Below are 57671 nucleotides of genomic sequence, written 5' to 3' on the forward strand. Positions count from 1 at the left end.
TTTTGCTTGGCAATGCAGTAGATGCTGTTCTTAAGATGAATGCTGTCTTTTTGATGTCACGTTTGATTTGGCAGATGCTTTTGCTTATCTTGGCTAATAGTGCAATCCAGTGGCTTAACCCTTTGATTTATAATCGATTGATTTATTCTTATAGCGAAAGTTTACGTGCACGAGTCATGATGAAAATCCATGCTATTCCATTCAGTTATCTTGATCGTCAAGGAACTGGAGACATGGTTAGCCGCGTGACTACAGATAGTGACCAATTGAATAATGGTCTCCTTATGTTCTTTAATCAATTTTTCGTTGGGCTTTTGACCATCTTTGTCATAATCATTACCATGGCTCGCTTAGACTGGTTCATGATGCTCTTAGTTCTAGTGATGACACCTTTATCAATGCTTGTGGCTCGTTTCATTGCTAGGAAGAGTTATCAACTCTATCGCAATCAAACCAAGTGGAGAGGCAAACAGACTCAGCTGATCGAAGAAAGTCTAACTCAGGAAGATCTGGTACAAATTCTAAATGCTCAAGACCATATGGTTCGCAATTTTAATGAGGTTAATGGTAAGTATGCTAACTATTCACAGGGAGCCATCTTTTACTCGTCAGCGGTTAACCCAGCTACACGTTTTATTAATAGTCTGGTTTACGCTCTCATTGCAGGTGTTGGCGCCTATCGCATCATGTCGGGCGGCACATTTACAGTGGGACAATTGACCACCTTCCTAAACTATGTCACTCAGTATACCAAACCTTTTAATGACATTTCATCTGTCCTATCTGAACTTCAAAGTGCTTTAGCCTGTGCTGATCGTCTATATATGATTTTAGATGAAGATGAAGTGCCAGAAACGGGAAATGCGGTTTTGGACGAAGCAGAAGTTCAGGGACATTTTCAATTTGATCATGTTCAATTTGGCTATTTGCAAAATAAACCTCTTATCAAGGATTTGAGTATTAATATTCCCGCTGCGAGTACCGTTGCTATTGTTGGTCCAACAGGAGCAGGAAAATCTACTTTGATTAATCTTCTCATGCGTTTTTATGACTTGGATAAGGGTCAAATTTTGCTAGACGGTCGAGATATTACGTATTATACCCGTGAGAGTCTTCGCAAGCAGATTGGGATGGTTCTACAAGAAACTTGGCTTAAAGTAGCTACTATCCATGATAATATTGCCTATGGCAATCCAAAAGCTAGTCGAGAGGAAGTAGTTGCAGCAGCCAAAGCAGCGAATGCTGATTTCTTTATTAAACAATTACCTCAAGGCTATGACACTTTCTTGAGAGATGCAGGGCAATCTCTTTCACAAGGTCAACGTCAGTTACTAACTATTGCTCGTATATTTGTCAATGTTCCTAAAATTCTTATCTTGGATGAAGCAACATCAAGTATTGATACCCGTACGGAGCTCCTTATTCAAGAAGCTTTTGCTAAACTGATGAAAGGTCGGACAAGTTTCATTATTGCTCATAGATTATCTACCATTGAGAATGCAGACCTTATTTTGGTAATGAATAATGGTGATATCGTTGAACATGGAACACATAATCAATTAATAAGGACTAAGGGAATGTACTATCGTATGCAGACAGCCCAAAAAAACACAAAATAATTAAAAACTGCAGAGCGTTTAGGCTCTGTTTCTTTTGCTATTAAATGTATTATTTATTAATGAAAGTAAAAGATGGAAAAGAAATGAAATTGATTTATTTTTTTTTGGAAAAAATACCGATAAGATGGTAAAATATAAAGGATATTATATGAAAAAGGTATCGAAAATTAGAATGTTAAAACACAAAAATGTCCTTGTCTTTTTAGGACAAACTTTGCTTTATTTCGCCATTTTTATGGCCCTAATTTATCTCTACAATTACCTAGGACAAGGTCAAGGTAATTTTATCTATAACGAATTTTAGGAAGAATAATGACAAGTACAAAAATTAAAGATATGATTGAAACGATTGAGCAGTTTGCTCAATCACAACCCGACTTTCCTGTTTACAATATTTTAGGGGAAGTCCATACTTACGGCGATTTGAAAGCCGATTCGGATAGTTTAGCTGCTAAGATTGATAGCCTTGATATCCCAGAAAAATCACCTGTTGTAGTTTATGGCGGTCAAGAATATGAAATGTTGGCAACTTTCGTAGCTTTAACTAAATCTGGTCACGCCTATATTCCAATTGATAGTCACTCAGCTCTTGAGCGCGTGACAGCTATCGTTGAAGTGGCAGAGCCAAGTCTGATTGTTGCTATTAACGCCTTTCCACTAGAGAATGTTAAAGCACCAATCTTGACATTGGATCAAGTGAAGGAAAGTTTTGCTAACAAGACTACTTATGAAGTAACCCATCCTGTTAAAGGTGATGATACTTATTACATCATCTTCACATCAGGGACTACAGGTAAACCTAAAGGGGTTCAGATTTCGCATAATAACCTTCTTAGTTTCACCAACTGGATGATTACAGACAAGGAATTTGCGACTCCAAAACGTCCTCAAATGTTGGCTCAACCGCCTTATTCATTTGACCTATCAGTAATGTACTGGGCGCCAACTTTGGCACTTGGAGGAACACTCTATGCGCTTCCTTCAGCTATTACTCAGGACTTCAAGCAACTCTTTGAAACTATCTTTTCACTTCCAATTGCCATTTGGACATCCACGCCATCATTTGCAGATATGGCAATGTTGTCTGAAGACTTCAATGCAGAGAAGATGCCAGAAATTACGCATTTATATTTCGATGGGGAAGAGTTGACTGTCAAGACTGCTCAGAAACTCCGCCAACGTTTCCCAGAAGCACGTATTGTCAATGCTTATGGACCAACTGAGGCTACTGTTGCCTTGTCAGCAGTAGCGATAACTGATGAGATGCTAGCTACTCTTAATCGTCTACCGATTGGTTATACCAAGGAAGATTCACCAACTTATATAATCGATGAAGACGGTAATATCCTTCCAAATGGTCAGCAGGGTGAAATCATCGTATCGGGTCCTGCAGTTTCAAAAGGTTATATGAACAATCCTGAAAAGACTGCGGAAGCCTTCTTCGAGTTTAATGGTCTACCTGCCTACCATACTGGTGATGTGGGTACTATGACTGATGAGGGTCTCCTTCTTTACGGTGGTCGTATGGACTTTCAGATTAAATTTAATGGTTTCCGTATTGAGTTAGAAGATGTTTCCCAAAACCTTAATAAGTCTAAGTATATCGATTCAGCAGTAGCTGTCCCACGTTATAACAAAGACCATAAGGTTCAGAACCTCTTGGCTTATGTGATTCTTAAGGATGGCGTACGTGACCAGTTTGAGCGTGACATCGATATTACTAAGGCTATCAAAGCTGACTTAGAAGATATCATGATGTCATACATGATGCCTACTAAGTTCCTCTATCGTGAGAGCTTGCCTCTTACACCAAATGGGAAAATTGATATCAAGGGGCTTATCAATGAGGTTAATAACCGATGATAGACTTCTTGAAACAGCTTCCCCATTTAGAACCCTACGGTAATCCTTTCTATTTCATCTATCTTGGGATAGCCTTATTACCAATCTTTATAGGTCTATTCTTTAAAAAGCGCTTTGCTATTTATGAATGTTTGGTAAGTATTACCTTTATCGTTCTTGCTCTGACAGGTACCCATGCTGGCCAAATCTTAGCTTTGCTTTTCTATATTGTCTGGCAAATCATCTGGGTATACTCATACAATCGTTATCGCAGTCAAAGGGATAATAAATGGGTCTTCTATTTGCACTCGTTTCTTGTTGTTCTTCCCTTGATTCTTGTTAAGGTAGAGCCTACCATTAACGGAACCCAGTCACTTTTAAACTTTCTCGGCATCTCTTATTTAACCTTCCGTGCGGTTGGTATGATTATCGAGATGCGTGATGGAGTGCTTAAAGAGTTCACACTAGGGGAATTCCTACGCTTCATGCTCTTTATGCCTACCTTCACAAGTGGTCCCATTGATCGCTTCAAACGTTTTAATGAAGATTATCAGTCAATTCCTAATCGTGACGAGCTGCTGAACATGTTAGAGCAAGCTGTAAAATATACTATGCTTGGTTTTCTTTATAAGTTTGTTTTAGCTCAGATTTTTGGAAGTATGCTTTTACCACAATTAAAAGCACAAGCGTTGAGTCAAGGCGGTTTCTTTAATCTACCCACACTAGGTTTTATGTACGTTTATGGGTTTGATCTCTTCTTTGACTTTGCGGGTTACTCAATGTTTGCTCTCGCAGCTTCAAATCTAATGGGGATTAAGAGTCCTATTAACTTTGACAAACCGTTCATTTCCCGTGATATGAAGGAATTTTGGAATCGCTGGCATATGAGTCTGTCGTTTTGGTTCCGTGATTTTGTCTTTATGCGCTTAGTCATGGTACTCATGCGAAATAAGGTTTTCAAAAATCGTAACACCACATCTAATGTTGCTTATATCATCAATATGATGGTTATGGGATTTTGGCATGGGTTTACTTGGTACTATATTGCTTATGGTATATTCCATGGTATTGGTCTAGGTATTAACGATGCTTGGTTACGTAAAAAGAAAACCGTTAATAAAGAGCGTAAAAAAGCAGGACTTAAGCCTCTCCCCGAAAATAAATGGACCAAGGCTTTGGGAATCTTTATCACCTTTAATACAGTTATGCTATCATTCTTGATTTTCTCTGGATTCTTGAATGATCTCTGGTTCACTAAAAAATAAGTAAAGGAAATTTAAAAATGGATGTAAAATCAGAAGTTATTGAAATTATTGATGAACTGTTCATGGAAGATGTGTCAGGCATGATGGATGAAGACCTTTTTGATGCTGGTATTCTTGATTCAATGGGAACTGTTGAACTTATTGTTGAATTGGAATCACGTTTTGATATTCGTGTCCCAGTTTCAGAATTTGGTCGTGATGATTGGAACACAGCTAATAAGATTGTTGAAGGGGTAACGGAGCTTCGCAATGCTTAAGCGTTTATGGCAGATTTTTGGTCCAGTAATTTGTGCCCTGATTTTGGTAGTAGTAGTTATATATGCCTACCCACAAGGCAGAAAATATAGTTATGAGGCTGAAAAACGTAGTGCAGTAACGCTGACGAATGAGAACTTTAAAAGTCGGAAAAATAAAACTACCGCTCTTTCGGACCAGAATCATCGTTTTGTCCCTTACTTTGGGTCTAGTGAGTGGTTACGTTTTGATGCCCTTCATCCAGCTGTTTTAGCAGAAAAATACGACCGTAACTATCGCCCATACTTTATTGGACAACGTGGGTCAGCTTCTCTAAATCAATATTTGGGAATGCAACAAATGCTTCCAGAATTACAAAACGGTACAGCTGTGTACGTCTTGTCTCCGCAATGGTTCACTAAAAAGGGTTATAATTCTGCAGCTTTTCAGCAGTTCTTTAATAATGACCAACTTAGTAGTTTCCTAAGTCAAAATCAGACGGATGCAAATTCACAGTATGCTGCTAAACGTATCTTAGAGATGAAACCTGAGATAACGATGAAATCTCAACTTTCTAAAGTGGCCAAAGGACAAGATCTCAATACTGTCGATAAAACCTATATTCAATTCATGACAGAGCTAAATAGGCGAGAAGATAGCTTGTTTAGCCCTTTAGCAGCGCCAAATAACGCTAATTATGACAAGAAGGTTCTTCCTTATCTTAAAAAGTTACCAGACAAATTCTCTTATGATGCCCTTGATCAGGTTGCTGTAAGAGATGCAGAAGCACATACCAAATCAAATGACTTTGGAATTGATGACCGTTTTTATAAGGAACGCTTATCTAAGAAAATTGGTAAACTTAAAGGTTTCCAGAAAAATCTTTCCTATGAAGTTTCTCAAGAATATGGTGATTTACAGCTGGTTCTTAATCAATTTGCCAAGTCAAATACAAATGTTATATTTGTCATTCCACCTGTTAATAGCAAGTGGATGGCTTATACTGGACTTAATCAGGACATGTATGATGCTGCGGTTTCTAAAATCCGTTATCAATTGGAAAGTCAAGGATTTACCAATATTGCAGATTTCTCAAAAGATGGCGATCAACCTTACTTTATGCAAGACACTATTCATATGGGCTGGAAAGGTTGGGTGGCCTTTGACAGGGTCGTTGATTCTTTCGTTAGTAATCCAACACCTGCACCTAGCTATAAATTGAATGATCGCTTTTATAGTAAGGATTGGTCAGGATATACAGGAACTCCTAGTCAGTTTAAGTAACATAAAGAAAAAAGCTCGATTTGTACTGACCCCAAAAAGTTAGACAACTAATTTATCCAAAGGATTTAGTTTTGTATTGAACAGGACTAAGTTCTTTTAATTTTACCTTGATTAGTTTGTTGTAGTAATCAATATAGTCTACAATAGCTTGTTCCAATTGCTCAAGTGACTGAAAGGTAACCTCATAAGCATAAAACATTTCGGATTTTAAAATGCCAAAGAAGGATTCCTTCATACCATTGTCTGGACTATTTCCCCTTACGTGACATGGACGGTTGGCTTCCTTTACCCTCTAAAAATTGATGATAACACTAATGTTGGTATTGCCAACCTTGGTCACTAAGGTTATCTGCTTTTTTGCCAACTTCTCCTTGGTATGAAGAATACTTGCGTTTACGACGAATTTTAGGCGATCTCCCTCTTGTTTTCTCAACAATAGTATACCCATTTTTGTATTGTGCTATCCAATTGTTAAGCAATCCTTGATTTGGGAAGCCCTAGTCCAGGCAAACACTTTGTTGAGAACAACCTTCAAGTAGCACTTTATCAATCATTTCTTGTTTTAATTCTGGGGAATAGTAACAATTCTTACCTTTCTTGATAATTTCTATTCCGTAACGTTCATAATTTCTATTCCGTAACGTTCAACCAATCTCGTCATATATCTTAATCCAGAAGCATCCACACCAAATTGTTTTGAAAGTTGGTTGAAGGTTTGACCTTGCTTTCTCAATTCATATATTTGAACTTTATCTTCATAAGTTAATTTCATAATAAAAACACCCCAAAAGTTAGATGTTGTCTGTCTAACTTTTGGGGTGCAGTTCATTTAAAGCCTTTCTTGTTATAGAGCAATAATAGAATAATATTGCTCTTATTTTTTCATAGGTTACCTTTAGAAATTTAGAAAAAGGATTGGGAGTAAAACCCAATCCTTTTGCTCACTTTGAAGATTTGCAATACCTCATATCTTATTTGTTTTTAGTTAGAGCTTTTCGAATGAAATCTGCTGGTATAATCAATACAGCAATAAGAAGAGCAATGATATAGTGTTGAATATCCATCGGAACAGTACTAAATAGTTTTCCACCAAATTGAATAATAAGGGTTTGAACAACAGCAATAGAAATCATAACGATTAAGAATTTCTTATTTTTACCGATATGTTCAAAAATATTGAAGCCATTACTACGTGTATTAAATGAATTGAAAATAATAGCATAGATAAATACTGTAAATGTAAAGGTTGTCACCATTTCAAAGTTACCAGTTCCATTTGTGATAAATTCTTGGATACCACCAACATTTTTAAGAATGGATAAACATATAATAGTAATGAAGGCACTTGCAACTCCGATAGCAGATTTCATATAACCAGTAAGAATATTTGCTTTCTTAGATACTGGTTTTTCGTTCATATAACGATCCAGCGCAGGCTCTTCAGCAAAGGCAAGGGCAGCAAGTGTGTCCATGATAAGGTTAACCCAGAGAATTTGGATGATTGTAAATGGCTCTTTGAGACCCAAAAGTGGTGAGAGAAGTGACATGGCAATAGTTGTTACGTTAACAGTTAATTGGAAGATGATAAATTTACTTACTGACTTACTCATGGTGCGTCCATAGAGGACGGCTTTCTCAATAGAAGTCAATGAGTTGTTTAAGATAACGATATCTGAGGCTTCACGTGCGACTTCAGTACCATCACCCATTGAGAAACCAACATCAGCTGATTTAAGGGCTGGTGAGTCATTGACCCCATCACCCGTCATACCAGCTACCATATCGAGTTCTTGAGCTGCCTCAATAAGACGTTTTTTATCCATTGGAAGGGCACGACTTACCACTTTTAAGTGAGGCAATTGTTGTTTAAGTTCTTGATCTGAGAGAGCAGAAAGTTCATCGTGAGTAAGGACAAGATCATTTTCTCCAGTGACAATACCTGCTTCTTTAGCGATAGCAACAGCAGTTTCTTTACGGTCACCGGTTACCATAACTACTTGAACACCCGCACGGTTCATTGTTTCAACGGTTTGTTTAATTGAAGAGCGAACGTTATCACGGATACATACGATACCAATCAAGACTTTATCATTACCATCTGTATTGAGGATGGCAAGCAAACGCATTGAACGGTTAGCTTGTTCCAATGATAACTCTTGAAAACGAGCTTTAATATCATCTGTAAAGTTTTGTTTATGACCATCTTTATCAAGATAATAGTAGCAGTCATTTAGGACAAATTCTGGAGCGCCTTTGATGTAGGTTTTTCCATCGTTAGTCGTTACACTTGAGAATTTTGTTGCTGAGTTGAATTGTTGCTTCTCAGTAATTGTATTAGTATCGAAATCAAGTTGAGAACGTCCAATCAAGAAGTCAAGAAGTGCACGGTCAGTAGCATTACTACCAACAGCCTTGCCATCAGCAACCATGGCATCGTTATTAAGACCGATACCATTAATCATTTCAGCTTTAAGACTATCTGACATCGTATCAAAATCTGGAGCATCGGTTTCACCAGTAGCTGCATAAAGTGTTCCATCCCCAAGGAAGAAGTCAACTACAGATAGTTTACCTTCTGTGATTGTACCAGTCTTATCACTGAAGAGAATATTCATGTATCCAGCTGTTTCAATAGTATCAGGATGGCGGACTAGAATATTTTGAGCTAAAAGTCGACCTGAGTTCATTGAGGAAACGAGTGCTAACACCATTGGAAGTCCTTCTGGGACAGCCATGATGATGATTGTAACCGCATAGAGAATTGTTTCAATGATAAGAAGGAAAATCGAGCCACCATTGAGGTTGTTAGCTTTATTTAGGGCAATAAAGCCTAATACAAGGTTGATTACTGAATAGGCAGCACCTGCACTATAACCCAGGACCCCGATGTTTCTTGCAAGCTTTTTAAGTTTTTCTTTAGATGGTGAATCTTTACTATCTTCTTGAAGAGACGTATTGATACTTCCTAAAACGGTGTTATCACCAATTTGTGTAGCTTCAATAACAGCTTCACCTGAAGTTACGACTGTACCACGGAAGACCTTAAATTCTGTAAAGAGGTCTGAAGAATCTGGCTCTTCTTGGTCACCAAGAGGAAGTTTTGTGGCATCCTCACTTTCACCATTTAAGACAGCTTGGTTTACTTTTAATTTACCTTCCAAGATAATACCGTCAACTGGAATCTTGTCCCCTGATTGAAGGAGAATTTGATCCCCTTTTACAATATCATCCACGAGAATCTCTTTAAGTTCACCATCACGATAAACCTTAGCATTAGTTTTTGAAGCCTCTTCTTGGAGAATATTGAATTTTTGCTCATTACGGTATTGAGAGACTGCTGAGAACCCTGTAGACATCAAAATGGCAAAAATTAGTGAGATAACCTCATACCAATTAGCTTCCCCAATAGCAGGGAAAATTATTGCAACAAAGTTGAAGATGATTTTTAATCCTAAGGCAGCCAAGAGGATGAGAATCCATTGATCCTGGAAGGCTTCAATAAAAATTGAAAGCAGCGAGTTAGCCTCTTTACTAGAGAGCCTATTATCGCCATAAGCATTTTTACTTGCTTGAACTTCTGCAGAAGTTAAGCCTTTAAATTTTTTCATTAAACGTATTTATCCTTTCTAGAATGTTCAAAAATTTAAAACCTAATGGAAGCAGTAATTTTAATAACTGTCAGTAAGTATTATACTTTATTTTACTATTAAATTGTTGATTTTTTATCAAGAGAAGTAGTGATTGATTTCTAGAAAATGAAATTTCACAATTTTAAATCCATATTTTAGAAATCTACCCTCAATTCATACAACCCTCTCACAGCATTACAGCCATAGATGGCTTGAGCCTGTTTTAAATCTTCCAGAGTCAAAACTTTCTCTGTGACCTGATTATTAGCAATGAGGCTTTGTCTGTAAATACCGTTTAAAAGACCGAGGTGAACAGGTGGAGTGTAGAGTTGGTCCTTGATTTTAAGAACGAGGTTACCGATAGAAGTTTCTAAAAGTTCTTTCTTTTGATTATAGTAGATTTGCTCATGAGGTCCTAGACTAATGTGTGGTCGATAACTTGTTTTAAAGTAGGTATAGGGGTTATTCAAAGGATGTGTTTGCTTAACTAATCTTGCTTGACAAAAATCATCGTCTAATTCTGTTAATTGGGCATGTTCAAAAGTAAGTTTACCATCTTTTGCAAGGGACAATTTAAGACGGTAGTCTGTGTCAAAATCAAGGGACTGACACAAATCTTCGACTTGATTTTGAACTTCTTCTTTATTAAAAGGATAAGCAAAGTAGCGACTGGACTCTTGTAGACGATTGAGATGTTCTTTAAGACGGAGTAGTTTACCTTGATGAATCCGTCCAGTTGAGATAAGATCAAATCTAGGATTTTGACGGTATAGAATAGCTGATTTTTGCCTTGTTTCTTCATATTCAGCTTCCCATTTGCTGTCCCAGGTGATTCCACCGCCTACTCCATATATAGCCTTGTTTCCCTGCATTTGAAGTGTTCGGATGGCTACGTTGAAAATAGTTGGTCCATTAGGTAGCAAGATACCAATGGCTCCACAATAGACGCCTCGAGCTTGTTTTTCGACGTTTTTAATAATTGCCATAGTAGCTATTTTTGGTGCTCCTGTAATAGATCCACAAGGAAAAAGGGCTTGGAAGATGTCATCCAAACGACTGTTTGGTAGGAGTTGCGTCTCAATAGTTGAAGTCATTTGCCAAACAGTAGAGTATTGTTCAACCTGGCAAAGTCTTTTTACATTTTCACTCCCTATTTTTGAAATACGATTCATGTCATTTCTAAGAAGATCTACAATCATCATATTTTCAGAGCGATTTTTCTGATCATGAGCAAGCCATTGTGCTTGTTTAAGGTCAGTTTCAGTTGTCAAGCCACGATTTGTTGTCCCTTTCATAGGACGTGTGGTCAATATATCACCATCTTTTTTAAAGAAGAGTTCAGGACTTATGGAAATGATGGAGACATCATCATGTTGAATAAAGGCATTGTAATGTGCATTTTGCTCAACAACCAATCGGTTGTAGATGGCAAATGGATCAGCTGTTATGTTCTGTTGAAGTTGGACGGTAAAATTGACCTGGTAGGTGTTTCCTTGACGAATATGGTGGTGTATATGCTCAATAGCAGCCTTGTATTCCTCTGCAGAAGTTAGTTCTTGCCAAGATTCTGGTAAGGGAACAGGCTCATAAGCAAGAGGGATAGACTCTGTTTGAACAGTGTCGTGAATAGTAAAATAGAGAAGATACTCTGACATTAATGGGCTATCAAAAATTTGAAATTTAGGTTCAAAGGCCTGAGAAGCTTCATAGGCTACATAGCCTACAGCAAAATAGCCTTTTTCTTGATAGGCTTCTATTTGATTTATAAGTGATTTAACTTCCTTAATGTCTTTGGTTTTTATCTCTTTTATGGCGTGAGTGAAGATTTGTCTGACGCCAAGTTCTTTAAAATCAATAACGGTTTTCTTATGCATACATAGAGTATAACATAAGAAGATAGCCTCTGGTTCTATTTCATGATTTAATTCTCTTTCTTAAAATTTTAACCAAAAATGAACTTTTCAGATAGTTTTACATATGTTATAATGATATGAACTAAAAGAAGATTTTAGAGGGAAATATGACTAAAAAAAATAAATTTGAGAAAGGGAACCGTAGTCTTTCAAATAAAAAATTGAAAAAAGTGACTTCCAAGCGGAATTCTTGGAAACATCAAATGTACGAGCTTGAGATTGCCATTGCAAAAGAGTCAAGCAATAAAAAGAGAGACGAGCTTATAAAACTTCATAATGGCTATATGAGTGAGTATGATAGTTTAAAGAAACAAATCATTTGGTTAGCAGTATTGGGAATATGTTTCCTAGTGGTCTTGGTGATTTTGGGCTATTTTATTTGGAATAGCTATAACAGTGAGAACATGTCCTATACGTCTTCTTGGCTTCAAGAACGAGTTTAAGATTTAGTTTTGATTAAAACGCCTTATTTTATGACTTTACTACGCAATAGTGAACATAGATGAGTTGATTACTAAATATTAAAGAAGAAAAAGTAAGATATATCTCTAGACAAAAGTCTAGAGGTTTTTTTGATAAAAATGACCTTATCATCTCCCTATATAGTTATTAGCTATACAAATATCTAATTAAAAATAAGACAACGAGACCAGAAATCCTTTATTTTATAGGATATAGTTTAAAACTATATATATTGAAAACTGATAACAATTATACAGATATTTATTTCTTTGGTAAGATTAAATCAACAACAAAGAGGAGGACACAAGATGTCAACTACTATCATTGGTTTCCCACGTTTGGGTGAATTCCGAGAATTAAAATTTACTACAGAAAAATATTTTAGAAATGAAATTACTGCAGACGAACTTTTAGCGGCTGCTAAAGATTTGCGTGCAAAACACTGGAATATTGTTAAAGAAAAAGGTATTACTGAAATTCCTTCAAATGACTTTTCTCATTACGATAACTTCCTTGATGCGGCCTTCCTTTTCAACGTAGTTCCTGAGTCTGTGAAAAACTTGGATTTAACTGAATTGGAACAATACTTTGCTTTGGCACGTGGTTACCAAGGTGAAAAGGGGGATGTGCGTGCTCTTCCAATGAAGAAATGGTTCAACACCAACTACCATTACATCGTTCCAAAATTTGAAAAAACAACAGCAGTAAAATTGGCTGGTCACAAGATTTTTGATGAGTACCAAGAAGCCAAAGACTTGGGTCTGGATACTCGCCCAGTTGTGGTTGGACCATTCACTTTCCTTCAATTGTCTGATTTCGAAGATGGTGTGAAAGCAGAAGAATTCGTCGATAGCTTTATTGCTGCCTACCAAGATGTCTTTGCAAAATTGGCTGAACTTGGTGCTACTCGTATCCAACTTGATGAACCAGCACTTGTTAAAGATTTGACTGCTGACGAAAAAGCACTCTTCTTGAATCTGTACAATAAAATCTTGGCTGACAAGAAAGGCCTTGAGGTCTTGATTCAAACTTACTTTGGTGATGTTCGTGATGTATACAATGATCTTGTAAACTTGCCAGTAGATGCTATCGGTCTTGACTTTGTCGAAGGTAAGAAGACGCTTGAACTTGTCAAAGGTGGATTCCCAGCTGACAAGACTCTCTATGCAGGTATTGTCAATGGTAAAAACATCTGGCGCAACAACTACGAAAAGAGCTTGGCTGTTCTTGAACAAATTCCAGCTGAAAAAATCGTATTGACAAGCTCATGCTCACTTCTTCATGTGCCATTTACGACTGCTAATGAAGAATTTGAACCAGCAATCTTGAACCACTTTGCTTTTGCCGTTGAAAAATTAGATGAACTTCGTGATTTGGATGCTATCCGTAATGGTCAAGGTGCTGAATCACTTGCTGCTAACAAAGAGCTCTTTGCTATTGAACGTGTTGGTGCAAATGCTGAACTTCGTGCTCGTATTGCAGGTTTGACAGAAGCAGATTACACACGTTTACCGGCTTTCGCAGAACGTGAAGCCATTCAAAAGGATGCCTTCAAACTTCCATTGCTTCCGACAACAACTATCGGTTCATTCCCTCAAACTAAGGAAGTTCGTGCCAAACGTTTGGCTTTCCGTAAGAATGAATTGTCTCAGGAAGAATATGATGCCTTTCTTGCTGAAATTATAGATGAATGGATTAAATGGCAAGAAGAAGTTGGCTTTGACGTCCTTGTACATGGTGAGTTTGAACGTAATGACATGGTTGAGTACTTCGGTCAAAACTTGTCTGGGTACCTCTTCTCTAAAAATGGTTGGGTGCAATCATATGGTATGCGTGGGGTAAAACCACCAATCATCTGGGGTGATGTCACTCGTCTTAATCCAATCACTGTAAAATGGTCTAGCTACGCACAAAGCCGTACTGACAAGCCTGTTAAAGGTATGTTGACTGGGCCAGTTACAATCCTCAATTGGTCATTCCCACGTGAAGATATCTCTATTAAAGATTCAACTCTTCAAATCGCTCTTGCTATCAAGGATGAAGTGCTTGACCTCGAAGCTGCAGGCATTAAGATTATCCAAATCGATGAGGCTGCTCTTCGTGAAAAATTGCCACTCCGTCGTAGTGACTGGTACGAAGACTACCTTGACTGGGCTATTCCAGCCTTCCGTTTGGTACACTCAACAGTAGCACCAGACACACAAATCCACACACACATGTGTTACTCAGAATTTACAGATATCATTCCAGCTATCGACAACTTGGATGCAGATGTTATCTCTTTTGAAGCTAGTCGTTCAAACCTTGAAATTTTGGATGAACTTAAAGCACAAAACTTCCAAACAGAAGTTGGACCTGGAGTTTATGATATCCACTCACCTCGTGTCCCACAAGACGGTGAAATTGACCACACTATCGAAGCAATCTTGGCTAAAGTTCCAAGTAGTAAAGTATGGATCAACCCTGACTGTGGTTTGAAGACTCGTGGTATTAAAGAAACTAAAGAAAGCTTAACCAAGCTTCTAGAAGCAGCAAAAGCGGCTCGCAAAAACTTGTAAGTAGAAGTTATAATACCTTGAAAATCTTCTTTCCTATATGTAGAAGGTTTTCAATAGTGAATAATTTTCTAAAGATTTTTGTAATCAAGCTAGATGCAAAATGTGATCAATAATTCCTACGAGTTTACTTGACACTAATAAAAATGCTTTTGTCTCAACAAAAATCTAAAACGAAGAAGGTAAAACTTATGACAAGCCAAACACCATCCCTCTCTTTTGAAGTCTTTCCACCTAATCCAGCCATAGGCAATGAGAAAATCTTGCTTGCCCTTGATGACATGAAAGGATCGGCACCCCATTTTATCAGTGTAACAGCTAGTAATAACAAATATAATATCAAAGAGACAACGGTTCCTTTGGCAGACCATATTCAAAATGACCTAGCTATTCCTACTATTGCTCACCTTCCAGCAATCTATTTGAGCAAAGAAAAGGTAGCTGATACTTTGCGAGAATTAGATGCTGTTGGAGTAAATCGTATCCTGGCACTTCGTGGTGACATCATTCCTGGGGTCGAACCTTTAAAAGACTTCAGATATGCAACTGATTTGATTGAGTTTATCAAGGCAGAAGCTCCTAACTTTGATATCATTGGTGCTTGTTATCCTGAAGGTCATCCTGATTCACCAAATCAAATCTCTGATATTCAAAATCTTAAGAAGAAAGTAGATGCAGGTTGTTCAAGTCTTGTAACCCAACTCTTCTTTGATAATGAACGCTTCTACGATTTCCAAGATAAATGTACTCTTGCTGGCATTAATGTGCCTATCTATGCTGGTATTATGCCTATTTTGAATCGTAACCAAGCCCTACGTTTACTTAAGACGTGTGAAAATATCCATTTGCCACGTAAATTCCGTGCTATTTTGGATAAGTATGAGCATGATCCTGAATCTCTGAGAGCTGCCGGTCTAGCTTATGCTGTTGACCAAATCGTGGATTTGGTTACACAAGACGTTGCTGGAGTTCACCTTTATACGATGAATAATGCAGAGACTGCACGTCATATTTACGAAGCTACTCACTCCTTGTTTAAGCATCATTCACAAGTCGGAGCACTGTAATTGAATAATAGAAAAACCACCTATATATTTAATCTATAGGTGGTTTCTTGGTGTAGCAGCGAAAGATTGTAATTACTTATATGGGGCATTATTATCATGTATCAAAAAAGACCTAGAGCTTAGCTCTAAGTCAAAAGTACTATTCACCTACAAAAGCATTGATTTCTGCTTCGATGTTAGCAATTTTTTCTTTAGCATCCGCTTCAGTTTCTCCAACTGTTGCAATGTAAAATTTGATTTTTGGTTCTGTACCTGAAGGACGAACGGCAAACCATGAATCATCAGCCAAGATGTATTTCAAAACGTTACTTGGAGGAGTTGTCAATTTTTCTACGCCGTCAGCAGTAGTAGCTGTTTGTTCCAAGAAGTCTTCTGTTTTAGCAATATCAGTGTTGTTGAATTGTTTAGGAGCATTGCGACGGAATTTGTCCATGATTTTCTTGATTTCTGCAGCACCATCAACACCTGAAAGCGTAACTGAAATTGTCTTTTCTGAGAAGTAACCATATTGTTTGTAGATTTCTTCGATACCATCTGCCAATGTCATACCACGTGAACGGTAGTATGCAGCAATTTCTGCAACAATAAGAACAGCTTGGATAGCGTCTTTATCACGTACAAATGGTTTGATGAGGTAACCGAAGCTTTCTTCAAAACCAAACATGTAAGTGTAATTGTGTTGTGTTTCAAATTCATGAATCTTCTCACCGATAAATTTGAAGCCAGTCAAGACATTAAACATTGTTGCGCCGTAGCTTTCTGCAATCTTAGTAACTAATTCAGTTGATACGATTGATTTACAAAGGGCAGCATTAGCAGGGAGAGTACCAGCTGTTTTGTGAGCTTCAAGGATATATTTGGCGATGATCGCACCAATTTGGTTACCAGAAAGGTTGAGGTATGAACCATCTGGTTGGCGGATTTCAACGCCAAGACGGTCTGCGTCAGGGTCAGTTGCAATCAATACGTCGGCATCTACATTACGACCGAGTTCTTCAGCAAGAGCAAAGGCATCTTGGTTTTCTGGGTTAGGAGATTTAACAGTTGAGAAGTCAGCATCAGGAACCGCTTGAGCTTCAACGACTTGAACAGCGTCAAACCCAGCTTGAGCAAGGGCACGGCGAGCCGACATTTCACCAGTACCATGAAGTGGAGTATATACAATCTTCATGTCACGACCATACTCATTAATCAAGTTCTGGTTGATGTTAACGTCTTTAACTTCTTTTAGGTATTCAGCATCAACATTTTCACCGATGATTTCGATGAGACCGCTAGCCTTGCTGTCTTCGAGGTCAGCTAATTTGACAGTGAAAGGATTATCAATAGCACGGATGTAATCTGTCAATGCATCGGCATCAGCGGGTGGCATTTGTCCACCGTCTTCACCAAAAACTTTGTATCCGTTAAATGGAGCTGGGTTGTGGCTAGCAGTTATCATGATACCAGCAAATGTGTGGAGATGACGTACTGCGAATGATAATTCAGGAGTTGGACGAAGACTCTCGAACACATAAGATTTAATACCATGAGCTGCTAAAACTTGCGCAGATTCAAAAGCAAACTCAGGAGAGAAATGACGGCTATCATAAGCGATAGCAACACCACGTTTTTTAGCTTCCTCACCTTTTGAGTCGATCAATTGCGCCAAACCTTCGGTTGCTTGACGAACAACATAAATGTTAATACGGTTGGTACCAGCGCCAATTAAACCACGCATACCAGCTGTACCGAATTCAAGATTAGTATAGAAGGCATCTTCTTTAGTTTTTTCATCCATAGAAACCAACTCATCACGAAGATAAGCAGGCAATTCAGCAAAATCGAGCCATTTTTGATAATTTTCAGTGTAAGACATATCAATCTCCTTTATATTTTTAAACGCTTACATTATATCACAACTAAAGGAAAAAATCATGCTAATTACCATGTTTTTTCTTTATTTTTTCAATCGAAGTAGCATAGGTGTGATACTAAGCGTTAATAGGCCAGCAATAACCATTTCAGCAACAGAGTTTATAGTGAAAATAGTTGCCATTAGAGTTTTTCCACCTGCTGAGTAGAAATTAGGGATTAGGAAGTAGATACCTAGAAGCACGAAAAATGTATTTGTAAAAGCACCTAAAACACCAGACAGCGTCAAGCCTAGGCGATTTTGAAGTAACTTGTAGATAAAGTAAGGAAAAATACCAATTAAAATACGAGGAACAATTGCAATGACAGCAGATGCCCAAGTTCCTCCTTCCACAAAAGGACTGAAGAGATAACTGCCTACTGTATAGACGATAGTGTTACGAACAATACTCATAATCCCCATAAAACCGCCTAAATATGCACCAATTTTAGGACCATAGATGATACTAGCAATAATGACTGGGATATGAGTTAGGGTTGGTTTGATTGGAAGTGCAAAAGCAGCAAAGATAGCTTGACTGAGTACCTCAATAACGACCATTGTGGCTATTAATAGAGCCAATTGTGCCGTTTGGTTTGATTTATTTTTTTTATTCATCATAAACTTCTTTTCTTGTCAACAAGACTATTTTGTTAGAGCATTATCTATTGACTCAATAATGACAGAAATATCAGCTAGAGCGCCACGACCTGTATCTCCGCATGCAAGTAAACCAGATTTTGGAAGAATTTCTTGGTAGCCAACTTCTTGCAAGGTCTTTAAGTTCTTCTTAGTCAATGGATTTTCATACATTTTCGTATTCATTGCTGGTGCAATTAGTTTTGGAGTGGTGCTTGGCAAAGCTAAAGCCGTCGCAGTTAGCATGTTATCAGCCATGCCGTGTGCTAATTTGGCAATCGTATTTGCTGAAGCTGGGGCAACAATAAAGAGATCAGTTTTCTTAGCTAAGTCAATATGATTAATACGTTCAGCCAATTTTTCTTCCATAACATCGGAGTGAACTGGATTCTTAGAAAGAGTTTGAAGAGTTAGAGGCGTAATAAAGGATTGAGCAGACTCAGTCATAATGACGTGGATATCATATCCCTTTTTCTTTAGTTTGCTTGTCAGATCTGCTGACTTATAGGCGGAAATTGAGCCAGAAACAGCAAGTATGATACGTTTAGTCATAGCATATCCTTTCATATAAGGCTTGAGCAATTGCAGACTTAGTTGTAACCATCTCTTCACCTTTTTCGTCAACTAGATAAGCAATATGTTGATTTGGAGTAATCTCACCCAAATCATTTGCCACAATAATGTTTGCTTGATTACGTTTAAGACTAGCACGAGCAGCCTTGAAAAGATCCTCTTTGCTGACATTTGCGAGAAGTTTGAAGCCAACCAACTGAATATTGGGATTCCATTGTTTAACCAGGCTAATAATCTTTGGTGTCTTTTTAAGGAAAAGAACCTGATAATCCGAAGCCGAAGATATCTTGCTCTCAGTGTTAGACTTATGTAAGAGTTGGCTGGGGTTTTCCGTATTTTCCAACTCAGCGAAATCCGTCATATAAATTGGAGTATAGTCAGAGATAGCCATACTATGGATGAGAACATCGTGCTCCTTGACAAGTGGCTCCATACTTTTTAGGAGACTGTCTACGTTGGTAATTTCTGTAATCTTTAGATTTTCTTTTGGTTTAGGTTTAACGGCAGTCTTTACAGTTACTAAGGTAACTTGGTGACCCTTAGCCAAGAAAAGTTCAGCAATTTCCTTACCCAGATAACCTGTTGAATGATTTGTGATTCCACGGACATCATCAATCTTTTCAGTGGTACCACCTGATGTAATCAAAACTTTCATAGTAGTATTGTACTAAAAATTGAGATTTTAGTAAATAATAGTAAGTGTTTTTGAGACGTGCCCCTATAAAATAAAGTTATAACTTTTTATAGCTAAATAAAAACCGAACATTTGAAAGCAATTTCTAAAAAATAGTGCGTTTTTTATCAATCTTTGTTATAATAGTACATAGAAATATATAGAGGAGTATCTCATGAAAACAGATATTGAAATTGCCCAAAGTGTAGAATTAAAACCAATCACAGAAGTAGTTGAAAAAGTTGGAATTGGCTTTGACGATTTGGAACTCTACGGAAAATATAAGGCAAAATTATCGTTTGATAAAATCAATGAAGTCAAAGACGACAAACCAGGAAAATTGATTTTGGTAACAGCCATCAATCCAACACCAGCAGGTGAAGGTAAATCAACCATATCAATTGGTCTTGCAGACGCTCTTAACAAAATTGGTAAGAAAACAATGATTGCCCTTCGTGAACCATCTCTTGGTCCTGTTATGGGGATTAAAGGTGGTGCTGCAGGTGGTGGTTACGCTCAAGTTCTTCCAATGGAGGATATCAATCTCCACTTCACAGGTGATATGCACGCTATTACTACAGCGAATAATGCCTTGTCAGCCCTTCTTGACAATCATATTCATCAAGGAAACGCCCTAGGTATTGATCAACGTCGTATTATTTGGAAACGTGTCGTTGACCTTAATGACCGTGCTCTTCGTCATGTGACAGTTGGTCTTGGTGGCCCACTCAATGGTATCCCACGTGAAGATGGTTTTGATATTACCGTAGCCTCTGAAATCATGGCAATTCTTTGCTTGGCTACTGATATCAATGACCTTAAAGAACGCTTAGCTAACATTGTCGTTGCTTACCGTTATGACCGTACACCTGTTTATGTACGTGATCTTGAAATCGAAGGTGCGCTTACACTTATTCTAAAAGATGCCATCAAACCTAACTTGGTACAGACAATTTATGGCACACCAGCCTTGGTACATGGTGGTCCATTTGCCAACATCGCTCACGGATGTAACTCAGTTCTAGCTACATCTACAGCACTTCGCTTGGCAGACTACACGGTCACTGAAGCAGGTTTCGGTGCAGACCTTGGTGCTGAAAAATTCCTTGATATTAAAACTCCAAACCTACCAACAACTCCAGATGCTGTCGTTATTGTTGCCACACTTCGTGCTCTTAAGATGCATGGTGGTGTCGCTAAAACTGATCTTTCTGAGGAAAATGTTCAAGCCGTTCGTGATGGCTTTTCAAACTTAAAACGTCATGTAGAAAATATACGTAAATTTGGTATTCCAGCGGTTGTTGCCATTAACGAATTTGTTGCTGACACAGAAGCTGAAATCGCAGCTCTTAAAGAACTTTGTTCCGAAATCAAGGTTCCTGTTGAATTGGCTAGCGTTTGGGCTAATGGTGCTGATGGTGGTATTGACCTTGCTAATACAGTAGTGGATGCTGTTGAAAATGGCAATGCTGATTACAAACGTCTCTATTCGGATGATGATAGCTTGGAAGAAAAGATTACTAAGATTGTTACTGAAATCTATGGTGGTAAATCAGTTGTTTTCGAGAAAAAAGCTAAAAATCAACTCAAACAGTTGGCAGAATTTGGTTGGGATAAATTGCCAGTATGTATGGCTAAAACACAATATAGTTTCTCAGATAACCAATTCTTGCTTGGAGCACCAGAAGGTTTTGATATCACTATTCGTGAGTTTGTTCCTAAAACAGGCGCTGGATTTATCGTGGCTCTCACAGGTGACGTTATGACCATGCCAGGTCTTCCAAAAGTCCCAGCGGCCCTCAAGATGGATGTTACTGAAGATGGAACAGCAGTTGGTTTGTTCTAATAACGAATATTTTTTTAAAGCAGTGCCTATAGGTGCTGTTTTTTTGCTCCATTCTTAAGGAAAATAAGGTAAACTGAGTCTAAATAAAAGAAATTAATGCACTAGAAGATTAGGTGTATTTTCGATATAATAGGATGACTTAGAGAGATATATGACTAGGTTTTTTACACCTAGCAAGAGAGATAACTATGATTAAAATTTTACTAGTAGAAGATGATTTGAGTTTGTCGAACTCAGTTTTTGATTTTTTAGATGACTTTGCAGATGTGATGCAAGTATTTGATGGAGATGAAGGCCTTTACGAAGCTGAAAGTGGTGTTTATGATTTGATTCTTTTGGACTTAATGTTACCTGAAAAAGATGGTTTTACAGTTCTTAAAGAATTGCGTGAACAAGGAATAACGACTCCTGTTATTATCATGACTGCTAAGGAAAGTCTAGACGATAAGGGGCATGGCTTTAAACTCGGAGCTGATGATTATCTAACCAAGCCTTTCTATTTAGAAGAATTGAAGATGCGTATTCAGGCACTTTTGAAACGTTCTGGAAAATTTGATCAAAATACTATTTCTTTTGGAGATGTTTGTGTCAACCTTTCTACAAATTCAACCTATGTGGGTGATAAAGAAGTAGAACTTCTCGGTAAAGAATTTGATTTATTGGTCTACTTCCTACAAAATCAAAACGTTATTTTGCCCAAGTCGCAAATCTTTGATCGTCTTTGGGGATTTGATAGTGATACTACTGTCTCTGTTGTTGAAGTTTATGTTTCGAAAATTCGTAAGAAACTTAAGGGGACTGATTTTGCTACCAACCTACAAACCTTAAGAAGTGTGGGGTACATTTTGAAGAATGCTGACTAAATTTTTCAATTATCTCTTCAGGAGAATCAAGTCAGACGGCTTTAAGTCCTTCATCCATTTCTTTGCAACTTTTTCTGGTATTTTCCTTATCATGACTGTTATGATATTGCAGATTCTCAGATATGGAGTTTATTCCAATGTTGACTCTAGTCTGAAAGAAGCAGTAACTAAGACCAATTCTTATTTGGAAATGGAAATGCTAAAACGCGAATTTTTTCTGACTTCTGATGTAGATCAAAATAATACGGCAACTATCTATCAGGAGTATGATAGCAAAGCATCGCTAGACAAAATACCTAATTCGGGTGTTTATAAGACAAAATCTAAAAAGATCAAATCAAAAATCGAAGATGCTCCTCATGATTTGACTGTAGCAGCTAATACTAGTGTGTTAGTTCTTGATAAGAATGGAAAGGCCCTAAACGTTGTCGACAAATTTTCTAGCTTATCTAATTTACCAATAGATAAAAATACTATTGATGTTATTAGTAAGGGGAGTGCTCAGAACTACTTTGATCAAACGGAAAATTATCGCTTGATTACTGAAAAAGTAGATAATAGTTTCTATCCTGATGCTAAGTACGTTGTTATCGCAATCAATACGACGCAATTAGAAGAAGCCACTGAACGTTATGTAAAACTAATTGTCATTATGATGAGTTTTTTTTGGCTACTATCTATCGCGGCTAGTTTGTATTTGGCAAAATGGTCAAGACGGCCTATACAGGAAAGTCTTGAGAAGCAGAAGACATTTGTTGAGAATGCTAGCCACGAGTTGCGTACGCCACTTGCTGTGATTCAAAACCGTCTAGAGTCTCTTTTCCGCAAGCCAGAGTCTACAATTTTAGACAATTCAGAGAACATTGCTTATAGTCTAGATGAAGTCCGAAATATGCGTCTTTTGACGACCAATCTCTTGAATTTGACTCGTCGTGATGATGGTATTAAACCAGAAATTGAAACTCTAGATTCCTCTTTCTTTGATAAAGTCTTTACCAATTATGCTACGATTGCTGAAGAAAGTGAAAAGGTGTTTACTGCTCAAAATCAGGTTGGGCGCTCAATCAAAACTGATAAGACTCTATTGAAGCAGCTCATGACAATTTTATTTGATAATGCTATCAAATATACAGAAGATGATGGCCAGGTGATCCTCGCCGTTCGTACTAATGATCGTCATCTTTATATTACAGTGGCAGACAATGGCCCTGGTATTGCAGATGAAGATAAGAAAAAAATCTTTGATCGTTTCTACTGTGTAGACAAAGCTAGAACTAGACAAAAAGGTGGTTTTGGGTTGGGCTTATCTTTGGCACAACAGATTGTTCTTGCACTTAAAGGAACAATAATTGTCAAGGACAATCAGCCGAAGGGGACTATTTTTGAAGTTAAAATTACCGGAGTCTAATAAACAACTAAAAATCCTGCTAGCCTATTGTTAGCAGGATTTTTATAATATTTTGACAAGAAAAAAACTCCTACTGGAGTTTTTCAATTAGTTAGCCAATTTAGCTGCAAGACGTGATTTATCTCGGCTTGCTTTGTTTTTATGAATTAAACCTTTTGAAGCGGCTTTATCGATGCTTGCTGATGCAGCTCGGAAAGTTTCTTCAGTTGGGTTAGCCTTGAATGCCTTAATAGCAGTACGCAAAGCTGATTTTTGAGCTGAGTTTTTTTCGTTTTGTTTAACGTTAAGTTCAGCGCGTTTGATAGCTGATTTAATATTTGCCAATGTTTTCACCTCCAAATTTATCTAACTATCTCATTATACGTTATTTTAGAACCCTTGGCAAGCTTTTTCTATTTTTTTAAATGAATGAGGTCAATTTTATGACTATCACCTTTATGAAGAATAAGCTCTGCACGATTTCGTGTGGGTTCGATATAATTTTTTAGATTTACCAAGTTGATTTCTTTCCAAGTTTTTTTCGCTAAGGAAAGAGCTTCTTCTTTTGTAAATTTGGTAAAACGATGGTAATAGTTGTTTTCATCTTTTCGAGCAAGTTCAAGAAGAGTTTGAAAACGTTCAAGATACCAAGTTTTGATATTTTTCACGTCAGCATCAATATAGATAGAAAAATCAAAATAGTCACTCATATAGAGACGTTGGTTAATGGGATTCTGAAAAACATTAATACCTTCAACAATTAGGAAATTTGGTTGACTAATTTTCTGAGTAAGTCCTGGTACAATGTCATAAATTTCATGTGAGTAAACAGGAATGTTGACATCCCCACCATTTTTTATGGTATCTAGAAAATTGAGAAGTAGTGGCATGTCATAGGATTCGGGGAAGCCTTTACGATTAAGCATTCCCTTATCTATGAGGACCTGGTTTGGGAATAAAAAACCATCTGTTGTCACCATATCAACCTTCGCCTTAGGGAAGGTTCTTTGAAGAAGTAGTTGCAGAAGGCGACTGGTTGTTGATTTGCCAACTGCAACAGAACCTGAGATACCAATAATAAAAGGTCTGTTAGCCTGTGCTTTTTGCAAAAAAATCCCTTTTGAAAAGGTGAGGTCCTCTGCAGCTCGATGATAAATACGGATCAAATTGATTAAAGGAAGATAGATGTCCCTTACTTCCTGAACGTCAATCTTGTCATTTAAACTCCTAATGGATTCTAGTTCTTCTGGGGTTAATGATACTTGATCTTCTTGATAGAATCTTTGCCAATCGCTCCGAGATATAGTTTCAAAATTGATAAATTCGTTTAACATGGCTTAATTATAGCAGAATTTACTAATTCCTATAAGCCTTATCAAAACACTAAATAATAAATGATGGATTTAAAACAAAAAGGAATATAAACCTTTACAAAATTGTTGACATTACTTTTTTGTTATGCTACACAAATTTTGTAAGCATTTTTATTTCAAAAGATACTTGGGAGATACTTGAAATATCAAGGTGTTTTCTTAATGAATTCCTTCTAAATTTATATAGCATTCTCTTTTTTTTTCTGTTATACTTAATATGATGTTTATCATTTTCTATGACTTGATAAGAACACAAAGAAGGAAAAATATGTCTAAAATGTATTATGCAGAGATGCCAGATGCGGCTCACGATATTCATGATCTTAATGTAGCACTCTTAGGTCAAGGTTTCCATTTTTATACTGATGCAGGTGTGTTTTCAAAAAAAATGGTGGATTATGGTAGTCAGGTCTTGCTCAATGCTTTAGATTTACAAAGAGGAAAAAACCTACTCGACGTTGGTTGTGGCTATGGTCCATTAGGAATTAGCCTAGCAAAGGTTCAAGGCGTCCAATCAACGATGATTGATATAAATAGTAGGGCTATAGATTTAGCTAAAAAAAATGCTGAACGTAACGGAGTAGTCGCTCACATTTTCCAATCAAACATCTATGAAAATGTCTCAGAAAAGTTTGATTATATAATATCCAATCCACCAATACGTGCAGGGAAAAAGGTAGTTCATGAAATTATCGAAGGGGCATTTGATCACCTTAATAAAGGTGGAAGTTTAACAATTGTTATCCAGAAGAAACAAGGAGCACCTTCTGCTAAAGCGAAGATGGAAGATGTCTTTGGAAATTCGGAAATTATAAGAAAAGATAAGGGGTATTACATACTTAGAAGCGAAAAGTTATAAGAACAGTTGATTTAATTGAAAAAAACGTGATGGTGGTGAATTGACCACTGAAGAAATAACTTATCTCATTTGAGGGTATGTATCTAGTGACATTCCAGATTATCAGGTTTCAGCTCTGGCGATGGTAATCTATTACAAAGGGATGAGTATTCGTGAAATTCATGATTTAACGACAGAGATGGTTTCTTCAGGTGATCAATATGATTTATCTAGTATTGAAGGCATTAAAGTTGATAAACATTCAACTGGTGGTGTTGAAGATTAAGTAACAATCATTTTAATGCCATTAGTTGCAAGTTTTGGTGTACCTGTAGCTAAAATGAGCGGACGTGGATTAGGTCATATTGGAGGTACGATTGATAAACTTGAATCTATAAAAGAATATCAAGTCGAACGTACCAAAGAAGAATTTATTCAACAAATTAAAGAAATTGGTATTTCTCTTATTGGACAGTCAGAACATCTTGTTAAAGCGGACAAACTTCTTTATGCACTTAGAGACGTGACTGCTACAGTAGATTCAATTCCTTTGATTGCAAGTTCTGTTATGTCTAAGAAGATTGCTGCAGGGAGCTGATAAGATCCTTCTAGACATTACGGTATGTCAAGGTGCTTTTATGAAGAGTTTGGAAGAGGCTGAGCACCTTTCTGAAACAATGGTTTCCTTAGGCCGTGAAGTGGGTCGAGAAACAATTGCATTGATTACAAATATGAGTCAACCACTTGGTAGAGCTATTGGTAACCGTCTTGAAATTTTTGAAGCTATTGAAATTATGCAAGGTAAGGGCCGTGCAGACATTACAGAGTTCATTTGTGAATTAGCAGAGATTCTTTTAAATTTGATAGGAGTTGAATCAAGTTCAGATAAAATTCGTCAATATTTAGTGGAGGGTGTAGCTCTATTTAAATTTGAATAACTTATTGAATCTCAAGATGGAGACTTGGATGACCTTTATCGTAAGAGTGCAGCAGCTTATGTCACAGAAGTTTTGGCCGATGAAGAGGGTTATATTTCTGAACTACCAGCTTTAGCATTTGGTAAATATGCTATGAAATTAGGGGCTGGTCGTGCTACTAAAGCTGACACTCTTAATTATGAAACAGGTATTGTTTTTGAGAAAAAGTGGTCGATTCTGTCAAAGTAGGTGAAGCTGTTGCTAATATTTATAGTGACCAAGCCCTAACCGAAGAGCTAATCGATGAATTTAAAGCTTATATTACAATCAGCAATGAATTGTAAGAAGCCAAAAAAATTTTAAAAATTGTTTCTTAACAAATGAGAGAGCTTGTTTAAGGAGTATATTTATGACAGTTAATACACATATATTGACCACACTTTACTAAAGCCAGATGCGACGCTTGAACAGATTGAAAAGTTGATTGCAGAAGCAAAAAAGTATGAATTTGCAAGTGTTTGTGTTAATCCAACTTGGGTAAAGACTGCTGCTGATTTGTTACAAGATAGTTCCGTTAAGGTTTGTACAGTAATTGGATTCCCACTAGGAGCAACAACATCGTCTGTTAAAGCGTTTGAAACACGAGATGCAATTTCAAATGGTGCAGATGAAGTCGATATGGTAATCAATATTGGTGCTCTAAAATCTGAACAGAATGAACTTGTTGAATCGGATATTAAAGCAGTAGTGGACGCTAGTGGAGATAAGCTAGTCAAAGTCATTATTGAGACTTGCCTGCTTAGTTACGATGAAAAAGTTCAAGCCTGTCAACTTGCCAAACTTGCAGGAGCAGACTTCGTAAAAACCTCTACTGGTTTCTCAACTGGTGGAGCAACTATAGAAGATGTTGAACTCATGCGAGAAGTAGTAGGACCAAATATGGGGGTTAAAGTAGCTGGAGGAACACGTTCCTATAAAGATGCGCAAGCTTTTATTAAAGCAGGGGCTAATCGTATTGGAACATCTGCGGGTGTTGCGATAATGGAAGGTGAGAGTGTCGATGGTGGATACTGAGATATCACAAATTATTGAAGAAGCTGAGGAAGCTGCTGGCAACGCCTACGTTCCTTACTCACATTTCCGCGTAGGTGCAGCTCTTCTGAAAAACGACGGTCGGATGTATAAAGGTTCCAACATTGAGAATGCATCTTTTGGTTTAACTAATTGCGCAGAACGTACTGCTATATTTAAAGCAGTTTCAGAAGGTCATCGAGATTTTGAAATGATAGTCGTCTACGGTGACACTGAGCAACCCATCTCACCTTGCGGTGCCTGCCGTCAAGTAATGGCCGAATTTTTTAAACAGGATTCTAAAGTGATTCTTATCGCTGAAGATAAATCGACAGTCGTGATGACAGTCGGAGAGTTGTTACCATACTCTTTTACAGACTTACGATAGTCTAGTTGTTATATTCTTTATTAAGCAGGGTTTCTTGCAAGTTTATAGGAGGAGTGTTCAAGATGAAATTAAACAAGAGAATTATTGGAATTGGTCTTGTTGCTGTAGCAGTACTTGGTCTTGTGGCCTGTGCTCGTGGTGGACGAGGTGGATCAGCAGCTGATTCGAAAGTTAGAGCTGCAATTATTACAGATAGTGCTGGTGTTGATGATAAATCATTTAACCAATCAGCATGGGAAGGTCTTCAAGCTTGGGGTAAAGCTAACAAACTTGAAAAAGATTCAGGTTACACATATTTCCAATCAAACTCAGAATCTGATTTTGCAACGAACTTGTCATCAGCTGTAGACCAAAATTATAATCTTATCTTTGGTGTTAGTTTTAGACTTCACGATGCTATTTCAGAATCAGCTAAAGATAATGAGAAAATTAATTACGTTATCATCGATGACGTAATTAAAGACCAAAAGAACGTTGAAAGCGTATTGTTTGCTGATAATGAAGGAGCTTACCTTGCAGGTATCGCCGCAGCAATGCAATCACAAAACAAGAAAGTTGGTTTCATCGGTGGTCAAAAATCAGACACAATTACACGTTTCGAAGCTGGTTTCACTGCAGGAGCTAAATCTGTAAAACCTGATATTGATGTTCAAGTTCAATATGCTGAGTCATTCAATGATGCTGCTAAAGGTTCAACTATTGCTTCAACAATGTATGCTTCAGGCGCAGATGTTATCTATCAAGCTGCTGGTGGAACTGGTACAGGTGTCTTCACAGCCGCTAAAGAGGTTAATGAAAAACTTAGCGCTGATAGCAATAAAAAAGTTTGGGTAATCGGTGTTGACCGTGACCAATCAGCAGAAGGAAACTATACGTCTTCAGATAAGAAAAAATCTAACTTCGTTTTAACTTCAACAATTAAACAGGTTGGTACAGTCGTTAAAGACATTGCTAACGATCAAGTCAAAGGCAAAGAATTTGAAGGTGGTAAAACTAAGACTTATGGTATCAAAGATGGTGGTGTTGACATCGTAACATCTAGTCTCCCTTCAGATATTAAGGATGCAGTCGTAAAAGCTAAAGATCAAATCAAGAATGGTGAATTGAAACCAACTGATGGTCTTAGCAAATAATAGGTTAAGTACACACACTTAGACCTTAAACTGGGACAATTTTTGTCTCAGCAAAGGGAAGCAGTTTATGATTTCCTTTGCTGATATAATAATTATTTTTGATAGGAGATTGTATGACGAAGCCAAATGTCATTGAAATGCACGACATTACCAAAAAATTTGGTGAATTTGTTGCAAACGATCACATCAATCTCGATGTGAGACCAGGAGAAATCCATGCCCTCCTCGGTGAAAATGGTGCGGGTAAGTCAACCTTAATGAATATGCTTGCAGGCCTTTTACAGCCTACAAGTGGAACAATTAAGGTAAATGGGCAAGTTGTGTCTATTGATTCACCGTCTAAAGCAACAAAATTGGGTATTGGGATGGTCCACCAGCACTTTATGTTGGTTGAAGCTTTTACAGTTGCTGAAAACATCATTTTAGGTAGTGAAGTGACCAAATCTGGTGGTGTTCTTGATATGAAGAAGGCTGTAAAGGAAATTACAGAATTGTCTCAACGATATGGCCTTGCGGTTGATCCATCAGCTAAGGTTGCAGACATCTCTGTCGGTGCCCAACAACGTGTTGAAATCCTTAAAACCTTGTACCGTGGTGCTGATATTTTGATTTTCGATGAGCCCACAGCCGTTTTGACACCTTCTGAAATTACGGAACTTTTAAACATCATGAGAACTTTGGTTAAGGAAGGTAAGTCTATTATCCTTATCACCCATAAGTTGGATGAAATTCGTGCGGTTTCTGATCGTGTTACGGTTATCAGACGTGGTAAGTCAATTGATACAGTTACTATCGAAGGGTCTACAAATGCCGATTTGGCTGAGATGATGGTTGGTCGTCATGTTTCCTTTAAAACAGAGAAAATTCCTTCAAATCCTAAAGAAGTGGTTCTTTCTATTAAAAATTTGGTGGTTAATGAGAATCGAGGCATTCCAGCTGTTAAAAACTTATCGTTAGATGTGCGTGCTGGTGAGATAATTGGTATCGCTGGTATTGATGGAAATGGACAGACAGAACTTGTCCAAGCGATTACGGGACTTCGTAAAATTGAATCTGGTGACATCACTATTAAGGGTGAGTCTATCATTAATAAGACCATACGTCAGATTACTGAGATGAGTGTCGGTCATATTCCAGAGGATCGCCATCGTGATGGTATGATTCTTGAGATGACAGTTGCTGAAAATATTGCTCTTCAAACCTATTATAAGGAGCCTAATTCTAAGAATGGTATTTTGAATTATAATATCATAAATGCAAAGGCTAGTGAATTGATGAACGAATTTGACGTTCGTGGTGCTGGAGAATTAATCGCCGGTGGTGATTTGTCAGGTGGTAACCAACAAAAAGCAGTTATCGCCCGTGAAATTGACCGTAATCCAGATCTTCTTATTGTAAGTCAACCAACTCGTGGTCTTGATGTTGGTGCCATTGAGTACATCCGTAAACGTATTATCGCTGAACGCGATAAAGGTAAGGCTATCATTGTTGTCAGCTTTGAATTGGATGAAATTCTTGATATGTCAGATCAAATTGCTGTTATCTATGATGGTGCGATTCAAGGTATCCTAGATCCTGTTAAAACCAATAAGCAAGATCTTGGTATACTTATGGCTGGTGGACAATTGAATAAGGAGGAAGCAAATGTCTAAAAAAACACAAAATTGGGCAGTTCCTTTAATTGCTATCCTCTTGGGAATGCTGGTCGGTGCTGTTTTGATGTTAATCTTTGGTTATGATCCATTCTGGGCTTACTACGATCTTTTCTCAACGGCCTTTGGTTCTTTGAAAAATATTGGTGAAATTCTACGTGCGATGAGTCCATTGATTCTGATTGCACTTGGTTTCTCTGTAGCATCTAAGGCAGGACTTTTCAACATTGGTTTGCCAGGGCAGGCCTTAGCTGGTTGGACCTCTGCGGTGTGGTTTGCGCTAGCCTTTCCTGAATTACCTAAAGTAGTTTCTATTGTTTGTACTGTCATTATTGGTCTAGTTGCCGGTGGTATCACTGGTGCTGTTCCAGGTATTCTTCGTGCCTACCTTGGAACAAGCGAGGTTATTGTTACCATCATGATGAACTATATCATTTTGTATGTTGCTAACAATATTGTCCGTTTTGGTTTCACAGCTGATATGTTACGTTCATCAGAAGCCTCTAACAGGGTTTCAGCTTCCGCAAGTTACCAAACAGATTTTCTGTCTTCGTTAACAGATGGATCACGTTTCAATATTGGTTTCTTTCTTGCTATTGTAGCTGTATTCCTAGTTTGGTTCATGCTCAAGAAAACAACAACAGGGTTTGAAATTACATCTGTTGGTTTTAATCCAAATGCGTCTGAGTACGCCGGAATCTCATCAAAACGAGTGATTATCATGTCTATGATTATTTCAGGTGCACTCTGTGGTCTTGGAGGAACAGTAGAAGGACTTGGGACTTTCCAAAATGCCTTTGTACAAAATTCTTCATTAGCTATCGGTTGGAATGGTATGGCCGTTTCCCTCTTAGCAGCCAATTCACCAATTGGTATTCCATTTGCAGCTCTTCTCTATGGTGTCTTGTCTGTTGGTAAAACTGGTATGATTGGTGTGCCATCAGAAATTATTGATGTTGTATCAGCTTTGATTATCTTTTTCGTTGGTGCCAACTACATTATTAAATATTGGATCCGCCCTCGTCATAAATCAGTGAAAGCTAAAGGAGGACAAAACTAATATGGACTTTATTACAATCTTATCCTTAATTGTTGCCTCTATGCTGAAATATTCAGCACCACTGATTTTCACGAGTATCGGTGGTACTTTCTCTGAACGAGGGGGTATCGTAAACGTCGGACTTGAAGGAATCATGGTTATTGGGGCCTTCGCAGGTGTTCTCTTTAACTTAAATTTTGCGGATAGTTTTGGCGATGCAACACCTTGGATTGCGGCCTTGGTAGCAGGATTTATTGGGCTTCTTTATTCCTTGCTCCATGCTGTTGCGACAGTTAACTTTCGTGCGGACCATGTTGTCTCAGGTACAGTTTTGAACCTGATTGCACCGTCTTTGGCTGTCTTCTTGACACGTGTTATTTTCGGTGCAGGTCAAACACCGGCTATCAGTCATAACTTTAAAACTGTTTCCTTCCCTATCTTGAGTCACATTCCTATCTTGGGTAAGATTTTCTTTACTAATGTTTCTTTGATTGCTTATGTAGCCATTTTAGTTTCAGTAGTTTCATGGTGGATAATCTTCAAGACACGATTTGGTTTGCGTCTTCGTTCAGTTGGTGAACACCCACAGGCTGCAGATACACTTGGGATTAACGTTTATCGTATGCGCTACTACGGTGTTATGATTTCTGGTTTCCTTGGTGGTGTCGGTGGTGCGGTTTACGCCCAATCGATTTCAAACAACTTTGCTGTTACCACTATTGCTGGTCCTGGTTTCATTGCTTTGGCTGCTATGATTTTTGGTCGTTGGAATCCAGTTGGAGCTATGCTCTCAAGTTTGTTCTTCGGTTTGTCACAATCATTGGCAATCATCGGAAAACAGTTACCTGTTATTTCACATGTACCAAATGTCTATTTGCAAATTGCACCGTATATTTTGACAATTATTGTTTTAGCTGCATTCTTCGGTAAATCCGTTGCACCTAAAGCAGATGGTGTTAACTATATCAAATCTAAATAGGAACGCAAAAGAGTTTCTGATGAGAAGGCCCTTGGGCCTTCTTTTTTGTACTCAAAAAGCCCAACTTTGCCGAAATGAGAACAGCAGTGAAGGGCTTTTCTTTTTATGAAAAATGTGGGTTAAAGATTTTTTCGTGACCGATAGTTGTGTCCCATCCGTGTCCTGGAAAAACGCGATAGTGGTTAGGAAGAGTGAAAAGTTGATCTTGAATGCTAGAAAGTAATTGGTCGTGATTACCTGTAGGAAGGTCCCATCGCCCAACTGCTTCTTTAAAAAGAGCATCACCAGAAAAAACAGTTTCTTCTTTTTCAAAGATAAAGGAAACTCCACCGATAGAATGTCCAGGAGTTGGAACAACTTTAAACTGGAAGTTGCCAATGTTATAGTCCTTGATAAAATCAAAGTAGTAGTCAGCAGGATTGACAATAACATCCTCCATATCATCATGACGTGGAAGACCAGACAAATTATGGACAGGATTCATCAACCAGTCTTTCTCGGCTTCTGCGACATAGACAGGCGGGTGGTTATAAGCTTGACGGACAGCTTCAACGCTCATAATGTGGTCATAGTGCGTGTGGGTCAAGAGGATGGCAGCAACAGGTTTAGCAATTGCCTCGAGTTTAGCTAAGATACTTGAAGTGTTGCTTCCTGGATCAATGACTAAGCTGGCTGATTCGTTTTCTAAAATATAGGTGTTTTCCTGGGCAACAGGATTTAAAATTCGTTTTATTTTCATAGTTCTAGTTTAGCACGAAATTCAGGATTTTTCCAATATCAGAATGATGGCTTTGTCTTTTTTTGGTGTCCTGGATATGCTATAATAAGGTCATTATGAGTGAAAAAAGCACGAATAAATATGCCATTGTTGATTTGGAAGCTACATCGGCTTCATCAACGGCTTGTATAATACAGGTGGGAATTGTTATCATGCAAAATGGTCGGGTAATTGACGAATTTGCGAGTGACGTTAATCCCCACCAAAAACTTGATAATCATATTATTCACTTAACAGGAATTACTGATCAACAGTTGTCTCAGGCACCAGATTTCTCAGAAATTGCTAGAACCGTTTTTGAATTGATTGAGGATTGTATTTTTGTTGCCCATAATGTAAAATTTGATGCAAACTTGCTTGCAGAGGCACTTTTTATGGAGGGCTACGAACTAAGGACGCCTCGTGTTGATACAGTCGAATTAGCCCAGGTCTTTTATCCGACGCTAGAACAATATAATCTTTCTTATTTATCACGAGTCTTAAATCTTGACTTAGTTCAAGCTCATACGGCAATTGAAGATGCGAGAGCTACAGGGAAGCTTTTGTTTCATTTGATGGATAAGATTGCTAGCTTACCTAGACAGACCATTGATATGCTTTTGACATTTTCTGATAATTTGCTTTTTGAGTCTGAATTGGTTATTCGTGATGCCATAAAAGGTAAAACTAACAGCCTTTCAAAGGAATATATCATGCTTGAGGAATCTGGTATCGTACTTCGTAGACCTTTGACTTACATGTCGGAACGTAAGCTTTCTCAAGATTTTGAAACTAATATTGCTCTCTTAGGTTTAGAATCAAGAGCTAAACAAGAGGAATTTGCGAAGATAGTGAGGAGGGAATTTGACAATATTGATATTTCAATGATCCAAGCTCAAACTGGAATCGGGAAAACCTATGGCTACCTGATCCCTTTGTTAGCACAAGCCGATGTCGATAAAGTAGTAGTAGCTGTTCCAACAAAACTTCTTCAAAATCAGATTATGAGTCAGGAGGCCAAGGCCTTAGCAGAAGTCTTTAACATTAACTTTCATAGTCTAAAAGGACCACAGAACTACATCAAATTAGATGCCTTTTACCAGACCTTGTTTCGTCAGGATAGTAACCGCTTGATTAATCGTTATAAAATGCAACTTTTAGTTTGGTTGACTGAAACCGAAACTGGTGATCTTGACGAAATTAAACAGAAACAACGCTACATGGCTTATTTTGATGAAATCAAACATGATGGTAAGCTAAAGGCAGATAGTCTTTTTGTAGAGTACGATTTTTGGAAGCAGTCTTGTCAAAAAAGTCAAGAAGCTAGAGTGGTTGTAACCAATCATGCTTATCTATTAACACGTATGGAAGATGACCATGATTTTGTTCGAGGAAAGACTCTTGTGATTGATGAAGGACAAAAGATGGTTCTGGCTTTGGAACAGTTTTCACGTTATCAAGTCAATCTTACTACTCTTTTGCAACATATTCATCGTTCTCTTGATAGCGGTAATAAGACTTTGTTACAACAGCGTTTGCTTGAGAATTTGCAGTTTGAGGTGAGACATTTAATTCAAGAGCATCAACAATTCCCTCAGAAGCAGTATGATCGGCAGCAATTAAACCGTTTGCTTCAAACCATTTCTGAACTTGAAGGTGAGAGTGATGTGATGGAGATGGTGTCATCATTGAACACACTGCATTACAGTCAATTTTGGCTTGAAACAGACTATTATCAGGAACATCGCGTTACTTATTTAAATGCTTCACGTCAGGAGCTATTGAAATTATCTGATTATCTCCCAAGTGCTCAAAAAGTGATAATCGTTTCAGCAACAATTGATATTGGTCCAGATGTCGATGTGGCTGATTTATTAGGACTAAGTCAGGTACGTAAAGTAAGCCTTCCAATGGATGCTTTACGAAATCAATCTATCTGGATTGATCAAACCATGCCAATGATTGGCGTTTCTTCTGAAGAAGAATATGGAGAAGCAATTGCAAAACGACTCCAGGAACTATCTGCAATGGGATATCCTATTTTAGTATTATTTACATCTCGAAAGAGTATGATAGCTGTTTCTGATTTGTTAGATCATAGGGAAGTTCATCACTTGACTCAAGAAAAAAATGGGACAGCTTTTAACATCAAAAAACGTTTCGATAGAGGTGAGACTAATCTCTTACTTGGTATGGGATCGTTCTGGGAGGGTGCTGATTTTGCTCAACAAGATAAGGTTATCGAGGTTATCACACGTCTTCCATTTGACAATCCTAAAGACCCTTTCTATCAAAAAATAGAGTCTTTGTTCTCTAAGCAAGGAAAAAGTACTTTTGATAGTTACAGTCTCCCGATGATGGTTTTACGTTTCAAACAGGCTATTGGACGTGCCCAAAGAAGACCAGAACAGCGATCAGCTATTCTTTTAATGGATAATCGTCCCCTAGTTAAGAGCTATGGAAAACTGTTCATAAAGGAAGTATCACAAGAAGTCAGCCTTAGACATGCACCATTTAAGCAGCTAAAAGAGGATATTCAAGAATTCTTAGAAAAAGAGTGTTAATTTTTTAGGCAAAGATTTTCTAAGACGACAGAGTTTCTACGCATTTCCTGAGTCATAAAAAGATAGTTATTACTAGTGATATAGCTATGTAAAGATTTATCTTTTTCTGATATAATAAACTCAGAAACTTTTTTAGGAGGCATTATGCGTAAACAACGACAACCGTGGACAAAAAAGCAACAGCTTATTTTTGGAATGATTGTTCTCGTTGCGACTGTAATTATATCCATTACAGCAATACTAGTTGTTGCGGTAAAGCCTTATGTCGATGCTGAGAAGCAAGTGATTGCCATAGCTAAGACCAAAGCAGATATCCATACTGTTTCTGAATTTAATATCTACAACGGTAAGGCTACCTATTATGGCCTTCTTGGACAGTCAAGTAAGGGTGAAAAATTAGCTCTTATCGTCAGTGAGGATTCAGGTGTGGTCGATATCTATAAGCAATCTGATGGTATAAGTAAGTCAGTGGCTAAAAAAGCAGCTAAAGCCTATGGTGCCAAGGACATAGCCTATGTACACTTAGGAAAATATGGCAAAACTCCTATTTGGGAAGTGAAGTCAGGGACCCGGTATTACCTGGTTGATTTTATCTCAGGTCAGGTTATTAAAGTAGAAGGACTATAATGAAATGACAAAATTATCAAATCGTGTATTACAAATGGAAGAAAGTGTTACTTTAGCTGCCAGTGCGCGTGCTAAAGCTCTTAAAGCTAAGGGACGTGATATCTTGAGTTTAACACTTGGTGAGCCAGATTTTGTTACACCTAAGAATGTTCAAGATGCTGCGATTGCATCTATTAAAAATGGGAAAGCAAGTTTTTATACCGTGGCTTCTGGGCTTCCAGAACTCAAAGATGCTGTTAGCACTTATATGGAAAATTTCTATGGCTATACTGTGAAACCTAGCGAGATTGTTGTTGGCACAGGTGCTAAGTTTATCTTGTATGCCTTCTTTGCTACGGTTATCAATCCTGGTGATGAAGTCATTATTCCAACACCTTGCTGGGTTTCTTACGTAGACCAAGTTAAAATGGTTGAAGGTGTTCCAGTTACTTTACAAACGACTGAAGCAAATCACTTTAAAGCTACAGTTGAGCAACTTGAAGCAGCTCGTACTGAAAAAACCAAGGTTGTCTTGCTTAATTCTCCATCAAATCCAACCGGAATGATTTACAGTAAAGAAGAATTGCAATCAATTGGTGACTGGGCAGTTGAGCATGATATTTTGATTTTAGCTGATGACATTTATGGTCGATTAGTCTATAATGGCAATACTTTCACACCAATTTCAAGCTTGTCAGATGCTATTCGTAAGCAAACAATTGTTATTAATGGCGTTTCTAAGACATATGCAATGACAGGTTGGCGTGTGGGATTTGCTGTCGGAGAACCAGAAATTATCTCAGGAATGGCGAAGATTATCAGTCAAACGACATCAAATCTTACGTCAGTTTCTCAATACGCTGCTATTGAAGCTTTAACCGGTGATCAGTCTTCTATCGAAGAGATGCGTCAAGCCTTTGAAGAACGTTTGAATACGATTTATCCACTCTTAGCTGAAGTACCTGGATTTGAAGTTATCAAACCTCAAGGTGCCTTTTACCTTTTTCCTAATGTAAAAAAAGCTATGGAAATCAAAGGCTATACAGATGTCAATGATTTTACCAATGCCATCCTTGAAGAGGCAGAGGTGGCTTTAGTGACAGGTGCGGGATTTGGTGCTCCTGAAAATATTCGTCTTAGCTACGCTACAGATTTGGATACTCTGAAAGAGGCTGTTCGTCGTATCAAAGCTTTTATGGAAAAATAAATATAATATAGTTTAAAAGAAAAGAGAAGTAATTACATGTCTAAACAATTAGTTTCAATTATTGATGTACCTAAACACATCGGTGAAGAAATCACTATCGGGGCTTGGGTTGCTAACAAATCAGGAAAAGGTAAAATTGCTTTCTTGCAATTGCGTGATGGAACAGCCTTTTTCCAAGGGGTTGCTTTCAAACCAAACTTTATAGAAAAATTTGGTGAAGAAGAAGGTCTTGAAAAATTTGATACTATCAAACACCTTAGCCAAGAAACTTCTATCTACGTAACTGGGATGGTCAAAGAAGATGAACGTTCAAAATTTGGTTATGAATTGGATATTACTGATATCGAAGTTATCGGTGAGTCTCAAAACTACCCAATTACTCCAAAAGAACACGGTACTGACTTTTTGATGGATAATCGTCACCTCTGGTTGCGTTCACGTAAGCAAATGGCTATCCAACAAATTCGTAATGCCATTATCTATGCAACCTATGATTTCTTTGATAAAAATGGCTTCATCAAATTTGATAGTCCTATCTTGTCTAGTAATGCTGCTGAAGATTCAACAGAATTGTTTGAGACAGACTACTTTGGAACACCTGCTTTCCTGAGCCAATCTGGTCAGCTTTATCTTGAGGCTGGTGCTATGGCTCTTGGTCGTGTCTTCGACTTTGGTCCTGTTTTCCGTGCTGAAAAATCGAAAACACGTCGTCACTTGACTGAGTTTTGGATGATGGATGCTGAGTATTCATTCTTGTCACATGATGAGTCTCTTGACTTGCAAGAAGCATATGTCAAAGCTCTTATCCAAGGTGCTATTGATCGTGCACCACAAGCTCTTGAAATTCTTGAGCGTGACGTAGATCTTCTTAAGAAATACATTGCTGAGCCATTCATGCGTGTATCTTATGATGAAGCAATTGATCTTCTTCAAGCCCATGAAAATGATGAAGATACGGACTACGAGCACCTCGAACATGGGGATGACTTTGGTTCACCACATGAAACTTGGATTTCTAACTATTTTGGTGTTCCAACCTTCGTTGTTAACTATCCAGCAAGTTTCAAAGCTTTCTATATGAAACCAGTGCCTGGTAATCCTGAGCGTGTTCTTTGCGCTGATCTTTTGGCACCTGAAGGTTACGGGGAAATCATCGGTGGTTCAATGCGTGAGGATGACTACAATGCACTTGTTGCCAAGATGGATGAACTTAATATGGATCGTACAGAATACGAATTCTACCTTGACCTTCGTAAATATGGTTCAGTGCCTCACGGTGGTTTTGGTATCGGTATTGAACGTATGGTTACCTTTGTAGCTGGTACGAAACATATCCGTGAAGCTATTCCGTTCCCACGTATGTTGCACCGTATCAAACCATAAGTCACTTTCTAAGAGTGCAAGTGTATGAAAAAATGGTTACTCGGTTTCTCAGCTTTACTTTGTTTGGTTTTAATGGCTGCTTGTAGCAAATCTACTTCCTCTTTACAAGGAGAGTGAAAAGCTCAGTATGCTCATAAAAAATATTATAAGAGCATTTTTAAGAAAGATAAGGTCAAGATTGGTGAGCAGGATTATAACTATACAGTGGATGGTCCTAAGTCTAAAGATGACTTTATCTATTATTCGCTAAAAGTAAAAGATCAGGGAAAAGAAACATCTTATACAGTCTTCTTTCCGACGAAATCTAAAGAGATTGCTCTCTTTCTAGAACCAAGTGATGCTAAAGAACCTCTTAAAGGACAAATGCTCTTCGCATTCAATAAAAAGAAAAAACCAGACTACTATGACTATGTCAAAAAGTATATGAAATAATAAGAGAAGTATTAGTCTGGAGATAATTCTGGCTCTTTGTCAACTGTAGTGGGTGACGAAAAGCTAACATCTAGAGAGGACCGGATAGGTTTTCTCTTTTTGTATGTTCAGAGTGATGAAGACACGTTTCTTAAAGTTGATGAAGTTTCTAAAACCAAAGCCCAACCGTTTGATGTCTTTAATCAACTTGTTAGTCGCTTCGAGTTTTGCGTTTGAATAGTCTGTTTCTAGCACATTCTTGATGGATTTCTTGTGTCTAAGAAAAGTCCTAAAGACAGTTTGAAAGTAATGATTGACGACGTTTAAGTTTTCTTGAATGAGCTCAAAAAACTCATCTACTCTTTTTTCCTGATAGTGAAAAAGTAAAAGCTGATAAAGTTTGTAGGCATTAGCGATCTCTTCTGAAAAGACCAATGTCTTCTCAATGATTTCATGTGGTACTAAAGTTTGTCTGAAGGTCTTTGAATAGAAGGAGTTGAGAGATAGCTTACGACTGTCCTTTTGAAAAAGTCGCCAGTGATTTTTTAAATCTCAATAAGGTAGTGAATTCTTATTAAACTGGTTCATAATGGCAATTCTTGTCTTTAAAAAGGCACGTTCAAGGTGCTGGATAATGTGAAATCGATCAGGAACAATTTTGGTGTTAGGAAAGAGTTTGCGAGCCAGTGGAATATAAGCTCCAGACATATCCATCGTGATAAATTGTACCTGTTGTCGGATTTCCAATGGATACTTCAAAAAGTAGTTTCGTATACAGGATAATCCAGTTTTGCTTGAACCTCGATATGAGTATCCGTTTTCAAAAACAAGAGAAATAATGATGTTAGGGTCTTTAATTCTGATTAATTCTGTGGTATTCTTAATAATCCTCATGAGTTCTTCCCAATGATGGTTTTGTCGCTCTTCATTATAGTTCTTATGGGACTTTTTGTGTATACTTAAAAAGCTCTATAATCTCTACAGTGGTTTTACCCACTACAGATATTATAGAGCCGTAATTCTTTTCTTTTTGAAAATATATGTTTCAATTTTCTGAATATTTTGCTATAATAATAACATACTAGTCAAAGGAGAACTATCATGGCAAAAACTATTCATACTGATAAAGCACCGGCAGCGATTGGACCTTATGTTCAAGGTAAAATCGTAGGAAATCTTTTATTTGCTTCTGGTCAAGTACCATTGTCACCAGAAACAGGTGAAATCATTGGTGAAACCATTCAAGAACAGACAGAACAAGTCCTTAAAAATGTTGGTGCTATTTTGGCGGAAGCTGGAACAGACTTTGACCATGTTGTCAAAACAACTTGTTTCCTTAGCGATATCAATGATTTTGTTCCTTTTAATGAGGTTTATGCGACTGCATTTAAAGCAGACTTCCCTGCACGTTCTGCGGTAGAAGTAGCACGCCTGCCGAAAGATGTTAAAATTGAAGTCGAAGTTATTGCTGAGATTGACTAAGGAAGAGAGCCTAGGCTCTTTTCTTTTTTTCTTAACTATGATACACTGTTAAAAATAAATAATTTACGATGTTTGGGAGACACCATCGCTAAAAAAAACCAGTAATGGCGTTTTTTGGGCTCTTCCAAGGGGCCTTTTTATGTGTCCCAGACATCACGAATAAAGAGGAATATTATGAAACGTCAATCTGCTTTGGTTGTCTTTAGTGGCGGTCAAGACTCTACAACCTGCCTATTTTGGGCTTTAAAACATTATGAAACCGTTGAATTAGTTACCTTTGCTTACGGACAACGTCATAGCTTGGAAATTGAAGTAGCTAAAGAGATTGCGCAAGAACAAGGGCTAAAGCACCATGTTTTGGATATGTCTTTGCTTGGTCAAATCACTGAGAATGCCTTAACTTCTGATATTGAGATTGAGGCTGAGGAAGGTGAGGTGCCAAATACCTTTGTGGACGGTCGTAATCATCTCTTCCTTTCTTTTGCAGCTGTGCTAGCTAAGCAACGTGGGATTATTGACATTGTTACGGGTGTTTGTGAGACAGACTTTTCTGGTTATCCAGACTGTCGTGATGTTTTTGTCAAATCACTTAATGTCACACTCAACCTTGCTATGGCCTATGACTTTGTTATTCAGACTCCTCTTATGTGGTTAGATAAGGCTGAGACTTGGGCTTTGGCTGACCAACTTGGAGCTTTTGACTACGTTCGTGAAAAAACGCTGACTTGCTATAACGGTATTATAGGGACAGGATGTGGTGATTGCCCTGCCTGTCACTTGCGTCAAAAAGGTCTTGAAAAATATCTTGCAGAAAAAGGAGATGCTTAATGTTTTTTGCACCGAAAGAAATCAAGACTGAAACGGGTGAGTCACTAGTGTATAATCTTCACCGTACAATGGTGTCTAAAGAGTTTACTTTTGATGCTGCCCACCATCTCTTTAATTATGAGGGAAAGTGTAAGTCCCTTCATGGCCATACTTATCACCTTCAGATTGCAGTAAGTGGTTACTTGGATGAGCGTGGTATGACTTATGATTTTGGTGACCTTAAGAATATTTACAAAAATCATTTGGAACCTTATCTGGATCACCGTTATCTCAATGAGTCTTTGCCTTATATGAACACGACTGCAGAAAATATGGTTTTCTGGATATTCCAGACGACTAGTAAATATCTTTCGAAGGAGCGTGAACTTCGTTTGGAGTATGTACGGCTATATGAGACACCGACAGCTTTTGCGGAGTTTAGACGGGAGTGGTTAGATGACTAGAGAACGAGTACTAAAATTACCAGTCCTTGAAATTTTTGGGCCGACCTTTCAAGGTGAAGGTCGAGCTATTGGGCAAAAGACCATGTTTGTAAGAACTGCAGGATGTGATTATCACTGTGATTGGTGTGATTCTGCTTTCACTTGGGATGGTTCAGAAAAACCAACACGAATGACAGCTGATGAAGTTATTGAAGCTCTAGATGCTCTTGGAACTTATGACTATGTAACCTTATCTGGAGGGAATCCAGCTCTTTTAGCGGCTAATATGGCTGAGCTTGTTTCAAAACTCAAGGCAAGAGACGTGACCTTGGCTGTTAAAACACAAGGGTCTCGTTGGCAGGAGTGGCTAAGGGAGATTGATCAAGTAACCTTAAGTCCTAAACCACCATCATCTAAGATGGAAGTCAATATGGAGACACTTGATTTTATTGTTTCCCAGCTGGATCCTGATAAGCTTACTTTTAAGGTCCCTGTCTTTGATGATGCTGATTTGGCCTTTGCTAAAATGATTCAGAAACGTTATCAGCCAGATGTCATGTTTCTTTCAGCGGGTAATCCTGAACCAAAAGCAGAGGGTAACATTGTCCAACATCAATTAGATCGCCTCAAAGAGCTCTGGGAGACAGTAGCTGCTGATGACTCGTGGGGAAATGTTCGTGTTCTCCCTCAGCTTCATACCCTACTCTATGATAATGAACGTGGTGTCTAATCTTCAATAATTTAGATTAGAATTGAAAATATTATTGTTTTTTAAGTAAAATATATAGAATATTAAAGTGTAAATTGACCATATTATGGTCCAACAAATTAATAATAAAGGAAGAAAAAATGTCACAACAAGAAGAAATGAAAAATCTCACTCTCCTTGGGAGTAAGGAGACACCTTACATTTTTGAATACTCTCCACAAGTTTTGGAATCTTTTGATAATCGTCATGCTGATAATGATTATTTTATCAAATTTAACTGTCCAGAATTTACGTCACTTTGTCCTATTACTGGGCAACCAGATTTCGCTAGCATCTATATCTCTTATATTCCAGACCAGCTTTGTGTGGAGTCTAAATCTCTAAAGCTTTATCTCTTTAGCTATCGTAACCATGGTGATTTTCACGAAAACTGTATTAATACCATTGGTAAAGATTTAGTGGAGCTTTTGAACCCTCGTTACCTTGAGGTTTGGGGTAAATTTACTCCTCGTGGTGGTATTTCAATTGACCCCTATTACAACTATGGTCGTCCAAAAACAAAATATGAAAATATGGCCGAGCAACGTCTTTTTAATCATGATCTATATCCTGAAAATATTGATAATCGTTAATCTAATGATGAAAGTCCTTATGAGAATAATGGACTTTTTTCTTGTCAAAAAATAGATTAGGTGGTACCGGAAGTAAAGACCTTTTTAACATTATATTGGTTGGATATTAGAAACTTCTATCGTCAAAATAGTTTGATAATAGAAGTTTTATTTCTTACAATAAAGTTGTAAATCAAATTATAAGCGATTGCTTGTAAAGCTGATAGTTATTATGGTCATGGATATTCTTAAAACTATACTTATAATCCATAGTATAATAAATATTATTCAGGGTATAACTACTATGGATATAAAGGTTACTATCCGAACTATAACTATGATTATGGTTATAACAATTATAACGAATCAAGTACATATCGATATACTTGTACTACATCTTAAGTGAAGTAGCTACTATGTGAACTATAACGGTCGCTGGGTTCGTGGTGACAACTATAATAACAATAATGATGTTCTAACAATACACTAATGATTGGTTATGAGATTTTGAAAAAACGCTCCTCACTACCGTTATGAAAATGATATTCACTATTATTTGAAAGATAATGTCGATTATTACTATTATTCAAATGGTAAGTAAGTACTTTTAAAGATTCAAGCACGGATTCTGAAGCTCGAACAACCTCAGAAACAGCTTCAACAGCCGATTCAACTTTAACGCTTTTAAGGGAATTGCTTGGGCACGTGACTATTTATTATAACTAATCTCAAGAGCGGTGTTGACGACAAATAATATAGTGATGTTGAATTTAGATATATTAAATTTATTTACCATGTAGAACCAACTGGAAATTCTGATTATGTTGACTTTGATTCAGCGATGGCTGTATTTAACTAAATTAATGCACAAGGTAAAGCAGCAGGTTTGCCAGAACTTTACATGGTCTGATGATCTTTACAATAGTGCAACTCTTCTACATGCCAAAAATATTTCACACAGATATAACAGTGATGGTATTGTTTATCGTCGTGAATCTGATGGTTCAGTGGTATTTGTGACCTTCTCATGAGTCCAGATGTTACCCAAGCAGCAGTCGCTTGCGTTGTCGCTGGTGATGCTACTTACTACTGGACCTTAAACTACCAATAATAAGATTTTAAATATTGTCCCAATATAGGAGGAGCACGAGATTAGTCTTGGATTCTTTTACTTTATTAATTGAACGTTTGAGTCTTCAATGTGGTATAATAAAGCCTAGAAAGAAGGCGAAACTATGAAGGTAAAAAGAGTTCAAGATTATATTTCTAAAGATTGGTTCGACGAGACAGATGGTTCTTATTTTGAACGACTTAATAGTCGTTTACAGGTCCTTCTAAGAAAAGACTACCCTGATTTAAAAGGGGATGACTTTATAAGTAATATCAGTCTTTTAGATTATAGGTCAGTTTTTCTCGACGAGGTTATCGCAAATGCTAATGAGAAAAATAAGCATGTGCGTGAAACAGTTCATGATGTGACCAAGGGTTTGCTATACGAAGATAAGGATGTCCAGGAACAATTGGATAGTCGAATTACTTTTGGCCAAAAGGTGGCGGATGAAGTGGCCAGATTTGGTGGATCTTGGATTTTTATCTTGTCATTCATTGCTTTTATGGGGATTTGGATGGGGCTGAATGTCGTCCAACCCTTTGGTATTGCCTTTGACAAGTACACATTTATTCTGTTGAATCTCGCCTTATCTACACTGGCTGCAGCTCAGGCACCTCTGATTATGATGAGTCAGAATCGAGCATCGGATTATGATCGATTGCAAGCACGAAATGACTATCACGTCAATAAACAATCAAAGGAAGAAATCCGACTTTTACATGAAAAGATTGATCAATTGGTGCAACAAGACCAATCAGATTTGCTTACTATTCAAAAATTGCAGACAGAAATGCTAATGGCAGTTAGTCAACAAGTTGAGAAGATATCAGATGATATTCGTATTTTGAAAGTAATGAGGCTAGAAAGGGGTACTCATGAAAACAAAGATAATTAATTTAGTTGTTGTTACAGGGATGAGTGGTGCAGGTAAGACTGTAGCAATTCAATCGTTTGAGGACATTGGTTATTTTACTATTGATAATATTCCACCTTCATTGGTGCCAAAGGTTATTGAGTTGTTGAAACACAGTGAAGAGACAGATAAGATTGCTCTTGTTGTAGACATGCGTAGTCGTGTTTTCTTTGACGAAATTAACGATATTCTAGATCAGTTGGAAAGCAATGAGGAACTCAATTTCAAAATTCTTTTCTTAGATGCTACTGATGGTGAATTAGTTTCACGTTATAAAGAGACGCGTCGTAGTCATCCACTAGCGGCAGATGGACGTGTTTTGGATGGAATTAAGCTAGAGCGTGAACTTTTATCGCCACTTAAGAGTTTGAGTCAAAACGTGGTGGATACAACTAAACTAACTCCACGTCAGCTTCGTAAGGCAATTTCTGAACAATTTTCATCTAAGCAAGACCAACCTTCTTTCCGTATTGAAGTTTTGAGTTTTGGATTTAAATATGGATTGCCATTGGATGCAGATTTGGTATTTGATGTCCGTTTCTTGCCAAATCCATATTATGATCCTACTCTTCGTAACCTCACTGGCTTGGACAAAGAAGTTTATGATTTTGTTATGACTCATAAGGAATCAGAGGAATTTTACAAGAATTTAAATCATCTCATTAAACCAATTCTTCCAGGCTATCAAAAAGAAGGTAAATCTGTTCTTACCATTGCTGTTGGATGTACAGGTGGTCAACACCGTAGTGTAGCTTTTGCGCATCGTCTAGCTCAAGATTTGAAAAATGATTGGACGGTAAATGAAACACATCGTGATAAGGATAGACGTAAGGAGACGGTGAATCGTTCATGAAAAAACCAAGAATTACAGTAATAGGTGGGGGAACTGGTATTCCAGTTATTCTTCGTAGTTTGCGTCATAAAGATGTTGATATCACCGCTGTTGTAACTGTGGCTGATGATGGCGGTTCTTCAGGAAATTTGCGTAATATTATGAAACTAACTCCTCCAGGGGATTTGCGTAATGTTTTGGTTGCTATGAGTGATATGCCTAAACTTTATGAACGCGTTTTCCAATATCGTTTTGATCAAACTGATGGAGCTTTAGCTGGTCACCCACTTGGAAATCTGATTATCGCTGGAATCTCAGAAATGCAAGGGTCTACCTATAATGCTATGCAGCTTTTAACGAAGTTTTTCCATGTTACAGGTAAGATTTATCCTGCCAGCGAGACTGCTCTAACTCTTCATGCCGTCTTTCAAGATGGACATGAGGTGGCAGGTGAGAGTAGCATTTCCCAATACGAGGGCATGATTGAGCGTGTCTATGTGACTAACGCCTACAATGAAGATGTTCCGAAGGCTAGTCGTAAGGTTGTTGATGCCATTATGAATAGTGATATGATTGTACTAGGACCTGGCTCACTTTATACATCAATTTTGCCAAATCTGGTTATACCTGAGATTCGTCAGGCGCTTATAGAGACCAAGGCTGATGTCACTTACATTTGTAATATTATGACTCAGTACGGAGAAACGGAGCACTTCTCAGATGCTGACCATGTGGCCGTTCTCAATCGTCATCTTGGCTCTGATGTTATCGATAATGTTTTGGTTAACGTTAAGAAGGTTCCTCAGGAATACATGGCTAGTAATGAATTTGATGAATACCTTGTTCAGGTTGAGCATGATTTTGAGGGCTTACGTCGTGAAGCAAAAACAATTGTTTCTTCTAATTTTCTGCGACTTGAGAACGGAGGTGCCTTCCACCATGGCGATTTGGTAGTGGAAGAGCTTATGCATCTAGTGAGGAAGAAGTCATGAGTTTCACGATTAAGGTTAAAGAAGAGATAATTGCAGCCTCGAGTAAAGATATAGCGGAATTGTCAGCATTGATTAAGATGTCTGGTTCCGTTGGTTTAACGAATCATGGACTGACTCTCTCGATTTCGACAGAGAATGCAAAGATTGCTCGTCATATCTACCAGTTGATAGAAAATCGCTACCGTTGTAATCCTGAATTGAAGCATTATAACAAGACTAATCTCAAGAAAAATCGTGTTTACACTGTCTTTGTTGCTGAGAATGTCAATGATATTTTGTCTGATTTACAATTAGCAGATTCTTTCTTTGGCTTTGAAACAGGCATTGAAACGTCAATAATGGAAGATGACGATGCTGGAAGATCCTATTTACGAGGTGCTTTTTTGGCAACTGGAACGGTACGTGATCCCGAAAAAGGACGTTATCAATTGGAAATTTTCTCTGTTTATCAGGACCACGCAGAAGATTTAGCCTCTCTTATGAAAAAATTTATGCTTGATGCCAAGGTTTTACAACATAAAAATGGATTTGTGACTTATCTTCAAAAAGCAGAAGATATTATGGATTTTCTCATTGTTATTGGTGCCATGACCTCTAAGGAGATTTTTGAAGAGGTCAAAATCATGAGGGAGACCAGAAATGACCTCAATCGTGCTAATAATGCTGAGACAGCGAATATTGCTAGGACAATTAGTGCTAGCATGAAAACAATAAATAACATTATCAAGATTATGGATACGGTTGGCTTGGAGATTTTACCAGTTGAACTGCGTCAAATTGCCCAACTCCGTATTGCTAATCCAGATTATTCTATCCAGCAAATCGCAGATAGTATAGAACCTCCTCTAACCAAGAGTGGTGTCAACCATCGTCTCAGAAAAATAAATAAGATAGCAGACGATTTGTAAGTAGAAAGGAAGCTTTTATGGCTTGTACAACAATTTTAGTAGGTAAGAAAGCCTCATATGATGGCTCTACCATGATTGCACGTACTGAAGATTCTCAATCAGGGGTTTTTACGCCCAAAGAGTTCCTAGTAATAACCCCTGAAGACCAACCACGTCATTATCAGTCTGTGCTTAGCAAGTTTTCAATTGATTTGCCAGACAGTCCTTTACGTTATACCTCTGTACCAGATGCGCTTGGTAAAGACGGTATCTGGGGAGAGGCTGGTATTAACTCAGCTAATGTTGCCATGAGTGCAACAGAAACAATCACCACTAATGCGCGTGTTCTCGGTGCAGACCCTCTTGTAAAAGATGGCTTTGGAGAAGAGGATATGCTGACTTTGGTCTTGCCTTATATTAAAACTGCGCGTGAAGGCGTCCTTCGCTTGGGTAAACTCCTTGAAACTTATGGCACATATGAGTCAAATGGTATTGCCTTTGCAGATACTGAGGAAATTTGGTGGTTAGAAACAATTGGTGGTCATCATTGGATTGCCAGACGTGTTCCAGACGATGCCTATGTTTCAAACCCAAACCAACTTGGTATCGATCATTATGAATTTGAAAATTCAGACGACTATCTTGCCTCACCAGATATCCGGGACTTTATCAATAAGCATCATTTGGATTTAACCTATTCTAACGAACACTTTAATCCCCGCTATGCTTTTGGTAGCCAACGAGATAAGGACCGTCATTACAATACACCACGCGCTTGGGCTATTCAGAAATTTTTTAACCCAGAAAAGGACTATGATCCAAAATCATTCTTTATTCCATGGTGCCAAAAACCTTACCGCAAAATTACAGTTGAAGATGTTAAATACGTTTGAGTCTTCATTATCAAGATACGCCTTATGATCCTTATGGACCTCAAGGAGACGCTATGAGTCTACGCCAATTCCGTCCAATAGGTATTAATCGTACAAGTCAAACGGCACTTTTGCAAATGCGTCCTAACAAACCCTCAGAAACGACAGGTATCCAATGGTTAGCCTATGGATCAATGCCTTTCGCAACGATGGTGCCATTTTGGACTCAAGTCGGAACGACACCTACTTATTTCCGTCAAACGACAGATAAGGTTGATACGGGTAATTTTTACTGGAGCAACCGCTTGATTGCTGCAATCTGTGATCCACATTTCCAACAGCATGAAGCAGATTTGGATAACTATGTCGAAACAACTATGGCACTTGGACATGCCATGATTAATCGTGTAGATACTGCTTTGGCAAATGACGAAAGTATTGATTTTGAAACTGAAAATCAAAAGATTAGTGATCAGATACGGTTTGAAACAGATAAACTATTAGCAAAAGTTTTAGATGATGCAAGTAATTTGATGACTAATCGTTTTTCTATGAGTGATTAAAGTTATCAAAAAAGCCTTTCCAATTTTGAACTGCACCCCAAAAGTTAGACAGCAAAAATCTAACTTTTGGGGTGTTTTTATTATGAAATTGACTTACGAAGATAAAGTTCAAATATATGAACTGAGAAAGCAGGGAAAGAATCGTTATTATTCTCCTAAATTAAAACAAGAAATGATTGATAAAGTTCTACTTGAAGGTTGTTCTCAACAAAGTGTTTGCCTGGACTATGGCTCTCAAATCAAGGATTGCCTAACAATTGGATAGCACAATACAAAAATGGGTATACTATTGTTGAGAAAACAAGAGGGAGACCGCCTAAAATTCGTCGTAAACTCAAGTATTCTTTATATCAAGGAGAAGTTAGCAAGAAAGCAGATAACCTTATTCAACGCCATTTTGAAGTATCCAAGCCAATGGAGAAGCACTATACAGATGTGACAGAGTTTGCCATTACAGCAAGTAGCCAAAAACTCTATTTATTACCAGTTTTAGATGGTTTTAATAGCGAAGTTATCGCCTACAATCTTTCTACGTCGCCCGACTTAGCACAAGTAAAATTAATGTTGGAACAATCCTTCACAGAGGACCATTATGAAAATACAATTCTCCATAGTGACCAAGGTTGGCAATACCAACATCAGTATTATCATCAATTTTTAGAGGGTAAAGGGATCCAACCGTCCATATCATGTAGGGGAAATAGTCCAGACAATGGTATGATGGAGTCCTTCTTTGGCATTTTGAAATCCGAAATGTTTTATGGTTATGAGAAGACCTTTCAATCACTTAAGCAATTGGAACAAGCTATTATAGACTATATTGATTATTACAACAAACAAACGCATTAAGGTAAAACTAAAAGGACTCAGTCCTGTGCAGGTAGTGCAAAAAACTGCTTATCATTATGTGCTGTGATAGGTGGTTTTTTATATAAATCTTTTAAATATTAATTTTAATTAATAAACATTAAAAAACCACTCTATATTAGAGTGGCCCTAATTTATGATTGGGAAGTGTGAGTTTCCTCTTGCTGGCTAAGTATATCATACTCTCTCATAATTGCAACTGAATATAAAAAAACTGAAGTCATGACTCCAGCTTTTTTATATTCAGATACAATTAATTATGCTTTTGTGATATTAACTGCTTGAGGTCCACGTTGACCTACTTCAACATCAAATTCAACTTTTTGATCTTCGTCAAGTGATTTGAATCCATCAGATTGAATTGATGAGAAGTGAGCGAACAAATCTTGACCATCTTCAGAGGTAATAAAACCAAATCCTTTATCTGCGTTAAACCATTTTACTGTTCCATTTGCCATAATATATTTATTTCCTTTCGACAAAATTGTAAATCTTATTTTGCGAAAAGTGAATCTATAAAACATTTTACTCATTACAAAATCTACTCATTAATAGTAACACTAATTATACTCAATGTCAAGCTACTCTCTGATTAATAAAATCCATATCGTAGTGACATGGATTTTATTAGCTGTAGGGAAAGCAACTAATCTTTCCCTCACTCAGTATAACATTTTAATTCGTTTTTGCAATAGCAATAAATAAAAAAGCAAAGGACACCCCATGCTTTAACTCATTTATCTTTTATGTACGTTTGAATCATAACGACCACGAGACGTCATTTTGATATCAAAAGTAACCTTTTGACCTTCATCGTATTTTTTAAAATCATTTCCCTGAATAGATAAGAGATAAGCAAATACATCTTGCATATCATCTGCAATAATAAAACTATAGCCTTTGTCAGCGTTAAACCAATTTATTGTTCCTTTATTCATGTAATACATCCTTTCGCATCATCTGTAAATCCTATTTTGCGAAAAAGTGCATTCCTAAAACATTTAAACTCGAGACAAAACCTACCTCTTACTTAAGAGTAACACCTATTCTTACCAAAGTCAAATTGGTCTATTTAAAACTTATTGATTTTCTTGTGATTCCCCAGATTTTCATGAGGATTTGCTTTAGCAAGTGTCAAGGTTTCTCTATCAACCACCCTGACATCATGGTTTTCTAATTCAACAATTAGTGCATACTTATAGAGATTAATATCTCCAGAAACGACTGTTGCTTGTTCCCCATTAGATAATGTAATTTTATCTCCTGTTTTCATTTTTCACTTCCATTCTAGGCGCTGCCTATTTCACGAAAAAATTTTTACTTAAGGGTGAGTTTTTTATAAGAAAAATAAGGGCTCCCTAAAGCCCTTAAAATATTGCGGGAATAGGATTTGAACCTATGACCTTCGGGTTATGAGCCCGACGAGCTACCTAACTGCTCCATCCCACTTCGCAAGTGTAACACTAATATCAGTTAAAGTCAATTTATCATTAGGATTCATAAATTATTTAAAAAATGTGTTACCTTATCCGAACATTAAGTTATTTCTTACATTAGTAAAGCTATCACTAGATATATCACTAAAATACTTACTACAAACCCAAAAAACAGTAGGCCTATGATCGCCTTTTTTTCTTTATTTTTATTCGTTAGATGCTCCTTACTCTTATTATCAAACTGATTTTTGTTTATAGTTACACATTATTTAAAAAAGCTACCCCCATTTGAGTAGCTAATGATGAAGGTGTGGTGCTTTCGCTAAACCACCCATGAGCTAAGTATATCACTTTAATTCGAAATTACAATATCAACCAAAAAAATAGAAACCAATTTTGGCTTCTATTCCACAACAGATACTGTAATCTCATAAAATTAAGTATAGCACCTTGTTAAGCTCAATACTGATTATTAGTGATGTTATCCTTAAATCTTAGAGTCACTATTGTATAATTTAGACAAAGGACAAAAACATGAAAAAATGCTACTCAAAAGAATTTAAAGAAACCCTTATCACCTTCTATCATTCTGGTCAATTCGTCACCCAGCTGTCTAAAGATACGACGTGGCCCCTGCAACAATTTATAAATGGATAGACCTCTACTCTAAATCTAATGAAAGCTCCGTCTCTAAAGCTGATTTTCTAGAATTAAAAAGACAACTGGCTAAAGTGGTTCTGTTGCAAAGTTTTCCATTAGTGTAAAATTGAGAAAAAAGACAGAGAGGACAGAGTAATGAATCATTTTAAAGGCAAACAATTCAAAAAAGACGTTATTATTGTCGCTGTTGGTTGCTACCTGCGTTACAATCTAAGCTATCGTGAAGTTCAGGAATTGCTTTATGACCGTGGAATAAATGTTTGTCACACTACGATTTATCGGTGGGTTCAAGAATACAGTAAAATCCTCTATCATCTCTGGAAAAAGAAAAATAAACAGTCCTTCTATTCGTGGAAAATGGATGAAACCTATATCAAAATTAAGGGGCGTTGGCATTATCTCTATCGAGCGATTGATGCGGACGGTTTAACATTGGATATCTGGTTACGAAAGAAACGAGATACTCAGGCGGCGTATGCTTTCTTAAAGCGACTCCATAAACAATTTGGACAACCTAGAGTCATCGTAACAGATAAAGCACCCTCTATAGGATCTGCATTTAGAAAGTTACAGAGTATGGGTTTATATACTAAGACAGAGCATCGAACTGTGAAGTATCTTAACAATTTAATAGATCAAGACCATCGACCTATTAAACGACGAAATAATTTTTATCAAAGTCTCCGTACAGCCTCTTCCACGATTAAGGGCATGGAGACCATTCGAGGAATATATAAAAAGAACCGAAGAAATGGAACGCTCTTCGGCTTTTCGGTGTCTACTGAAATCAAGGTATTAATGGGGATAACAGCCTAAGATATTTGGAGTTCAGAGAGGGCGCGTTTTATTTTCAAACTTCGCAACAGAACCGCTTGGCGAATGAATTGGATACTCGGTAAGAGGGCATTACAACGGCGGACAAAGCGAGAATATTCTATGAAATTAGGAAATAAACTTTGAGCCAATTGGTGCTTAGCTTTAAGCGTTTCACTAAAATGCAGTAGGCCCCATAGGTGACAAGCGATAACTAAGCAATCTGATGTTGCGAGATGGACGTTCTTTCGGTTTTGAACCTTAAGGGGAACACTCGTTTGAGAAAGCGTCTCAATGATTATCAGTAAATAAACAAAAACTTTTGGAAGTGTGCTATTATAAGTCATATAAGTCGTGCACTTTCAAATGCTTAGTGGTTTAATATTAGGATAGCACGACTTATTTATTTTCCAATGAAATTAACTAGCAATTCGGGTAATAAAAAATATATTGATAAAAGTTTAACTGTAGAAGGTAAATACAGTTAAAAATCAGATGTCCTAGTCTTGAATACTCAAGCTGATAATAAATTAATAAATGAAAAAGTTTTTAATAACGTAACCAAAAAAGGAGATAAGTTTAAATTTAAGACAGTAGAAAACTTATCATCCGAGCCAGCTTTGTGGACAGGAATGGAAGATAAAACAATAACTGATGATAAAGGACAGTCAGTGAAACCTAAAAGTACAAAATATATTGTTCTAGGAGAATACAGTGCCACTTCTAAGATATTGATTCTTAATGATGAAGATTATCAAAAATTTGATGCAAAAGCTAAATTTGTAAGTGTAATAAAAGAAAAACGAGATGCTGATAAAGTGCTTAAAAGATACACTACGAGTGGTTCAATTCCCTCACAGATTTTCCCTTACAAATAATAAAAACGACTAAAAATAACTCTTATAAAATGTTACTGGAAATTTTTGATACTGTCAATAATTATGTGTAAACACTCAAGTAGAGTTGAAGAATGTTAATCAAATAAGCTTTCAAGTGTGTCAGCACATTGGCCAAACCCTTTATGGATGCGTTGATTTTGCTTGAAATTATAATCTTCAAACAGGGTAACTAAATAACGTTCCAGAGCCTCCTCTTAGGAAAAAGAACCTTCTTTTTCGTTTGACGTTTGATTTCTTTGTTAAGAGACTCAATGAGGTTTGTCGAATAAATGCTATGCCAAATCTGGTAGGGAAACTGATAAAAAGTTAAAAGATTATCCGTATTCTCCAGACTTTCCATGACTTTCCTATACTTTGGTTTCCATTCGGAGATAAAGTTCTCTAAAGCTTGCACTGCCATTTCTAAATTTTCAGCACGATAAATCGTTTTAAATTGCTCCAGAATAACCGCTCTATCTGCTCGTTTCACTTTACTAGCTAGATTTCGACTAATATGAATTAAGCAACGTTGTTGTTTAGCTAATGGGTAAGCCTGATTGATAATCTCTTCAAGCCCCTTGAAGCCATCGGTCACTACAAGAGAAACCTGTTGGATTCCTTGGTTTTGAAGCTTGTCTAACAGGGTGGACCAAGAAGCATTGTTTTCATTTGGGGCGATTTCATATCCAAGAACAGCCTTCTGTCCTTCTGGTGTAATGCCAAGTGCGATATGAATACATTCTTTACTAACGGTTCCACGTCTTAATGGAAGATAGGTTCCGTCAAGAAATAAAACAGAGTAATTGGCTTCTAAGCTTCGCTCATGAAAAGTAGCGACATTCTCCTGAGTTGCTTTTGAGATATTAGAAATTGTGGCAGGACTATAGTGATGACCATACATTCGCTCGATGATATCACTAATTTCTCGAGTAGTTACACCGGTTTGATAGAGTTTAATAACCATCTCTTCCAAGTGGTCATCTCGACGTCCATAAGTGGGAAGCAAAGCTGGACTAAAGTTCCCATTACGATCTCTAGGAATACTCAACTGAACAGTCCCATATTTGGTTTCGAATTTCCGTGCATAGCTTCCGTTACGACTATTCCCAGAATTATAGCCTAATTTATCGTAAGGTTCATACCCTAAAAAGGCTGATAACTCTGCTTGAAGCAGATCATTCATAGCTGTTTCAAGAGAAGTACGGAAAAATTCATCAATATCTTGCTTTTGGGCTAGGAAGTTAAGTAGTTCTGTGGTAAACTGAGTCATAGGAATAAATCTCTTTCTAGTAATGTTTTGCAACTCTACTATAACGGATTTATTCCTTTTTGTGTTTACACAACTTATTTTACACTACCTATATAAATGCTTTGTTTTTTATAAATTTATAAAAAACAGCCCCTATAATTATATCTTGTAAGTATAAGGGCTGTTTTTGCTTAATTTCTTAGGGGTTATTATCTAATTATAGACCCTAAACAAACATCTTTTGTAAAAAGCCTTTTTTCTGTTCTTTCAACAAATCTAACTTACGTTGATGAAGAGCGATAGTGTCATCTAACTGTTTGAAGAATGAACCTATTTTTTGTTTTTCTTCATAACTGGGAACAAAAGCACCCACACTATTAATTACAGTTTTCGATACACTAGGTACACCAGTAGATTCATCAAATTTTTTCCAATTTATTTTTTAAAAAATAGATAGTGAAAATTGAAGGTCAATATTTTGTTTAGGAACAGCATAAAACAAGGTATCGACAGTCCAAAAAGGCGCTTTTAATAAATAAGGCTTATCATTTGTCCCTTTCCTTCCGAACCCAATGGCATCTATATCTGATAGCGCTCTATCTACACTTAGCATATATCCACCAGTTCCATAGATAGGTATTGATCCCGAATTCAGATGTTTGTAGTCTTTTCCAGACTTAACATCAATAAAATCAGCAAACTTACGTTGTTCCCAATCATCCGTAAAACCATCAAATCTTAATTCTGGAGCCTGTACTTTTTCCTTCATTTCAACACTCCCAGTTCCTTAAAGTGGTTTGCTAAGGTTTGATTAGCTTTCGCAATCTCTGCGTCTACTTCATCTATTTGACCTTGAATATACGCTAAGTCAATCGGTTCTTCCTCTTCAAAGGTATCCACATAACGCGGAATATTTAAGTTGTAATCATTCTCAATAACTTCCTCAAGCGTTGCTAAGTGGCTATATTTATCAACCGCCTTGCGATGAATGACTGTTTCAGTGATCTTGTAAATATCTTCTGGGCGTAATTGCTTTTGATTCTTCATCTTTTCAAAGCCTTGACTTGCGTCCACAAAAAGAATATCAGAGTTTGCTCGATTCTTTTTAAGAATTTAGACACAAACGGGAATGCCTGTGTTCAAAAAGAGTTTATCTGGAAAACCAATTACCGATTCAATTTGATGTTTATCAATCAAATCTTTTCGAATCCGTCCTTCCGCAGCGCCTCTAAACAAGACCCCGTGTGGGAGGGTAATGGCCACGCAGCCACTCTCTTTGGTATGGTACAAACAATGCGACAAGAAAGAATCTTCCGCTTTAGTTTTTGGCGCAATGCCATATTCACGAAATCGAGGGTCATCGATATCGCACTTGATACTGAGCCCAAGCTCAAACAAACCTACGAGACATACTTAGCGCTTCATGATGCTTAGATGGTGAATAAACATCCCGCGCGTAACTGGCAAACCTGTTAGCTACTTA

At 37.4% G+C, this 57671-nt stretch carries 48 protein-coding genes, 1 tRNA gene and 12 pseudogenes (2 of these 61 cut by a window edge); 41 read left to right on the top strand and 20 right to left on the bottom strand.

Features of this window, described 5'->3' with window-relative positions; genetic code table 11:
- From NSQ85_RS09950 to dltD, 6 genes are all read left to right on the top strand, one after another.
- Positions 1 to 1619, top strand: partial view of an ABC transporter ATP-binding protein gene (locus NSQ85_RS09950; RefSeq protein ID WP_100262418.1) — the 3' portion only. 130 nt of this gene lie to the left of the window's left edge; 1619 of the gene's 1749 nt are visible here — the last part of the coding sequence; the start codon falls outside the window, past its left edge; its stop codon occupies positions 1617 to 1619.
- A 172-nt stretch (positions 1620 to 1791) separates the two neighbouring features.
- On the top strand, positions 1792 to 1923 hold the full coding sequence (locus NSQ85_RS09955) for a teichoic acid D-Ala incorporation-associated protein DltX (RefSeq protein ID WP_002885174.1): 132 nt from the start codon (positions 1792 to 1794) through the stop codon (positions 1921 to 1923).
- 8 nt (positions 1924 to 1931) lie between these two features.
- Positions 1932 to 3482, top strand: coding sequence for a D-alanine--poly(phosphoribitol) ligase subunit DltA (dltA, locus tag NSQ85_RS09960; RefSeq protein ID WP_179972881.1), 1551 nt, complete (start codon positions 1932 to 1934; stop codon positions 3480 to 3482).
- On the top strand, positions 3479 to 4726 hold the full coding sequence (gene dltB, locus NSQ85_RS09965) for a D-alanyl-lipoteichoic acid biosynthesis protein DltB (RefSeq protein ID WP_179974444.1): 1248 nt from the start codon (positions 3479 to 3481) through the stop codon (positions 4724 to 4726). The genes dltA and dltB overlap by 4 nt, the downstream gene beginning before the upstream one ends.
- 17 nt (positions 4727 to 4743) lie before the next feature.
- On the top strand, positions 4744 to 4983 hold the full coding sequence (gene dltC / locus NSQ85_RS09970; protein ID WP_179972883.1) for a D-alanine--poly(phosphoribitol) ligase subunit DltC: 240 nt from the start codon (positions 4744 to 4746) through the stop codon (positions 4981 to 4983).
- Positions 4976 to 6244: a D-alanyl-lipoteichoic acid biosynthesis protein DltD gene (dltD, locus tag NSQ85_RS09975; RefSeq protein WP_179972884.1), complete on the top strand. Its 1269-nt coding sequence runs from the start codon at positions 4976 to 4978 to the stop codon at positions 6242 to 6244. The genes dltC and dltD overlap by 8 nt, the downstream gene beginning before the upstream one ends.
- Before the next feature lie 52 nt (positions 6245 to 6296).
- Here dltD and NSQ85_RS09980 read toward each other — a convergent pair.
- The 3 genes and pseudogenes from NSQ85_RS09980 to pabB form a co-directional block, all read right to left on the bottom strand.
- A pseudogene (locus NSQ85_RS09980) lies at positions 6297 to 7016 on the bottom strand (IS3 family transposase).
- Between the two features lie 199 nt (positions 7017 to 7215).
- A complete protein-coding gene (locus NSQ85_RS09985; RefSeq protein WP_179974445.1) occupies positions 7216 to 9852 on the bottom strand; it encodes a calcium-translocating P-type ATPase, PMCA-type in 2637 nt (878 codons plus the stop codon).
- A gap of 176 nt (positions 9853 to 10028) precedes the next feature.
- Positions 10029 to 11747, bottom strand: a complete 1719-nt coding sequence (gene pabB, locus NSQ85_RS09990; RefSeq protein WP_179974446.1) for an aminodeoxychorismate synthase component I — start codon at positions 11745 to 11747, stop codon at positions 10029 to 10031.
- Between the two features lie 146 nt (positions 11748 to 11893).
- Between pabB and NSQ85_RS09995 the strand changes: the two genes are divergently transcribed.
- The 3 genes from NSQ85_RS09995 to metF all read left to right on the top strand — a co-directional run bounded on the left by NSQ85_RS09995 (position 11894) and on the right by metF (position 15870).
- Positions 11894 to 12229, top strand: a complete 336-nt coding sequence (locus NSQ85_RS09995) for a hypothetical protein (protein WP_023909568.1) — start codon at positions 11894 to 11896, stop codon at positions 12227 to 12229.
- A 327-nt stretch (positions 12230 to 12556) separates the two neighbouring features.
- Positions 12557 to 14806 carry a 5-methyltetrahydropteroyltriglutamate--homocysteine S-methyltransferase gene (metE, locus tag NSQ85_RS10000; protein ID WP_179972887.1) on the top strand — a complete coding sequence of 750 codons (2250 nt, stop codon included), beginning with the start codon at positions 12557 to 12559 and terminating at the stop codon, positions 14804 to 14806.
- Between the two features lie 188 nt (positions 14807 to 14994).
- Positions 14995 to 15870, top strand: coding sequence for a methylenetetrahydrofolate reductase [NAD(P)H] (gene metF / locus NSQ85_RS10005; protein ID WP_179973370.1), 876 nt, complete (start codon positions 14995 to 14997; stop codon positions 15868 to 15870).
- Positions 15871 to 16009: 139 nt separating this feature from the next.
- Here the strand turns inward: metF and NSQ85_RS10010 are convergent, their stop codons facing one another.
- The 4 genes from NSQ85_RS10010 to NSQ85_RS10025 all read right to left on the bottom strand — a co-directional run bounded on the left by NSQ85_RS10010 (position 16010) and on the right by NSQ85_RS10025 (position 19631).
- On the bottom strand, positions 16010 to 17728 hold the full coding sequence (locus NSQ85_RS10010; protein ID WP_179974447.1) for a phospho-sugar mutase: 1719 nt from the start codon (positions 17726 to 17728) through the stop codon (positions 16010 to 16012).
- An 81-nt stretch (positions 17729 to 17809) separates the two neighbouring features.
- Positions 17810 to 18382, bottom strand: coding sequence for an ECF transporter S component (locus NSQ85_RS10015; protein WP_179974523.1), 573 nt, complete (start codon positions 18380 to 18382; stop codon positions 17810 to 17812).
- A 27-nt stretch (positions 18383 to 18409) separates the two neighbouring features.
- Positions 18410 to 18955: a phosphopantothenoylcysteine decarboxylase gene (gene coaC / locus NSQ85_RS10020; RefSeq protein WP_179974448.1), complete on the bottom strand. Its 546-nt coding sequence runs from the start codon at positions 18953 to 18955 to the stop codon at positions 18410 to 18412.
- Positions 18948 to 19631 carry a phosphopantothenate--cysteine ligase gene (locus NSQ85_RS10025; protein WP_179974449.1) on the bottom strand — a complete coding sequence of 228 codons (684 nt, stop codon included), beginning with the start codon at positions 19629 to 19631 and terminating at the stop codon, positions 18948 to 18950. The genes coaC and NSQ85_RS10025 overlap by 8 nt, the downstream gene beginning before the upstream one ends.
- Positions 19632 to 19824: 193 nt before the next feature.
- Between NSQ85_RS10025 and NSQ85_RS10030 the strand changes: the two genes are divergently transcribed.
- From NSQ85_RS10030 to NSQ85_RS10040, 3 genes are all read left to right on the top strand, one after another.
- Positions 19825 to 21495, top strand: a complete 1671-nt coding sequence (locus NSQ85_RS10030) for a formate--tetrahydrofolate ligase (RefSeq protein WP_179972890.1) — start codon at positions 19825 to 19827, stop codon at positions 21493 to 21495.
- Between the two features lie 188 nt (positions 21496 to 21683).
- Positions 21684 to 22358: a response regulator transcription factor gene (locus tag NSQ85_RS10035; protein ID WP_179974450.1), complete on the top strand. Its 675-nt coding sequence runs from the start codon at positions 21684 to 21686 to the stop codon at positions 22356 to 22358.
- Complete coding sequence (locus NSQ85_RS10040; protein WP_179974451.1) at positions 22348 to 23766, top strand: sensor histidine kinase; 1419 nt, start codon at positions 22348 to 22350, stop codon at positions 23764 to 23766. Before NSQ85_RS10035 ends, NSQ85_RS10040 begins: the two co-directional genes overlap by 11 nt.
- 87 nt (positions 23767 to 23853) lie before the next feature.
- Here the strand turns inward: NSQ85_RS10040 and rpsT are convergent, their stop codons facing one another.
- A complete protein-coding gene (gene rpsT / locus NSQ85_RS10045) occupies positions 23854 to 24090 on the bottom strand; it encodes a 30S ribosomal protein S20 (protein ID WP_179972893.1) in 237 nt (78 codons plus the stop codon).
- A 68-nt stretch (positions 24091 to 24158) separates the two neighbouring features.
- Positions 24159 to 25079 carry a type I pantothenate kinase gene (coaA, locus tag NSQ85_RS10050; RefSeq protein WP_179974453.1) on the bottom strand — a complete coding sequence of 307 codons (921 nt, stop codon included), beginning with the start codon at positions 25077 to 25079 and terminating at the stop codon, positions 24159 to 24161.
- Positions 25080 to 25386: 307 nt separating this feature from the next.
- Here coaA and NSQ85_RS10055 point away from each other — a divergent pair, with 307 nt between their 5' ends.
- The 8 genes and pseudogenes from NSQ85_RS10055 (at position 25387) to NSQ85_RS10090 (ending at position 33135) form a co-directional block, all read left to right on the top strand.
- Positions 25387 to 25977 carry a class I SAM-dependent methyltransferase gene (locus tag NSQ85_RS10055; protein WP_180482044.1) on the top strand — a complete coding sequence of 197 codons (591 nt, stop codon included), beginning with the start codon at positions 25387 to 25389 and terminating at the stop codon, positions 25975 to 25977.
- A pseudogene (locus NSQ85_RS10060) lies at positions 25974 to 27217 on the top strand (pyrimidine-nucleoside phosphorylase). The gene NSQ85_RS10055 and the pseudogene NSQ85_RS10060 overlap by 4 nt, the downstream one beginning before the upstream one ends.
- Before the next feature lie 85 nt (positions 27218 to 27302).
- On the top strand, positions 27303 to 27947 hold the full coding sequence (gene deoC / locus NSQ85_RS10065; RefSeq protein ID WP_340781786.1) for a deoxyribose-phosphate aldolase: 645 nt from the start codon (positions 27303 to 27305) through the stop codon (positions 27945 to 27947).
- Positions 27934 to 28332: a cytidine deaminase gene (locus tag NSQ85_RS10070; protein ID WP_179972997.1), complete on the top strand. Its 399-nt coding sequence runs from the start codon at positions 27934 to 27936 to the stop codon at positions 28330 to 28332. The genes deoC and NSQ85_RS10070 overlap by 14 nt, the downstream gene beginning before the upstream one ends.
- A 62-nt stretch (positions 28333 to 28394) precedes the next feature.
- On the top strand, positions 28395 to 29465 hold the full coding sequence (locus NSQ85_RS10075) for a BMP family lipoprotein (protein ID WP_179974455.1): 1071 nt from the start codon (positions 28395 to 28397) through the stop codon (positions 29463 to 29465).
- A gap of 113 nt (positions 29466 to 29578) precedes the next feature.
- Complete coding sequence (locus NSQ85_RS10080) at positions 29579 to 31117, top strand: ABC transporter ATP-binding protein (RefSeq protein ID WP_002950502.1); 1539 nt, start codon at positions 29579 to 29581, stop codon at positions 31115 to 31117.
- A complete protein-coding gene (locus NSQ85_RS10085) occupies positions 31110 to 32177 on the top strand; it encodes an ABC transporter permease (RefSeq protein ID WP_002950506.1) in 1068 nt (355 codons plus the stop codon). The genes NSQ85_RS10080 and NSQ85_RS10085 overlap by 8 nt, the downstream gene beginning before the upstream one ends.
- A 1-nt stretch (position 32178) precedes the next feature.
- Positions 32179 to 33135 (top strand): ABC transporter permease, encoded by a 957-nt coding sequence (locus tag NSQ85_RS10090; protein WP_179972896.1) that lies wholly within the window; start codon positions 32179 to 32181, stop codon positions 33133 to 33135.
- Between the two features lie 103 nt (positions 33136 to 33238).
- On the opposite strand, the gene NSQ85_RS10095 is transcribed toward NSQ85_RS10090, so the two are convergent.
- Positions 33239 to 33874: an MBL fold metallo-hydrolase gene (locus NSQ85_RS10095; RefSeq protein ID WP_011225827.1), complete on the bottom strand. Its 636-nt coding sequence runs from the start codon at positions 33872 to 33874 to the stop codon at positions 33239 to 33241.
- A 95-nt stretch (positions 33875 to 33969) separates the two neighbouring features.
- Here NSQ85_RS10095 and NSQ85_RS10100 point away from each other — a divergent pair, with 95 nt between their 5' ends.
- From NSQ85_RS10100 to NSQ85_RS10120, 5 genes and pseudogenes are all read left to right on the top strand, one after another.
- A complete protein-coding gene (locus NSQ85_RS10100; protein WP_340781775.1) occupies positions 33970 to 36456 on the top strand; it encodes a bifunctional DnaQ family exonuclease/ATP-dependent helicase in 2487 nt (828 codons plus the stop codon).
- A gap of 144 nt (positions 36457 to 36600) precedes the next feature.
- Positions 36601 to 37083 (top strand): cell wall elongation regulator TseB-like domain-containing protein, encoded by a 483-nt coding sequence (locus NSQ85_RS10105; protein WP_340781776.1) that lies wholly within the window; start codon positions 36601 to 36603, stop codon positions 37081 to 37083.
- 4 nt (positions 37084 to 37087) lie between these two features.
- The gene (locus NSQ85_RS10110) at positions 37088 to 38269 is read left to right on the top strand and encodes a pyridoxal phosphate-dependent aminotransferase (RefSeq protein WP_340781777.1); all 1182 of its coding nucleotides are present in this window, start codon (positions 37088 to 37090) and stop codon (positions 38267 to 38269) included.
- Between the two features lie 36 nt (positions 38270 to 38305).
- Positions 38306 to 39652 carry an asparagine--tRNA ligase gene (gene asnS / locus NSQ85_RS10115; RefSeq protein ID WP_179974461.1) on the top strand — a complete coding sequence of 449 codons (1347 nt, stop codon included), beginning with the start codon at positions 38306 to 38308 and terminating at the stop codon, positions 39650 to 39652.
- Between the two features lie 24 nt (positions 39653 to 39676).
- A pseudogene (locus tag NSQ85_RS10120) lies at positions 39677 to 40084 on the top strand (hypothetical protein).
- Between the two features lie 70 nt (positions 40085 to 40154).
- Here the strand turns inward: NSQ85_RS10120 and NSQ85_RS10125 are convergent.
- Positions 40155 to 40837 (bottom strand): annotated as a pseudogene (locus NSQ85_RS10125) (transposase); the annotation flags it as partial.
- Between the two features lie 327 nt (positions 40838 to 41164).
- Here NSQ85_RS10125 and NSQ85_RS10130 point away from each other — a divergent pair.
- From NSQ85_RS10130 to NSQ85_RS10185, 12 genes and pseudogenes are all read left to right on the top strand, one after another.
- Complete coding sequence (locus NSQ85_RS10130) at positions 41165 to 41545, top strand: RidA family protein (RefSeq protein ID WP_002950526.1); 381 nt, start codon at positions 41165 to 41167, stop codon at positions 41543 to 41545.
- A gap of 174 nt (positions 41546 to 41719) precedes the next feature.
- The gene (gene queC / locus NSQ85_RS10135; protein WP_002950527.1) at positions 41720 to 42373 is read left to right on the top strand and encodes a 7-cyano-7-deazaguanine synthase QueC; all 654 of its coding nucleotides are present in this window, start codon (positions 41720 to 41722) and stop codon (positions 42371 to 42373) included.
- Entirely contained in the window at positions 42373 to 42816 is a 444-nt protein-coding gene (queD, locus tag NSQ85_RS10140; protein ID WP_179974462.1) for a 6-carboxytetrahydropterin synthase QueD, read from the top strand. The genes queC and queD overlap by 1 nt, the downstream gene beginning before the upstream one ends.
- Positions 42809 to 43525: a 7-carboxy-7-deazaguanine synthase QueE gene (queE, locus tag NSQ85_RS10145; protein ID WP_179974463.1), complete on the top strand. Its 717-nt coding sequence runs from the start codon at positions 42809 to 42811 to the stop codon at positions 43523 to 43525. The genes queD and queE overlap by 8 nt, the downstream gene beginning before the upstream one ends.
- 119 nt (positions 43526 to 43644) lie before the next feature.
- Positions 43645 to 44136: a preQ(1) synthase gene (queF, locus tag NSQ85_RS10150; RefSeq protein WP_002946191.1), complete on the top strand. Its 492-nt coding sequence runs from the start codon at positions 43645 to 43647 to the stop codon at positions 44134 to 44136.
- An 800-nt stretch (positions 44137 to 44936) separates the two neighbouring features.
- Positions 44937 to 45146 carry a hypothetical protein gene (locus NSQ85_RS10155; RefSeq protein ID WP_232087368.1) on the top strand — a complete coding sequence of 70 codons (210 nt, stop codon included), beginning with the start codon at positions 44937 to 44939 and terminating at the stop codon, positions 45144 to 45146.
- A 204-nt stretch (positions 45147 to 45350) separates the two neighbouring features.
- A complete protein-coding gene (locus NSQ85_RS10160; RefSeq protein ID WP_340781778.1) occupies positions 45351 to 46121 on the top strand; it encodes a DUF1003 domain-containing protein in 771 nt (256 codons plus the stop codon).
- Complete coding sequence (gene rapZ, locus NSQ85_RS10165) at positions 46102 to 46992, top strand: RNase adapter RapZ (RefSeq protein ID WP_084828751.1); 891 nt, start codon at positions 46102 to 46104, stop codon at positions 46990 to 46992. The genes NSQ85_RS10160 and rapZ overlap by 20 nt, the downstream gene beginning before the upstream one ends.
- Complete coding sequence (locus NSQ85_RS10170; protein ID WP_084828752.1) at positions 46989 to 47963, top strand: YvcK family protein; 975 nt, start codon at positions 46989 to 46991, stop codon at positions 47961 to 47963. Before rapZ ends, NSQ85_RS10170 begins: the two co-directional genes overlap by 4 nt.
- The gene (gene whiA / locus NSQ85_RS10175) at positions 47960 to 48871 is read left to right on the top strand and encodes a DNA-binding protein WhiA (RefSeq protein ID WP_084828753.1); all 912 of its coding nucleotides are present in this window, start codon (positions 47960 to 47962) and stop codon (positions 48869 to 48871) included. The genes NSQ85_RS10170 and whiA overlap by 4 nt, the downstream gene beginning before the upstream one ends.
- Positions 48872 to 48888: 17 nt before the next feature.
- Positions 48889 to 50285 (top strand): annotated as a pseudogene (locus NSQ85_RS10180) (C69 family dipeptidase).
- Between the two features lie 82 nt (positions 50286 to 50367).
- Positions 50368 to 51201 (top strand): annotated as a pseudogene (locus NSQ85_RS10185) (IS3 family transposase).
- Positions 51202 to 51409: 208 nt separating this feature from the next.
- On the opposite strand, the gene NSQ85_RS10190 reads toward NSQ85_RS10185, so the two are convergent.
- The 4 genes from NSQ85_RS10190 to NSQ85_RS10205 form a co-directional block, all read right to left on the bottom strand.
- Complete coding sequence (locus NSQ85_RS10190) at positions 51410 to 51610, bottom strand: cold-shock protein (protein WP_014621469.1); 201 nt, start codon at positions 51608 to 51610, stop codon at positions 51410 to 51412.
- A 279-nt stretch (positions 51611 to 51889) separates the two neighbouring features.
- Positions 51890 to 52090: a cold shock domain-containing protein gene (locus NSQ85_RS10195; RefSeq protein WP_340781779.1), complete on the bottom strand. Its 201-nt coding sequence runs from the start codon at positions 52088 to 52090 to the stop codon at positions 51890 to 51892.
- Positions 52091 to 52224: 134 nt separating this feature from the next.
- A complete protein-coding gene (locus tag NSQ85_RS10200) occupies positions 52225 to 52425 on the bottom strand; it encodes a hypothetical protein (RefSeq protein ID WP_011669085.1) in 201 nt (66 codons plus the stop codon).
- A gap of 102 nt (positions 52426 to 52527) precedes the next feature.
- Positions 52528 to 52601 (bottom strand) — tRNA-Met (locus NSQ85_RS10205).
- A gap of 521 nt (positions 52602 to 53122) precedes the next feature.
- Between NSQ85_RS10205 and NSQ85_RS10210 the strand changes: the two are divergent.
- Positions 53123 to 53322 (top strand): annotated as a pseudogene (locus tag NSQ85_RS10210) (transposase); the annotation flags it as partial.
- 61 nt (positions 53323 to 53383) lie between these two features.
- Positions 53384 to 54064, top strand: coding sequence for an IS6 family transposase (locus NSQ85_RS10215; RefSeq protein WP_179974466.1), 681 nt, complete (start codon positions 53384 to 53386; stop codon positions 54062 to 54064).
- A gap of 32 nt (positions 54065 to 54096) precedes the next feature.
- Here NSQ85_RS10215 and NSQ85_RS10220 read toward each other — a convergent pair.
- Positions 54097 to 54408, bottom strand: a pseudogene (locus NSQ85_RS10220) (IS982 family transposase); the annotation flags it as partial.
- Between the two features lie 156 nt (positions 54409 to 54564).
- Between NSQ85_RS10220 and NSQ85_RS10225 the strand changes: the two are divergent.
- Positions 54565 to 54939 (top strand): annotated as a pseudogene (locus tag NSQ85_RS10225) (lipoprotein BA_5634 family protein); the annotation flags it as partial.
- A 95-nt stretch (positions 54940 to 55034) separates the two neighbouring features.
- On the opposite strand, the pseudogene NSQ85_RS10230 reads toward NSQ85_RS10225, so the two are convergent.
- The 4 genes and pseudogenes from NSQ85_RS10230 to NSQ85_RS10245 all read right to left on the bottom strand — a co-directional run.
- Positions 55035 to 56209: pseudogene (locus tag NSQ85_RS10230) on the bottom strand (IS256-like element IS1191 family transposase).
- A 205-nt stretch (positions 56210 to 56414) separates the two neighbouring features.
- Entirely contained in the window at positions 56415 to 56627 is a 213-nt protein-coding gene (locus NSQ85_RS10235; protein WP_332068344.1) for a restriction endonuclease subunit S, read from the bottom strand.
- Between the two features lie 3 nt (positions 56628 to 56630).
- Entirely contained in the window at positions 56631 to 56957 is a 327-nt protein-coding gene (locus NSQ85_RS10240; protein WP_232087370.1) for a hypothetical protein, read from the bottom strand.
- Positions 56954 to 57550, bottom strand: a pseudogene (locus NSQ85_RS10245) (N-6 DNA methylase); the annotation flags it as partial. The pseudogene NSQ85_RS10245 and the gene NSQ85_RS10240, both read right to left, overlap by 4 nt.
- Between NSQ85_RS10245 and NSQ85_RS10250 the strand changes: the two are divergent.
- A pseudogene (locus NSQ85_RS10250) lies at positions 57542 to 57671 on the top strand (transposase) (its annotated part continues 202 nt past the right edge of the window); the annotation flags it as partial. The pseudogenes NSQ85_RS10245 and NSQ85_RS10250 sit on opposite strands and share 9 nt — an antisense overlap.

The organism is Streptococcus sp. FSL L8-0526, assembly GCF_038007145.1.
Lineage (GTDB): Bacteria > Bacillota > Bacilli > Lactobacillales > Streptococcaceae > Streptococcus > Streptococcus thermophilus.

Excerpts from the sequence above, each read along its gene's own strand:
- queE (WP_179974463.1), top strand. The coding sequence starts at position 42,809 with ATGACTAGAGAACGAGTACTAAAATTACCAGTCCTTGAAATTTTTGGG.
- NSQ85_RS10155 (WP_232087368.1), top strand. The coding sequence starts at position 44,937 with ATGTTGACTTTGATTCAGCGATGGCTGTATTTAACTAAATTAATGCAC.
- NSQ85_RS10015 (WP_179974523.1), bottom strand. The coding sequence starts at position 18,382 with ATGAATAAAAAAAATAAATCAAACCAAACGGCACAATTGGCTCTATTA.
- NSQ85_RS10105 (WP_340781776.1), top strand. The coding sequence starts at position 36,601 with ATGCGTAAACAACGACAACCGTGGACAAAAAAGCAACAGCTTATTTTT.
- NSQ85_RS10030 (WP_179972890.1), top strand. The coding sequence starts at position 19,825 with ATGAAAACAGATATTGAAATTGCCCAAAGTGTAGAATTAAAACCAATC.
- rapZ (WP_084828751.1), top strand. The coding sequence starts at position 46,102 with ATGAAAACAAAGATAATTAATTTAGTTGTTGTTACAGGGATGAGTGGT.
- NSQ85_RS10195 (WP_340781779.1), bottom strand. The coding sequence starts at position 52,090 with ATGAATAAAGGAACAATAAATTGGTTTAACGCTGACAAAGGCTATAGT.
- NSQ85_RS10055 (WP_180482044.1), top strand. The coding sequence starts at position 25,387 with ATGTCTAAAATGTATTATGCAGAGATGCCAGATGCGGCTCACGATATT.
- NSQ85_RS10090 (WP_179972896.1), top strand. The coding sequence starts at position 32,179 with ATGGACTTTATTACAATCTTATCCTTAATTGTTGCCTCTATGCTGAAA.
- dltD (WP_179972884.1), top strand. The coding sequence starts at position 4,976 with ATGCTTAAGCGTTTATGGCAGATTTTTGGTCCAGTAATTTGTGCCCTG.
- NSQ85_RS10080 (WP_002950502.1), top strand. The coding sequence starts at position 29,579 with ATGACGAAGCCAAATGTCATTGAAATGCACGACATTACCAAAAAATTT.
- NSQ85_RS10070 (WP_179972997.1), top strand. The coding sequence starts at position 27,934 with ATGGTGGATACTGAGATATCACAAATTATTGAAGAAGCTGAGGAAGCT.
- dltB (WP_179974444.1), top strand. The coding sequence starts at position 3,479 with ATGATAGACTTCTTGAAACAGCTTCCCCATTTAGAACCCTACGGTAAT.
- NSQ85_RS09995 (WP_023909568.1), top strand. The coding sequence starts at position 11,894 with ATGACTAAAAAAAATAAATTTGAGAAAGGGAACCGTAGTCTTTCAAAT.
- NSQ85_RS10010 (WP_179974447.1), bottom strand. The coding sequence starts at position 17,728 with ATGTCTTACACTGAAAATTATCAAAAATGGCTCGATTTTGCTGAATTG.
- queC (WP_002950527.1), top strand. The coding sequence starts at position 41,720 with ATGAAACGTCAATCTGCTTTGGTTGTCTTTAGTGGCGGTCAAGACTCT.
- NSQ85_RS10085 (WP_002950506.1), top strand. The coding sequence starts at position 31,110 with ATGTCTAAAAAAACACAAAATTGGGCAGTTCCTTTAATTGCTATCCTC.
- NSQ85_RS10215 (WP_179974466.1), top strand. The coding sequence starts at position 53,384 with ATGAATCATTTTAAAGGCAAACAATTCAAAAAAGACGTTATTATTGTC.
- dltA (WP_179972881.1), top strand. The coding sequence starts at position 1,932 with ATGACAAGTACAAAAATTAAAGATATGATTGAAACGATTGAGCAGTTT.
- queF (WP_002946191.1), top strand. The coding sequence starts at position 43,645 with ATGTCACAACAAGAAGAAATGAAAAATCTCACTCTCCTTGGGAGTAAG.
- metE (WP_179972887.1), top strand. The coding sequence starts at position 12,557 with ATGTCAACTACTATCATTGGTTTCCCACGTTTGGGTGAATTCCGAGAA.
- pabB (WP_179974446.1), bottom strand. The coding sequence starts at position 11,747 with ATGCATAAGAAAACCGTTATTGATTTTAAAGAACTTGGCGTCAGACAA.
- NSQ85_RS10025 (WP_179974449.1), bottom strand. The coding sequence starts at position 19,631 with ATGAAAGTTTTGATTACATCAGGTGGTACCACTGAAAAGATTGATGAT.
- NSQ85_RS09985 (WP_179974445.1), bottom strand. The coding sequence starts at position 9,852 with ATGAAAAAATTTAAAGGCTTAACTTCTGCAGAAGTTCAAGCAAGTAAA.
- NSQ85_RS10190 (WP_014621469.1), bottom strand. The coding sequence starts at position 51,610 with ATGGCAAATGGAACAGTAAAATGGTTTAACGCAGATAAAGGATTTGGT.
- queD (WP_179974462.1), top strand. The coding sequence starts at position 42,373 with ATGTTTTTTGCACCGAAAGAAATCAAGACTGAAACGGGTGAGTCACTA.
- NSQ85_RS10170 (WP_084828752.1), top strand. The coding sequence starts at position 46,989 with ATGAAAAAACCAAGAATTACAGTAATAGGTGGGGGAACTGGTATTCCA.
- coaA (WP_179974453.1), bottom strand. The coding sequence starts at position 25,079 with ATGTTAAACGAATTTATCAATTTTGAAACTATATCTCGGAGCGATTGG.
- dltC (WP_179972883.1), top strand. The coding sequence starts at position 4,744 with ATGGATGTAAAATCAGAAGTTATTGAAATTATTGATGAACTGTTCATG.
- coaC (WP_179974448.1), bottom strand. The coding sequence starts at position 18,955 with ATGACTAAACGTATCATACTTGCTGTTTCTGGCTCAATTTCCGCCTAT.
- NSQ85_RS10130 (WP_002950526.1), top strand. The coding sequence starts at position 41,165 with ATGGCAAAAACTATTCATACTGATAAAGCACCGGCAGCGATTGGACCT.
- NSQ85_RS10160 (WP_340781778.1), top strand. The coding sequence starts at position 45,351 with ATGAAGGTAAAAAGAGTTCAAGATTATATTTCTAAAGATTGGTTCGAC.
- NSQ85_RS10075 (WP_179974455.1), top strand. The coding sequence starts at position 28,395 with ATGAAATTAAACAAGAGAATTATTGGAATTGGTCTTGTTGCTGTAGCA.
- NSQ85_RS10200 (WP_011669085.1), bottom strand. The coding sequence starts at position 52,425 with ATGAAAACAGGAGATAAAATTACATTATCTAATGGGGAACAAGCAACA.
- NSQ85_RS10095 (WP_011225827.1), bottom strand. The coding sequence starts at position 33,874 with ATGAAAATAAAACGAATTTTAAATCCTGTTGCCCAGGAAAACACCTAT.
- NSQ85_RS10100 (WP_340781775.1), top strand. The coding sequence starts at position 33,970 with ATGAGTGAAAAAAGCACGAATAAATATGCCATTGTTGATTTGGAAGCT.
- NSQ85_RS09955 (WP_002885174.1), top strand. The coding sequence starts at position 1,792 with ATGTTAAAACACAAAAATGTCCTTGTCTTTTTAGGACAAACTTTGCTT.
- NSQ85_RS10110 (WP_340781777.1), top strand. The coding sequence starts at position 37,088 with ATGACAAAATTATCAAATCGTGTATTACAAATGGAAGAAAGTGTTACT.
- whiA (WP_084828753.1), top strand. The coding sequence starts at position 47,960 with ATGAGTTTCACGATTAAGGTTAAAGAAGAGATAATTGCAGCCTCGAGT.
- asnS (WP_179974461.1), top strand. The coding sequence starts at position 38,306 with ATGTCTAAACAATTAGTTTCAATTATTGATGTACCTAAACACATCGGT.
- NSQ85_RS10240 (WP_232087370.1), bottom strand. The coding sequence starts at position 56,957 with ATGAAGGAAAAAGTACAGGCTCCAGAATTAAGATTTGATGGTTTTACG.
- metF (WP_179973370.1), top strand. The coding sequence starts at position 14,995 with ATGACAAGCCAAACACCATCCCTCTCTTTTGAAGTCTTTCCACCTAAT.
- NSQ85_RS10040 (WP_179974451.1), top strand. The coding sequence starts at position 22,348 with ATGCTGACTAAATTTTTCAATTATCTCTTCAGGAGAATCAAGTCAGAC.
- NSQ85_RS10035 (WP_179974450.1), top strand. The coding sequence starts at position 21,684 with ATGATTAAAATTTTACTAGTAGAAGATGATTTGAGTTTGTCGAACTCA.